Source organism: Bacteroides sp. AM54-2NS, assembly GCF_003602935.1.
Taxonomy (GTDB): Bacteria; Bacteroidota; Bacteroidia; order Bacteroidales; family Bacteroidaceae; genus Bacteroides; species Bacteroides xylanisolvens.
The window spans coordinates 1-41,685 of record NZ_QTMZ01000048.1 but is presented as its reverse complement, the minus strand read 5'-3'; the positions used below and the strand labels follow the sequence as shown (position 1 = coordinate 41,685).

The 41,685-nt window shown below is 44.5% G+C and carries 26 protein-coding genes and 9 pseudogenes; 13 read left to right on the top strand and 22 right to left on the bottom strand.

Annotation, left to right across the window (positions count from 1 at the left end):
- Positions 1–151: 151 nt before the first annotated feature.
- Positions 152–1,321 carry an RtcB family protein gene (locus DXA05_RS21435; RefSeq protein WP_087318717.1) on the bottom strand — a complete coding sequence of 390 codons (1,170 nt, stop codon included), beginning with the start codon at positions 1,319–1,321 and terminating at the stop codon, positions 152–154.
- A gap of 206 nt (positions 1,322–1,527) precedes the next feature.
- On the opposite strand from DXA05_RS21435, the gene DXA05_RS21430 reads away from it, so the two are divergent.
- From DXA05_RS21430 to DXA05_RS21420, 3 genes and pseudogenes are all read left to right on the top strand, one after another.
- Positions 1,528–2,460, top strand: coding sequence for an SDR family oxidoreductase (locus DXA05_RS21430; RefSeq protein WP_087318718.1), 933 nt, complete (start codon positions 1,528–1,530; stop codon positions 2,458–2,460).
- 569 nt (positions 2,461–3,029) lie between these two features.
- The gene (locus tag DXA05_RS21425; RefSeq protein ID WP_004315294.1) at positions 3,030–3,305 is read left to right on the top strand and encodes a LysO family transporter; all 276 of its coding nucleotides are present in this window, start codon (positions 3,030–3,032) and stop codon (positions 3,303–3,305) included.
- 65 nt (positions 3,306–3,370) lie between these two features.
- A pseudogene (locus DXA05_RS21420) lies at positions 3,371–3,990 on the top strand (lysine exporter LysO family protein).
- 95 nt (positions 3,991–4,085) lie between these two features.
- On the opposite strand, the pseudogene DXA05_RS21415 reads toward DXA05_RS21420, so the two are convergent.
- The 11 genes and pseudogenes from DXA05_RS21415 to atpD form a co-directional block, all read right to left on the bottom strand.
- A pseudogene (locus DXA05_RS21415) lies at positions 4,086–6,712 on the bottom strand (helix-turn-helix domain-containing protein).
- Positions 6,713–6,897: 185 nt separating this feature from the next.
- The gene (locus DXA05_RS21410) at positions 6,898–8,841 is read right to left on the bottom strand and encodes an LruC domain-containing protein (protein ID WP_008639992.1); all 1,944 of its coding nucleotides are present in this window, start codon (positions 8,839–8,841) and stop codon (positions 6,898–6,900) included.
- A 153-nt stretch (positions 8,842–8,994) separates the two neighbouring features.
- Positions 8,995–9,891 carry a F0F1 ATP synthase subunit gamma gene (locus DXA05_RS21405; RefSeq protein ID WP_008022604.1) on the bottom strand — a complete coding sequence of 299 codons (897 nt, stop codon included), beginning with the start codon at positions 9,889–9,891 and terminating at the stop codon, positions 8,995–8,997.
- A gap of 113 nt (positions 9,892–10,004) precedes the next feature.
- Complete coding sequence (gene atpA / locus DXA05_RS21400; protein WP_004315299.1) at positions 10,005–11,588, bottom strand: F0F1 ATP synthase subunit alpha; 1,584 nt, start codon at positions 11,586–11,588, stop codon at positions 10,005–10,007.
- Complete coding sequence (locus DXA05_RS21395) at positions 11,588–12,148, bottom strand: F0F1 ATP synthase subunit delta (RefSeq protein WP_128859614.1); 561 nt, start codon at positions 12,146–12,148, stop codon at positions 11,588–11,590. The genes atpA and DXA05_RS21395 overlap by 1 nt, the downstream gene beginning before the upstream one ends.
- A gap of 5 nt (positions 12,149–12,153) precedes the next feature.
- Positions 12,154–12,657 (bottom strand): F0F1 ATP synthase subunit B, encoded by a 504-nt coding sequence (gene atpF / locus DXA05_RS21390; protein ID WP_004315301.1) that lies wholly within the window; start codon positions 12,655–12,657, stop codon positions 12,154–12,156.
- Positions 12,658–12,778: 121 nt separating this feature from the next.
- A complete protein-coding gene (gene atpE, locus DXA05_RS21385) occupies positions 12,779–13,036 on the bottom strand; it encodes an ATP synthase F0 subunit C (RefSeq protein WP_004295758.1) in 258 nt (85 codons plus the stop codon).
- Positions 13,037–13,147: 111 nt separating this feature from the next.
- The gene (atpB, locus tag DXA05_RS21380) at positions 13,148–14,287 is read right to left on the bottom strand and encodes a F0F1 ATP synthase subunit A (RefSeq protein ID WP_049702688.1); all 1,140 of its coding nucleotides are present in this window, start codon (positions 14,285–14,287) and stop codon (positions 13,148–13,150) included.
- Positions 14,271–14,705 (bottom strand): hypothetical protein, encoded by a 435-nt coding sequence (locus DXA05_RS21375; RefSeq protein WP_004315303.1) that lies wholly within the window; start codon positions 14,703–14,705, stop codon positions 14,271–14,273. Before DXA05_RS21375 ends, atpB begins: the two co-directional genes overlap by 17 nt.
- Before the next feature lie 80 nt (positions 14,706–14,785).
- Positions 14,786–15,031 carry an ATP synthase F1 subunit epsilon gene (atpC, locus tag DXA05_RS21370; protein ID WP_004315304.1) on the bottom strand — a complete coding sequence of 82 codons (246 nt, stop codon included), beginning with the start codon at positions 15,029–15,031 and terminating at the stop codon, positions 14,786–14,788.
- 12 nt (positions 15,032–15,043) lie between these two features.
- Positions 15,044–16,561, bottom strand: a complete 1,518-nt coding sequence (gene atpD / locus DXA05_RS21365; protein WP_004315305.1) for a F0F1 ATP synthase subunit beta — start codon at positions 16,559–16,561, stop codon at positions 15,044–15,046.
- 634 nt (positions 16,562–17,195) lie between these two features.
- Here atpD and purT point away from each other — a divergent pair.
- Together purT and DXA05_RS21355 are read left to right on the top strand one after the other, a co-directional pair.
- Positions 17,196–18,362 (top strand): formate-dependent phosphoribosylglycinamide formyltransferase, encoded by a 1,167-nt coding sequence (gene purT / locus DXA05_RS21360; RefSeq protein ID WP_121960521.1) that lies wholly within the window; start codon positions 17,196–17,198, stop codon positions 18,360–18,362.
- A 20-nt stretch (positions 18,363–18,382) separates the two neighbouring features.
- Positions 18,383–18,853 (top strand): GNAT family N-acetyltransferase, encoded by a 471-nt coding sequence (locus DXA05_RS21355; RefSeq protein ID WP_008639984.1) that lies wholly within the window; start codon positions 18,383–18,385, stop codon positions 18,851–18,853.
- A gap of 171 nt (positions 18,854–19,024) precedes the next feature.
- Here DXA05_RS21355 and DXA05_RS21350 read toward each other — a convergent pair whose 3' ends face one another.
- The 5 genes and pseudogenes from DXA05_RS21350 to DXA05_RS21330 all read right to left on the bottom strand — a co-directional run bounded on the left by DXA05_RS21350 (position 19,025) and on the right by DXA05_RS21330 (position 24,622).
- Positions 19,025–20,179 (bottom strand): acyltransferase, encoded by a 1,155-nt coding sequence (locus DXA05_RS21350; RefSeq protein ID WP_004315308.1) that lies wholly within the window; start codon positions 20,177–20,179, stop codon positions 19,025–19,027.
- A gap of 97 nt (positions 20,180–20,276) precedes the next feature.
- A complete protein-coding gene (locus DXA05_RS21345; protein WP_004315309.1) occupies positions 20,277–20,840 on the bottom strand; it encodes a Crp/Fnr family transcriptional regulator in 564 nt (187 codons plus the stop codon).
- A 47-nt stretch (positions 20,841–20,887) separates the two neighbouring features.
- Complete coding sequence (locus tag DXA05_RS21340) at positions 20,888–22,282, bottom strand: acyloxyacyl hydrolase (protein WP_008639981.1); 1,395 nt, start codon at positions 22,280–22,282, stop codon at positions 20,888–20,890.
- 34 nt (positions 22,283–22,316) lie between these two features.
- Positions 22,317–22,940 carry a chloramphenicol acetyltransferase gene (locus DXA05_RS21335; RefSeq protein WP_049702678.1) on the bottom strand — a complete coding sequence of 208 codons (624 nt, stop codon included), beginning with the start codon at positions 22,938–22,940 and terminating at the stop codon, positions 22,317–22,319.
- A gap of 166 nt (positions 22,941–23,106) precedes the next feature.
- A pseudogene (locus tag DXA05_RS21330) lies at positions 23,107–24,622 on the bottom strand (DUF4301 family protein).
- Between the two features lie 106 nt (positions 24,623–24,728).
- Here DXA05_RS21330 and DXA05_RS21325 point away from each other — a divergent pair.
- Positions 24,729–26,945: a RelA/SpoT family protein gene (locus DXA05_RS21325; protein ID WP_004316962.1), complete on the top strand. Its 2,217-nt coding sequence runs from the start codon at positions 24,729–24,731 to the stop codon at positions 26,943–26,945.
- Positions 26,946–27,048: 103 nt separating this feature from the next.
- Here DXA05_RS21325 and DXA05_RS21320 read toward each other — a convergent pair whose 3' ends face one another.
- The 3 genes and pseudogenes from DXA05_RS21320 to DXA05_RS21310 form a co-directional block, all read right to left on the bottom strand.
- Positions 27,049–28,206: an MFS transporter gene (locus DXA05_RS21320; protein WP_117683476.1), complete on the bottom strand. Its 1,158-nt coding sequence runs from the start codon at positions 28,204–28,206 to the stop codon at positions 27,049–27,051.
- Between the two features lie 8 nt (positions 28,207–28,214).
- Positions 28,215–29,035, bottom strand: a pseudogene (gene panB / locus DXA05_RS21315) (3-methyl-2-oxobutanoate hydroxymethyltransferase).
- A 264-nt stretch (positions 29,036–29,299) separates the two neighbouring features.
- The gene (locus DXA05_RS21310) at positions 29,300–29,947 is read right to left on the bottom strand and encodes an HAD family hydrolase (RefSeq protein WP_117683477.1); all 648 of its coding nucleotides are present in this window, start codon (positions 29,945–29,947) and stop codon (positions 29,300–29,302) included.
- A 150-nt stretch (positions 29,948–30,097) separates the two neighbouring features.
- Here DXA05_RS21310 and DXA05_RS21305 point away from each other — a divergent pair.
- Positions 30,098–31,458, top strand: a pseudogene (locus DXA05_RS21305) (MATE family efflux transporter).
- A gap of 40 nt (positions 31,459–31,498) precedes the next feature.
- Here DXA05_RS21305 and DXA05_RS21300 read toward each other — a convergent pair.
- Both DXA05_RS21300 and DXA05_RS21295 read right to left on the bottom strand, forming a co-directional pair.
- Positions 31,499–33,816, bottom strand: a pseudogene (locus DXA05_RS21300) (FtsX-like permease family protein).
- 14 nt (positions 33,817–33,830) lie between these two features.
- A pseudogene (locus tag DXA05_RS21295) lies at positions 33,831–34,504 on the bottom strand (ABC transporter ATP-binding protein).
- A gap of 302 nt (positions 34,505–34,806) precedes the next feature.
- Between DXA05_RS21295 and DXA05_RS21290 the strand changes: the two are divergent.
- The 6 genes and pseudogenes from DXA05_RS21290 (at position 34,807) to hcp (ending at position 41,579) form a co-directional block, all read left to right on the top strand.
- Positions 34,807–35,609, top strand: a pseudogene (locus DXA05_RS21290) (metallophosphoesterase).
- Positions 35,590–36,392: pseudogene (locus DXA05_RS21285) on the top strand (hypothetical protein). The pseudogenes DXA05_RS21290 and DXA05_RS21285 overlap by 20 nt, the downstream one beginning before the upstream one ends.
- A gap of 75 nt (positions 36,393–36,467) precedes the next feature.
- Positions 36,468–37,808, top strand: a complete 1,341-nt coding sequence (locus tag DXA05_RS21280; RefSeq protein ID WP_008639967.1) for a sigma-54 dependent transcriptional regulator — start codon at positions 36,468–36,470, stop codon at positions 37,806–37,808.
- Positions 37,805–39,118, top strand: coding sequence for an ATP-binding protein (locus DXA05_RS21275; RefSeq protein ID WP_118408168.1), 1,314 nt, complete (start codon positions 37,805–37,807; stop codon positions 39,116–39,118). Before DXA05_RS21280 ends, DXA05_RS21275 begins: the two co-directional genes overlap by 4 nt.
- A 10-nt stretch (positions 39,119–39,128) precedes the next feature.
- Positions 39,129–39,797 carry a Crp/Fnr family transcriptional regulator gene (locus tag DXA05_RS21270; RefSeq protein WP_117809601.1) on the top strand — a complete coding sequence of 223 codons (669 nt, stop codon included), beginning with the start codon at positions 39,129–39,131 and terminating at the stop codon, positions 39,795–39,797.
- Positions 39,798–39,947: 150 nt separating this feature from the next.
- Entirely contained in the window at positions 39,948–41,579 is a 1,632-nt protein-coding gene (gene hcp / locus DXA05_RS21265; protein ID WP_162613001.1) for a hydroxylamine reductase, read from the top strand.
- Positions 41,580–41,685: the final 106 nt, after the last annotated feature.

Below are 41,685 nucleotides of genomic sequence, written 5' to 3'. Positions count from 1 at the left end.
TTTGCTAATTTCCCAAGAGTCCGTATCTTTGCAATGTGTTTTTCATAGTATTAGATTTAAGGTTAACAAAGGTTGGAGCAAGGCGTTGCTCCTTTTTTTATGCCTATACTCCAAATTGCCTTTGTTTTCCTCTTCTTGGTACATCTGTCGATCACCCTTTAATAACTGCCATTGGAGCAAGTTCCACCAATGGTTTCACCAAATCCCGCTCATTCGCTATCACTTGCGCAATATCTTTATAAGCTCCCGGCGCTTCATCCAGTTCATCCTGCGAACGGAGTCCGTGAATGATTCCTTGCTGGTTCATTCGCTCTTTCTCTTCATCCAGTGACAAACGGCGACAGGCATCTTTTCTTCCCATCAATCGGCCGGCACCATGCGAACAGCTTTTGAAGCTCTCCGGATTACCCAGTCCTTCAACGATATAGGATTTAGTACCCATAGATCCGGGGATAATACCAATCTCACCTTCATAGGCACGCGTAGCTCCTTTTCGGTGCACAATCACATCCTGATCGAAATGGTTCTCCCAGGCTGCATAGTTGTGGGCAATATTAATCATAGGCTCAAAGTCCGCTTCAGGTTTCACTGCCTGAATGGCTTCACAGATACGGGTCATCATCAACTGACGGTTGGCAAAGGCAAAGGCCACACAGTAGTTCATTTCACGGAAATAATCCTTTGCCATCTGCGTCTCCATTGGCAGGTAAGCCAGTCCCGATACCATTTCAGAATACCATTTCTCATTCCAATATTGCGCAATCTTATTATAGTGATTGGCAACCTTCAAACCAATGTTACGGCTTCCGGAGTGAATCATCACCCACACATCAGACGTTTCGGTATCTTTCTGAATCTCAATAAAGTGGTTTCCTCCTCCCAAGGTTCCTATCTGCTTCAAACAAGCCTCGTACTGATTCTTCAATATAGGCATCTCCTCAAGGTCGAATCCTTGTGGAAGTAACTCCTGGTCTTGCTTTTTAGTATGATGATCGAATCCCAAGGGAATGGCCGCACGAATCTTCGACATGATGGAAGTCAAATCCGTATAACTAAAATCTTCCGCTTTTCGATTGGTCTTAATCGCACACATTCCACAACCGATATCTACTCCCACAGCATTGGGAACAATCACACCCTTCGTAGCCAACACACCGCCAATTGGCATTCCTTTTCCTGCATGGGCATCAGGCATGATGGCGATATGTTTAAATGCAAAAGGAAGTGAAGTCAAATCCATAATCTGCGACATACAAGAGTCTTCTACTTCATTCAACCAAAGCTTAGCGGGCAAACGTGTTCCCATAATTACTTTTTCCATACTTCTTTTCTTTTATCCATTCATATAAATCTCGTTATCGGGAGCAAAGTAAGATGGGAAGTACGAAATCTATTTGCGCAATGGATATTATTTTCTATTTTTGTAGAAATATGTGCAAAAAAGTCGTGTCTCCGCAATGATTGTATCATCAAAAAGTCCGGATATGGCGCCTTGATATCTATAACACTATATATAAATAGAACCTAATGAAGAAGATATTGATTATCGGCGCCAATGGATTCACCGGACGCCAAATATTGAATGATTTGTCTGTTCATGCACAATATAAGGTAACGGGGTGCTCTCTGCATCCGGATATTCTTCCGAATGATGCAGGGAAATATCGTTTCATTGAAACAGATATACGGAATGAAGCGGACATTAAGCGTCTTTTTGAGGAGGTTCAGCCTGATGTGGTCATTAATTGTTCCGCCCTGTCCGTACCGGATTATTGCGAGACGCATCATGAAGAGGCTTATCTTACTAATGTGACCGCAGTGAGCCGACTGGCTGTTTTTTGCGAAGAATATAAAAGCCGGTTCATTCATCTATCGACGGACTTTGTTTTCGAGGGAAAGATGTTTGTTTTCGATGAAAAGATAAATGAAGATGCCGGACTGTTGTACACAGAAGAAGACATCCCCACTCCCGTCAACTATTACGGATATACCAAGTGGAAAGGAGAAGAGAAAGTGGCAGAAACTTGCAGCAGTTTTGCCATTATCCGTGTAGCAATCGTTTATGGCAGAGCGCTGCCGGGACAACACGGTAATATTGTCCAGTTGGTAATGAAGCGTTTGAAAGCCGGGCAAGAAATCCGTGTCGTATCCGATCAATGGAGGACACCGACTTATGTTGGAGACGTATCGGATGGTGTACAACGTTTGATAGCACATACAACGAACGGTATCTTTCACATTTGCGGCGATGAGTGTATGAGCATTGCGGAGATTGCTTATCAGGTAGCAGATTATATGGGACTGGATCATTCTCTTATCCATCCTGTCACGACAGAGGAAATGAATGAAACCACTCCCCGTCCCCGTTTTAGTGGAATGAGTATCGATAAAGCACGGACAATGCTTGGATACGAGCCACAGAAGCTAAAAGAGGTTCTTGCGAACTGGGAACATTTATAAGGAAGAGGACAGATTACCAATTATTCAAGGATTATCCATCATTTTACGTAAACAGAAAACTACAAGAGGAATTCTGTGGTTTCTATTTATATAATAAGAGAATCCTCAAATGGTGAACAGTGGCTATTTACACAAAATGCGGGATAGTGCCCAAATTGAAGACAGTGGCAGAATTGGAGACAATACTACTTTTTACAACAATCTATTTCATTCCGAATAATTCTTTCGCTTTATTTATTGCATATTTATTTTGAAAATATGCAATAAGTTATTATCTTTGCACCAAAATCAAAAAAGACCAATGATGAATCAAACATTACAACTACATAACGCTAATCTTTTTCTTGCAGGAATACCGACTTTCTGTAAGTCTTGCTGCGTGCATGTACATTGGTTCAGTGGATTCATCTAAATTACCCTATTATTTCTTAACTGGAACTATCTGCTGACTTGTTTCACTATTCACAGCAGTATTCCTTTCCGATTTTCAAGCAGATGTATCATCTTCTTTGAAAATTCTCTTGTGTGTTGTCAATAATCAGTTTAACCTAACCAAAAATATATACATTATGTTCTCTATTATATCTACTATGTTTTTAGGAATCGGCATCGGTTATGTATTACGTAACTGGAGTATCTTGCAAAAAACAGAAAAGACAATTTCTCTTACAATATTCTTGTTGCTCTTCATTCTCGGTGTGTCTATCGGTTCTAATAGCCTGATTGTAAACAATCTCGGTAAATTCGGATGGCAGGCAATTGTTCTTGCCGTGTCCGGTGTATTGGGAAGCCTGATCGCTGCCCGTCTGGTACTGCAATTGTTTTTTAGAAAAGGAGGCGAATAATAAAAAAGGAGTCTGATTTCTTTTAAGAGGAAAAAAGACGCGTTTATTCAAGAAGGAGGTGAACAATGAAAGGAAGTTTGATCGTTATATTATTCTTTTGTGTAGGTTGTGTCATGGGAGCTTTCAATAAGTTCCAGTTTGATACGCACACTGTTTCGATGTATATACTTTATGCACTAATGCTGCAAGTGGGAATCAGTATCGGTTCTAATAAGAACCTGAAAGCGATTGTTTCACATTTGCATCCTAAAATGCTGTTGATTCCGTTGGGAACGATTATCGGTACGTTGCTGTTTTCTGCTTTAGCAAGCCTGCTATTGCGCCAATGGAGCGTGTTCGACTGTATGGCAGTGGGAAGCGGATTCGCATACTATTCGCTCTCTTCTATCCTTATTACCCAGTTCAAAGAGCCTTCTATCGGGCTGCAACTGGCTACGGAATTAGGAACTATCGCACTGTTGACTAATATTTTCCGTGAGATGATGGCACTTCTCGGTACTCCAATCATCAAGAAGTATTTCGGGAAACTGGCTCCTATTTCAGCGGCAGGAGTCAATTCGATGGATGTACTCCTGCCTCCATCAGCAGATATTCGGGAAAAGAAATGATCCCCATCGCTATCTTACACGGTATTCTGATTGATATCAGTGTTCCTGTTTTCGTTTCTTTTTTCTGTAATCTCTGATATTGCTTGCGATGGTTTGACAAGAGCAAGAATGAGCATTGTGAACGAAAGACTGAGATATTTTTATGTTTGGGGCTAGGTCCAGAGATAATTAGTTAATGCCCGGAAACAGCCAATACAAACTTTATATCAGCATAGGAGACATCGTCTCCTAATGCTGCCTTAATGGCAAATATTCCCATGTATTCATGTTCTTCCAGATGCTTACGAATCTTCGCCAGATTTTCAGCTTTCACTACTTTCTCCACTTTAATCTTTCCTAAACGGACATAATATTCCAAATGACCGGCAATGGTTCCCGATACCAATTCGCGAGCTTTGGCTATTTCATCTATGCTCATTCCCTGGCAGAACATTTCATAGCTGACTAATTTTGTATCTTTTTTCTTCTCCTTCTCCGCTTCTTTTTTCTGTTTCTCTGCTTCCTTCTTCTGTTTTTCTTCCTCTTTCCGTTGCTTCTGTTCTTCTTTCCGTTGCTTCAGCTCTTCCCGTCGGCTTGCGGCTTCCCTATTATCAGAGATGAGCATATCCATTATTTCCGGTCTTTCCAATTGATTTTCCGCCATATACTTACGGACAATGCCTAATATTTCAAGTCCATACCTTTCCACCCCTTTTGCTCCGAAATAGGGTATCGCTTCCAGAGCTCTTGGATTATCCGGTAGCAGATTCACAATTCCCATCAACGCTTTCTGCTGCATAATAACATACGCAGGAAGATTCACCTCACGTGTTTTGGCTGTCCTCCATTCAGACAGGGCGCGATAAAGCTCCGGATGCAAAATATCCGTAGGCACTTCCACTTTCACCTTTTCAGCACCGCTACGTGTACGCTCTTTCCGTTCCTTCCGCTCTTTCTTTTCTTTCAACGCTTTCGAAGAACCGGAAGAAGAAGAATCATCCTCAAGACTCAACATTACTTTAGCCTTCAACTTCAAATAATCCGTAATAGCGAATCTCTCTCTTGCAGACACAGCCTCCAACAAAGACTCTTTAATCCACAACGCATCATCCAACGCCTGCATACGTTCCGCCAACAGCTTTCTCAACTCTTTATTATCAAGAGGCATATTAGTCTTATTATACAAAGCCCGAATCGGCGCCAACTCTTTATGAAAATATCTGGCCCCGGAACGAATCCGCTCCTGTAACTCCTGATTCGTCGCATAGTCTTCACTCTCATGTATCAACCGGGTATACTGGTTACGAAAACGCTGGGACACTTCCACTATTTTCTCTTTGATGCGAGGTTCCAATGCCTTATATTCTGCCAACTGCTTCGGAAAGAGCTTATACAAATCTTCATCTATCAAACGAAGCAATCGTTTATAAGCCTGATCGATCGAATAGAAATTAAACAAATCACTCAACAAATCAAAGAAATACGCCTTTTGCATATCGTTCAACTGCTGACTGCCCGGCTTATTCTGCTCTACCGCTTTGGTGAAATTATCCACCGTAGCATCACTAATAATGGCTTCCCTCCGCAAAGGAGACTCCAACACCATCCCTTCCAAAGTCTTGCAACGGCTCAACGCTACATAAGTCTGTCCGTGCGCAAAAGAGTTACGCGCATCAATAATGGCACGCTCAAACGTCAACCCCTGACTTTTATGTATCGTAATGGCCCATGCCAGACGGATAGGATATTGACGGAACGTTCCTTCTATCACTTCCGTGATTTCCTTTGTTTCCTCATTCAGTACGTACTTATAATTTCCCCACTCTTCCGGCAACAACTGAAATTCTGATTTATTCCCCTTCCCCCGCACAATAATACCTGCATCATTAACAGTGACCACCTCACCAATCATACCGTTATAATATCGTTTCTCGGACGATGGATCATTCTTCAGGAACATAATTTGCGCTCCTTCCTTTATTGTCAGGAGTTCATCCGCAGGATAGGAATATTCGGGGAAATCTCCTTCTATCTCGCACGAAAATGATACGCCTTGCCGGACAAAGATGCCAATTCACGGTCATTTACTTTCTGTGCCTGATAATTATGTGTCGTCAGCCGAATATATCCTTCTTCTTTTTGTGGCTGGAAACCGGGCTGATAACGACGGTTCAGTTCATTCAGCACTTCATCGTCAGCCTTATTTTCCCGGATTTTATTTAATAAAGACAGGAAGAATGTGTCACTCTGCCGGTAGACTTTTTTAAGTTCAATGGTCATATATACCGTTTCTTTCAACGCATGGCTCGCAAAGAAATAAGGGGTTTCGTAATGCTTCCTCAACAGTTCCCACTCATTATCTTTCACGACGGGAGCCAATTGCTGCAAATCTCCAATCATCAACAGTTGCACCCCGCCAAACGGTTTCTCTCTATCGCGATACCGCCGCAGAGTTGCATCCACCGCGTCCAACAAATCGGCACGCACCATACTGATCTCATCAATAACGAGCAAATCCATGCTACGAATTATGTTCCGCTTTTCTTTACTGTAACGGTAATGTGTTTGGGAAGAATTAAAGGTAGTTTCCGGCACAAAAGGGGCAAAAGACAACTGAAAGAAAGAATGAATCGTTACTCCTCCCGCATTGATGGCTGCGATCCCTGTCGGTGCTAATACAACCATGCGCTTAGGGGTGTGTTCTTTCAATCGTCTAAGAAATGTCGTTTTTCCGGTTCCGGCTTTTCCGGTAAGAAATAAATGTGTGCCTGTATTTTCTATGAACTGCCAAGCTAGCTGCAGTTCCGGGTTATTTTCCATGAAAGTTATATTGTTTTGTGCAAAGGTACAGAAAACTATATAGAGATTGAAATAAAAGTAGCAAACTTTTTCTGGTAGAGATGAGAAGCAATCGGATAAAAGAAAGTCCCAGTCGTTTTCATTAAATAACGACCGGGACGAGAGAACAATAAAAACACCAAATGTTGTGTTATATGCTTTGAGAGTTAATTTACATGATTGTTATACCAATCCGTATATTTTTCTCCTTTAGAATCTGCCCAAGCTTTAAAGTTAGGATATTCGGTATCAATACTCTTTTTTTCAGTTACTGAAATAAAGTTCAAGATAGGAATATCAATAGCAAACGGATAAGCTCCTTCTTTATCTATGTAATAAGCATCCTTTTGAGTACCTGCTAAAGACAAGTCCGCAAGAGATGTTGCCTCATGCTTAGGCAGATGCACTTCTGTACGACCTTTTTGCCCTTCGGCATACTTCACTATGATATAAGGATTATATGACTTTAAATCTTTCTTATTGAAAGAACCGCCTGTAAATTCACGGGTTATAGTATATACCTTTTGAATAGCTTGCTTCACATTCGGACAAACAATAATAGAAGATGTTGCAGATTCCGTATGTATCCCTTCCGTAGTAGCGGAAAAAGTCATTTTACCGAATTGTCCCTTATCTACCTGATAAGCAAAAGCATTCGCAAACACTGCACCATCATGTACAGGAGTAAATGTATCTACAATTTTAGTTACCTGGTTCTTTTTATCAAAAGATACGGCACGATTATATTCTACGATTACGTCATTCATATCATAATCTCCACCGCCAGGCCATATATCTTCAAAAGCTAATGTACCGGTCTTCGTTTCAGTTACATCCGGTTTTTCTGGTTCATTTCCATCATCCGGAGTTATAACAGGTCTGTCATTGGGTTCCTCAATAGTTTTTGATGCATTTACATAGAATAAAAGATCACAATAACTATTATTTGCCCCATCTTCTACTCCGATAATAACCTTGCCGCTTGTCTCGTCCTTTACAGATACAAAATTCTGTCGCTGCTGTCCCAACACCTGATTAGAAGCTAATAAATTAGAGAAACCTGATGCAACTTGTTTTGTTATATCAATTTCATTCTCACTCTGATTATATCCATCAGCATACATAAACCATCCTACCGTATAACCGGCTGGAAATTCCTCTTTAGCATTACCTTGTTCATCAAAATAGAGCAAACGTACTTTACTGCCACATTTCAAAATAGGCAACTGACCTCCATATACAGAGAAAGAAACATTTGGAAATATGATATACTTCTTCATATCTGACATTCCGCGCATATCAGGTTCCTTAGATGTTTTATAATAATAATACCCGAACGAATTATTATACATGGCATCCCGATTCAGGAAAATAACATCCAATGCAGTCCCATCTTGTGTTACCGTAATATTTGTAGTTCTGGATTGGGTGACTAAATTCATATTATCAACATTCGCTATTCCATCAGGATTAAAGAAATTCTTCAAACGTTGCGTCAAACTTCCAACCGTTTCATCACCAACGTTCTCTTCAAATGACATATATTTACTGTCAAGACTTCCTCCCTCTCCCCATTTACATAAGGAATACAGTTTATTATTTCCATTCAAGACATAAGGAACCGTCCCTTGAAAACCATAAGACCGTGTATTATTTTTTGCTTTTACAGTAGAAGCTCCTATATTTGACATATCAAAACTAACCATACCATCCTTTATTTCCAATGGCATACACCTTGGTAATCCCCAACTTTCCGTATATAGGTATATCGATTTTACAGAAGTAGGAATATTCATCTTTCCATTAAACTTTCCGCTTTCATCTGTGTAAATCTTGAATAAAGCTTCCACTCCTTGTTTTTTTACAGGTGTATTATCCACAATTTCCATCGGATCAATGTCATAGACTTCAATAAGAGCCGCAAATCCGGGTAATGCATAATTCACATCAAGCGACACATCTCCACGTGTTTCGAATCCAAAATATTCTTCAGGACCTTTTACAGGTTCTTTCCCATAATTAGGATCATACAAATCCTTTTCTGCACATCCTACTGCCACACCGATAAATACCGTTGCAACGAAAAAGTTCAATAAATGCTTAATTCTCATAATCTATATATATTTTTAAGTTTGTTTTGTCTAGGCATAAACCCATAATCAAGCCTAATTATGCCACAAATATATATACAAATATCCCATTTTTAAGGCTTATCTTAAAAATGGGATACCGAATCAAAAAATATTGTTATTAATCCTTGGAATCTATTTCATTGTCCCCCCTACAATATCCAGCAACTCATTCGTAATTGCTTGCTGACGACTCTTATTGTACTGCTTTGTCAAATCCTGAATCAGCTCGTTTGCATTGTCCGTAGCCACTTGCATAGCTAGGGTACGTGCAGCATGTTCCGATGCATTAGAGTCGACGGCAGCGGTAAAAATCTTCTGGCTCAATACTGTTGGTATTAAGCTGGCGATCAATTCTTCCGCGTTCGGTTCGATGATATAATCATTGGCAATTTCATGCTCCTCTACCTCCTCCTTATTCATTCTGTCCTCTTCACTTACCACATTCGTCATATCAATGGGGAGATACGTCTCCCGGAGAAGAATCTGTACCCCCATTGACTTGAAGTGATGATAGATTATTTCCACGCGGTCTACTTCTCCTGCCACATACATATCCATCAGTCGGTGAGCCAATTCGGCAGCCTCCTGATACGTCGGTTTGTCGGAGAGCGTCGGAGAGGTCTCCTGCGGTTTGAATCCCATTCGTTTGACCGCTTCATCCACCTTCTTGCCAATTGGGAATATCAAGATATTATCCTGTCCCAGGGTGCGGAACTCTCCGATCGTTTGCATCATCATTTTGATGACGTTGGCGTTGAAAGCACCACAAAGAGAAGTGTTTGAAGAAAAGACGACGATTGCTACACGTTTCACTTCACGCTCCTGCACATAAGGAGATTCGATGGGCAGGTCAGCGCTTAGGAAGTTGGTCAGAATCTTGTTCAACTTCTTCTGATAAGGCAGCATATTCTCAATGGCTCCTTGTGCCTTGTGTAATTTGGCAGAAGCCACCATCTTCATTGCTGAAGTGATTTTTCGGGTACTTTTTACCGAATTTATTCTGGTTTTTACTTCTTTCAGTGAAGCCATTTTTTTTAGTGGTTAGTGGTTAATTATTAATAGTTGGTGATAGTGATTAATAATTGGCGGTTAGTGGTTGGTGACAGTAAGCTAATCACTTATCACTAACCAACTAATCACTATTATAAGTACTGTTTCGCCACCATAGCGGCAGTCTCTTCGATAGCTTTAATCACGTTATCGTCGATCACGCCCGTTTTCAGTATGTCCAATACATCCTCCTGGTGGTTCAGTTGCAGAGATTCGATGAAACTGCGTTCAAAGTCCTGCACCTTATCCAATGGGACATCATGTAGAAGTCCGTGCGTACCACAGTAGAGGATAGCAATCTGCTGCTCTACGGGCATCGGGCTGTATTGCGGTTGAATCAATAATTGTCCGTTCTTACGTCCTTTATCAATAGTCAGGGCAGTAATCGGGTCCATGTCGCTGCTGAACTTAGAGAAGGCTTCCAACTCGCGATATTGCGCCTGGTCAATCTTCAATGTTCCGGCCACCTTCTTCATAGCCTTAATCTGCGCGTTACCACCTACACGGGATACGGAGATACCGACGTTGATAGCCGGACGCGTACCCTGGTTGAACAAGTCAGTCTCAAGGAATATCTGTCCGTCGGTGATAGAAATCACGTTCGTCGGGATATAAGCCGATACGTCACCTGCTTGCGTTTCGATGATAGGCAATGCTGTGAGCGAGCCGCCACCTTTCACAATCCCCTTCAGACTTTCCGGGAGATCGTTCATTTCGCGTGCCACTTCTTCCTGACTGATAATCTTGGCAGCACGTTCCAACAGACGGGAGTGCAGATAGAAGATATCACCCGGATAAGCCTCACGACCGGACGGACGGCGAAGAATCAGCGAAACCTCACGATAAGCCACCGCCTGTTTGGAAAGGTCATCATAAACCACCAACGCATGACGGCCGGTATCACGGAAATACTCGCCGATGGCAGCACCTGCAAACGGAGCGTAATACTGCAACGCAGCCGGGTCACCAGCCGTGGCAGCTACAACCACCGTGTAGTCCAGTGCTCCATACTCACGAAGCGTATTAACGATAGAAGCAACGGTAGAACCCTTCTGACCGATAGCTACATAGATACAATATACAGGGTCGCCTGCCAGGAAGTTAGTGCGTTGGTTGATAATCGTATCAATCGCAATGGCAGTCTTTCCCGTCTGGCGGTCGCCGATAATCAACTCACGCTGTCCGCGGCCGATAGGAATCATGGCGTCCACAGCCTTCAATCCGGTCTGCAACGGCTGGTTCACAGGCTGACGATAGATTACTCCCGGAGCTTTCCGTTCCAAAGGCATATCATACAGTTCGCCGCCAATCAATCCTTTGCCGTCGAGCGGTTCGCCCAGCGGGTCAATCACACGTCCCAGCATGCCCTCTCCTACACGGATGGAGGCGATACGTTTGGTACGCTTCACGACGAATCCTTCTTTGATTTTGTCCGTCGGGCCCAACAGTACAGCACCCACGTTGTCCTCTTCGAGGTTCATCACGATTGCTTTGATACCATTGTCAAACTCCAGCAATTCATTGGCCTCGGCGTTCCGTAGTCCATAGATACGCACTACGCCGTCACTCACCTGGAGCACCGTACCGATTTCGTCAAGTTGCACATTGGCATTGATTCCTTCGAGCTGCTTGCGCAATATATCGGATACTTCGCTTACTCTTATATTTTCAGACATTATACAATTCTCCTATTCTTATCAATAAATTGTTGTTTCACTCGCTTCAACTGCGTGGCAACGCTTGCATCCAACCGATAGTCGTTGATATCAAAGATAAACCCACCTTCGATAGAAGGATCTATCACCGTTTCCAGCTCCATCTGGGCATGCAGGATATGTGCGGCAGCCGACCGGATCCGGTCTTCCGTCTCTTTATCGACGGGAACGGCCGTAATCAATTTGCCGGTTCCGATATGTTTCAGCTTCCGGTAGAGATCCAGATACATCAGGCTAATAAATTGCAGATAGCCTTCACGCCTGTTTCGCAGTACCAAAGTGATAAAACGGACAAACTCTCTGGTCGATTTACCGTCACCATCGGCAGCTGTGCAGACTAACGCCAACTTTTCCTTGGTCGTGATGACGGGATTATCAAGCGCTTCGCGCAGACCGGGCTGTTCACAAAAGCTGTGCGACAGGGTCAGAAACTCCTGATACAACCTGTCTTCCAGACCTTTTTCCTGTGCGCATTCAATGATAGCTTTTGCATAACGCATTGAGAGTATTCCGACTTCCATCTTCCTTAGTTCTTATTCGGGGTTAGTACTTCATCCAGCATGCGGTCGATCATGCCCATCTGTGCATCCTTGTCCTCAAGACTCTTGCGGAGCACTTTCTCGGCGATGTCAACAGAAAGCACGGCCACCTGGCGACGGATGTCGCGAATTGCTTCGTCTTTCTCCATCTGGATTTGTTGTTTCACCGCATCAAGTTCTTTTTGTGCGGCAATTTCGGCTTGTTTACGGGCCTCGTGAACAATCTTGTCACGTTCTTCCATTGCTTCCCTCAAGATGCGTCCTTGCTCTTTGTTGGCGGCTGCCACCAATGCGTCGCCTTCTTGTTTCAGTTTAGACAACTGGGCATTAGCTTCCCTCGCCACCTCCAAAGACTGGTCGATATAGGTCTTACGGCCTTCCACCATCTTGATGATGACGGGGAAGCCGTATTTCGCCAATATCACGAACACAATCCCGAATGAGAGAAACATCCAGAACAGCAGGCCACTATCAGGTAATAGTAATGACATAATCTTTATTTACGATTTTACGATTTACAATTTACGATTTCGCGGCTGCTCATTGTATGAGGATCTCCCCCATTTAGAAACAGGGTTTTACGCCTGCGAAATTCGCTTGTTATATACCTGATTAGAGGAAGAACACCAACAGACAAACTACTACCGCCAACAGGGCCACACCTTCAATCAAGGCGGCGGCGATAATCATGTTCATACGAATGTCTCCCGATGCTTCCGGCTGGCGTGCGATAGCTTCCATTGCCGAACCACCAATCTTACCAATACCCAAACCAGCTCCGATTACTGCAAGACCTGCACCGATAGCTGCACCTAATTTACTAACTCCTACTGCTGCTGCAGTGGCTTGTAACAATACTGATAGTAACATAATTTTCAGTTTTAAAATGGTTTATATTTTCTCTTGTTTTTATTATTTAATTCCTCATTCCGCGCGTTTATTCCGTATTCGTTCAGTCACGTTTTCACCGCGTTTCATTGATTATTCTTCTGTTTTCACTCTGGCTCCTTCCTGTGCCAGTCCGATAAACACTGCCGACAACATCGTAAATACGTAAGCCTGGATGAAAGCCACCAGCAGTTCAAGCGCATTCATAAAGATGTTGAACAATACGGAAGCCACCGTGAGCGTGCCGTTCAGCGCAGGCCCCATGCTTGCCGAGATAAAGATCAGGCAGGTGAGCACCAGCATCGCCATGTGTCCGGCCAGCATATTGGCAAAAAGACGGATCATCAAAGCAAACGGTTTCGTAAAGATTCCGAAGAACTCGATGAACGGCATCATCGGCACAGGCACTTTCAGCCACCAGGGTACATCGGGCCAGAAAATATCTTTCCAATAATGTTTCGTACCGAAGATATTGACCGCGAGGAACGTGCAGACTGCCAGCACCATCGTGATAGCGATATTTCCCGTCACATTCGCGCCTCCGGGGAAAAACGGAATCAATCCCATCATGTTATTGATAAAGATGAAAAAGAACGCTGTCAGCAGATAGGGCGCAAACTTCCGGTAGTTAGGTCCGACACAACTCTTGATGATGTCGTCGTTCACCATCATGATGAACATCTCCATGAATCCGATAAATCCTCCCGGTGCTTTGGCTCCTTGCGGACGTTTCCTGTACCAATGTGCCACACACAACACGATAACGAGCAGCAATACGCTGTTGAACAACAAGGCAAACGTCACTTTCGTAATGGAAATATCCCAAGGGCGAACCTGTTCGCCTGCGGCGTCATACTCTACCAGTTTGCCTTCATACTTGCTTCCTGCGGGAGCGATGGAAAGTCCTTCATACGTACCTCCATTCTCTTCGAGACGGGAAGAAAGGAACGTATGCCAACCTGAAGTGCTACTATAAACAATAACAGGTAACGGTATAGTAATATGCGTGTTACCCCATGTTGTAATATGCCATTCGTAGGAGTCACCGATATGCCCGAACACAATTTCTTTCACATCAACCGTGTTCTCCTGTTCCTCCTTCGGAGTAATCTCGTCCTGCGTCTGCTGCGCCACCACTTCCCCCTCTTGCTCTTGCGCAAGAACCGGAAAACTGACCGCTGCCATCAGGCAGAACAGAATCAACGGAGCTACTATGTTATGCAACTGTTTCATGTTTCTTCTTATTTTTCTTTTTCCGTTTCTGGTTCATCTCAAAAGAGAAGAAAAACCAGGTTTCGAATATCAGATATATCAAATAGAACGAGATAAACGTCAGTAAAAAAGCTCTAGCTTCTTCGCGTACAGCAAGGCAATAAATCAAGACCAGAATCAGCGAAAGAATCATCTTTATCATCTTCATTGCCAAATACAACAGTAACAATCTCTGCGGAGCGTGCCGCCGGCAAGCGTCGAACATATAGATGCTGGCCAACCCGAAGAAGTAAAAATAAACCGGTATAAACGGATACCCTCCGAAATAATGCCCCGGCAGAGCGAAGTGTAGGATAACAGCTCCGAGCGCCGCACTAATCACTGCAAATAAGGTATGCCAACAGATAAAGCTCCGTTTAGTTTTACTAATATTCATCATGTTACTGTGTTTTTCTGTAAGGTTATTATCTCGTTTTTTTCAATCTTTAGATACTTGGTCTTTGTGCCGGAAGGCTTCCGTCAGGAAACACAGGCAGAAACCGTGCCGTCACTCATTTCAACAAAACCGCCCTGAATATCCATCGTGTGCTCTTCTCCCTCCATCGTCGTATAACTCAACGTTCCCGCTTTCAGCGACGATACAATGGGCGCATGCCCCGGCAGAATAGAAAACGAACCGATCATGCCCGGCAATGTGACAATCTTCACATCTCCGTCGAATATGCTCTTTTCGGGCGATACTATACTCAAATGCAGTTCTTTCATCACTCTATATTTTTATTTTTTCGCCTGTTCCAGCAATTTCTTACCTTTCTCTATTGCTTCCTCAATCGTACCGACATTCAGGAAAGCCTGTTCGGGAAGATAATCCACTTCTCCGTCCAGAATCATCTTGAATCCCTTGATGGTATCTTCAATACCCACCATCACACCCGGAACACCTGTAAACTGTTCGGCTACGGCAAACGGTTGCGAAAGGAAACGCTGCACACGGCGGGCGCGGTTCACTACCATCTTGTCTTCTTCCGAGAGTTCTTCCATACCGAGGATAGAGATAATATCCTGCAATTCCTTGTTACGCTGCAAGATTTGTTTTACGCGCTGCGCTATGTCGTAATGTTCCTGGCCTACAATGTGCGGGTCGAGGATACGTGACGTAGATGCCAACGGGTCGACAGCCGGATAGATACCCAGCTCGGTGATCTTACGGTCGAGTACGGTAGTTGCGTCCAAGTGGCTGAAAGTCGTTGCAGGAGCCGGGTCGGTCAAGTCATCGGCAGGCACATACACCGCTTGTACGGAGGTGATAGAACCTTTGCGGGTAGACGTGATACGTTCCTGCATCGCACCCATTTCCGTGGCCAGCGTAGGCTGGTAACCAACGGCGGAGGGCATACGTCCCAAAAGGGCGGACACTTCCGAACCTGCTTGCGTGAAACGGAAGATATTATCGATAAAGAACAGGATATCGCGTTTCTCACCTTCTTTACCGGCGTCGCGGAAAGATTCCGCTACCGTCAGTCCGGACAGTGCCACAGAAGCACGTGCGCCCGGAGGTTCGTTCATCTGACCGAAAATCAGCGACACTTGCGATTTCTCCAGTTCGTTATAATCTACTTTCGAAAGATCCCAGTGACCTTTCTCCATGCTTTCCTTGAATGCTTCGCCGTAGCGGATAACGCCGGATTCGATCATTTCGCGCAGCAAGTCGTTACCTTCACGGGTACGTTCACCTACTCCGGCAAATACGGAGAATCCGTTATGTTTCTTGGCGATATTATTGATAAGTTCCTGGATCAATACGGTTTTTCCCACACCGGCGCCGCCGAACAAACCGATTTTACCACCTTTGGCATACGGTTCGAGCAGGTCGATCACTTTGATACCCGTGAAAAGCACCTCTTGCACAGTTGTCAAATCCTCAAATTTAGGGGGGTCCCGGTGAATGGAATACGCACCGTCGCGGTTGAGTCCTTTCATACCGTCGATCGAATCACCGACTACGTTCATCAGTCGTCCTTTAATCTGTTCGCCTATCGGCATAGTGATCGGGCCTCCGGTGGGATACACTTTCATGCCTCTCTGAAGTCCGTCGGTACTATCCATCGCTACGGTACGCACCGTATTTTCGCCGATATGTTGCTGAACTTCTACAACCAGTATTTTGCCGTTTGGCCTCTTTATCTCCAGTGCGTCGTGGATGCTTGGCAGCACCAGTTCCGCATCCGTACCTTCAAAGTACACATCGACCACAGGGCCGATCACCTGCGAGATATGTCCGATAATCTGTGACATAAGCATCTCTTTTATTTATATTATTCTTTTCTCTCCTTTTTGACCTTATAATATGATAAGGAATAAACATTTTCGCGTTTTACCTAATTTCAATATTATAATAAACAGTTGAATTAATTTTTTGTTCAACTATTTTCTATATCCTAGAAACTTCTACCACTAGAAATAGTTAAAGAAACAACTGCACAAATGTAGAAACAATTCCATATCGTTGTTACTCCTTTTTCATTATTTGTCGTTCGCTAACACTTATTAGACTAATAACAACTACAGATTGACCAATTTAGACGAATTTCGACTACAAATCAATAGCAAAATAGATTTTAACTATCAATAAACTAAATTTCCGTATCCAGTTTCCTTTCTCATTGTTTAAAATCAAGGATTTAGCCATGACACAAAATAGTAGCACAAACAACTAGTTTTGTGTTCGAGCACAACGAACATTGTTTTTCCACGCTTTCCTTAAGAAAGTTTAAAGCCATATTTCCTATTTTCTCACTATCCATTTCTCTATATTCCACGTTTACACACTAAAATTCACACCAATCTTTAAATATAATCAACGCATATACAATTATAATCTCGTTTTTTTGCTGTAATTTTGCACCACTAATATAAAACACTCAAAATGATGAAGAAAATACTGTTACTCGGTTCCGGAGAACTAGGAAAAGAATTTGTAATTTCAGCTCAACGTAAAGGTCAACACATCATTGCCTGCGACTCGTACGCGGGAGCACCTGCTATGCAAGTGGCTGATGAATTTGAAGTATTCGATATGCTGAACGGTGAAGAACTGGAGCGTGTCGTAAAGAAACACCAGCCGGACATTATCGTTCCGGAGATTGAAGCGATCCGCACAGAACGTTTGTATGACTTCGAAAAAGAAGGCATTCAGGTAGTGCCCAGCGCCCGTGCCGTGAACTTCACGATGAATCGTAAAGCTATCCGCGACCTTGCCGCCAAAGAGCTCGGACTGAAAACAGCCAGATACTTCTACGCCAAAACATTGGACGAACTGAAAGAAGCTGCCGCTAAAATCGGTTTCCCTTGTGTCGTTAAACCGTTGATGTCATCCTCCGGTAAAGGACAGTCGCTGGTGAAGAGTGCCGACGAACTTGAACACGCCTGGGAATACGGATGCAGCGGAAGCCGTGGCGATATCCGCGAGCTTATCATTGAAGAATTTATCAAATTCGACAGCGAAATCACCCTGCTCACCGTTACTCAAAAGAACGGCCCCACCCTGTTCTGCCCTCCTATCGGACACGTGCAGAAAGGTGGCGACTATCGCGAAAGTTTCCAGCCTGCACACATCGATCCTGCTCATTTGAAAGAAGCGGAAGAGATGGCAGAAAAAGTAACCCGCGCGCTGACAGGCGCAGGACTTTGGGGAGTTGAGTTCTTCCTAAGCCATGAAAACGGAGTCTATTTCTCCGAACTTTCTCCACGTCCGCACGATACCGGCATGGTAACTTTGGCAGGAACACAAAATCTGAATGAATTTGAATTGCACCTGCGTGCCGTGCTCGGTCTGCCTATTCCGGGCATCAAGCAAGAACGAATAGGCGCAAGTGCCGTCATCCTCTCTCCGATTGCCAGCCAGGAGCGCCCTCAATATCGTGGACTGGAAGAAGTGACCAAAGAAGAAGATACCTATCTACGTATATTCGGCAAACCGTTTACACGCGTCAACCGTCGTATGGGTGTGGTGCTTTGCTACGCTCCGCTCGATGCTGATTTGGATGCGTTGCGCGACAAGGCTAAGAGAATTGCAGAGAAAGTAGAAGTTTACTAAAAAAGAAATTTAGAGATAAGATGAATAGAATCCGCCAAGTAAACCTGTCTGACATTCCAGCACTACAAGAGCTATATCAGCATACAGTCCTGACTGTGAACCGAAAAGATTATACAGCCGAAGAAGTAGCAGACTGGGCTTCGTGCGGAGACGATACATCACATTGGGGTGAGCTTTTCGAAGAGCAACATTACGTGGTTGCAGAAAATGAAGAAGGTGTGATTGTAGGCTTCGGCTCTGTCAACGACGACGGATATATGCACACGCTGTTTGTCCATAAGGACTTTCAGCATCAAGGCATTGCGACATCTTTGTATAAATATCTCGAAGCATACGCACGAGAAAGAGGTGCGAAAAGATTAACATCGGAGGTTAGCATCACGGCAAAACCGTTTTTCGAGAAACAAGGTTTTCAGGTTGATGAAGAACAAAAACGGAAAGCTAATCAAATGTGTCTCACCAATTATAAAATGAGCAAGCAACTCTATTAATCTATATCGTTTCACATCTAAAATGCAAAGACATAGAATCAGTCTCACTTACTGACGAAGAGAAAACTTATTCTATTGATAAAAAACTCCAACCAATGCGACTTTATCCGCCACTTGGTTGGAGTTCTTTTTTAGCTTTATGAAATATTTTTCAGATACATAACAATGAAACTATCGTTTCTTACTCAAGAAACGTTTTGCCAAATATTTACGTATCGGTTCGTCATACAGTTTCAGGCACAGATAAGCAAGCACGATACTCAAGACAAAGACGCACACGGCTACGTGCCAAGTCTCGCCCAACGTATAGAGCTTATTCTCAATCAGCCATGCATAGAACAGATACATCAACGGATAATGGATCACATAAACCGGATAGGATATATCCCCCAGAAATTTGCATATCTTTGTCGATTGCACGTCCGTAGTGGTGCCCGACGCTCCTATCCAAAGAATGATAGGGAAAGCCACAATCACACAAAACGCTTCATAAACACCATTCATGCAAAGCGGCTCCATTCCTTCGAGATAAGGAACAGCGAACAGGGCAATCAATGCAACGGTACAGATCCAGAAAGCACCTCTCACCTTCATAGGCTTGAAGTTACGCGACATCAGCATACCCAGCGAAAAAGGGAAAAGCATACGTAGGGAGCCGCCCAGGAAGTTAACCCCGTCCAGCGTCCAGCCCACTCCTATGTTTCCATAAGTGGAGACATTGAAGACGGCAAACGCTGCCAATGCTACCCCCAGCAACACCACAAATACCGTCAGCGCCTTGTTGGACAAGCGACGGATGAACAACGCATACAGGATATTACCGATATACTCGAAAAATAACGACCAGCAAGGGCCGTTCAACGGAAACATCTCACCGTTGCCACGAACTTCATATCCCACCCCCGGCATGGCAGGAATGAAGAATATCGTGCAAAGAAGAGACAACATAATCATGGAGATGGCTACATGCGTTCCATCCCATTGCACACAACCCTGAATACAGAATGTGATAGCACCCAATACGGCACCCATAACGACCATCGGATGAAGACGTATCAAACGACGTTTAAAGAAATCTTTCATGGTGAGACTCTTGCCCCAACGGTCGTCATAAGCGTAACCGATCACGAAACCCGAAAGGATAAAGAAGAAATCCACGGCAAGATAACCGTGGTTGAGAGTCTCGATATTGCCACCACCGGCAAAAGCATATCCCTCGAATACATGATACCATATCACCATAAGAGCCGCTACACCGCGAAGTCCGTCAAGAAGATCATAATGTGCTTTGGTATCTGCAAAGGCTGAAGAAGAAATGTTCGACATCTGTTTTTCTATTAGTTAGTTAGTATTTTCAGATGGCAAAGATACGGTTTGCGAAACGAAGTTCTTTTGCTTAAAAGCAAAAAAGCCCTACCGAAAACTATTTTTTAGCACGTACCCGACTAAGCGTGTAGATGGAAATGCCCAAAAAGGCAGCCACATACTTCAGCTTCACCCGGTTTATCAGTCCGGGATAGCGACGGTTGAACTGCTCATACCGTTCTTTAGGCGAAAGCTGGAGCCGTTCCACAAACATGTGGCTAAGCTCTTTGTTGACATTCTGATGCAGGATGCGCCCCCAGTTGGCTATGTCGATATAGGTTTCGTAGAGCATATTCAGCTTGTCGATATGGATGACGTAGATTTTGCAATCGGAAAGCGTTTCAATGCTCTCCACCGACGGTTGCTGATAGTAGAGCGAATCCATGCCGAACGTAATGTCGCCTTCCAGCGTGAACCACGTAGTAGTGTCCTGTCCGTTGTGATGGAATACGGAACGGGCAATGCCCTCTTCAATGAAATAAACCAGGCGGTCTGTTACCCCCGACTGGACGATATAGGTATCTTTAGGATAATATCGCAGTTCCATATTCGCCTGAAGCGCCTGAAGCGCTTCATCGGATACCGGATAGATTTCTCTGATTTTTTGAATAATGTTTTCCATTTTGAGATTCCTTACTTGATATTCGACAGGCCACCGGACGGACATTTCTAATGACGCACCTTAGGATACTTATTATTGAAACGGAATCCCAAGCCGAGCATCAGATAATTAGGTGTCTGAAAGTTTTGGAGATTGTAACCGATGTGAAGGAAAGAGCTACGTGTCACGTCTATCTTCAACGCAAAGACCTGATACAGCCCCCGCAAATCGCCACGCCCCAGCACATTCGTTCCCAAACCGACATTGATGGTGAAAAACGGCATTACATACTCCGCCCGTCCCGAAAGTCCGAGAGCAAGCTGATGCTGAATGCCCGGCACAAGAAACCTGCGTCCGGAAGTGCCGCTGCCTCCATCGTAATCGTACTCCACAATCCGGTCTTCGGTGTACACATTGGCACTACCGTCATAAACACCGTCCAGCGAGACGCCGAATCGCAGCTTATAGTTGAGGTTGTACATCGGGGCAAAGTTGAATCCCGCCACGGGGTAACTGCCCGGCGAAGCTATCTGCTTCCCGCTTTCTACATACACGCCTTTCCGTCTCCACGAGCCGAACAACACAAGATCGTAACTGATATGACGGGGAAAACGGGGAATATACGGCTTGACCAAAGACTTGGTCAGGTCGGATTCTTCACGGTTGAAGTTGTACACCAGACCGATTTTCGCTCCGGTGGTGTTCACTCCTGCGTTGGGGAATTTGGTGTTGCCGTTGGAGAAATGCGTAAAATCTCCGCCGATGATAAAATCGAAATAACGGGAAAGCGACCAATTGAGGTAGATACCTGCATTGAGATACGCATTCACCCGTGAACCTACCGCTCCGTTGTAGGAGTTGTAATCGTTATCGTATGGTTTCCATCCGGCAGAAAGGCCGAAATTCCACTCGTAATTGAGCGAAAGACGGGGATTGAAACGGGCGATACGTGCGCCCTGAAAGACATAGAACGTCACCGGATCACCGAGTTGCTTACGGTCGCCAAAGGTGGTGACGGCCAAGCCGAAGCCTTGGTAGGCTCCGCCGTAGATACGGTCGGCACAGGTATTGGGACGAAACTTGAAGGAATATTTCAAATGAGCGGCAAAGGAACTTTGGATGGGCTTCCACCGTTCGTTCTCTCCTTGCAGGAAAGGATTGGTGGGGAACACGTATTGCGGCCGAGCTTCTATCCCCAACCGGTGAATGAACCGATGGGGAACGTAAGGAGCTACCGTGTCCATGCCACATTGCGGGAAACTGTTGCGCCGGAATCCATGAAGTTCTTCCTGCAATCGACGCACTTCTTCACGAAGTTCGCGGACGTCCTGCTGGAGTTGCTCCACGTCTTGCCTGACCTCTTTCACCTCCTGCCCCACTTCTTGCGCGCACAGCGAAGCAACGGGGAAAAGCAAGGCGGAACAGAATAGGATGATTTCCCGTCTGGGTATCTTTACTCTCATATCATAGTCTGGTTAGTCTTTTTCAGAACGAAGTTTATAAATGGAGCTTCTCGATAAACTGCGCTACATGATAGCCATCCATCAATCCATGATGGCAAGTGACGGAAACGGGCATCATCAGCCTTTCTCCTTCGCGGAAGTATTTACCGGTGGAGATTTTGGGAACGCTGTCGCCCGAACGCATATTGGTGGGATGCTTCATATCGGTGAAAGAGAGCCACGGCACGGCCGAATAATGAATGGCGTTGGGATGAAACGTACCTCCTTTGTTGAGTCCCGTAGTGGCTTGCAGGCGTTCCATCTCGGCTTTTGCCCGACGGATAAAGACGAGTTCGTCCGGATCGTATTCAAAAGCGGCAAAAGAAAAGGTGTGGTCGGCACGCCCCACAGTGGCTTCGGGCAGAAGACTGTCATAACACACCACTCGATCGCCTTCGATGCGGTAGCGGAACTCTTCCACGGCAGCCGCAGCAGTCACGATGCGGTGAAGGACGAGCAGGGAAAAGGAAACGCCTTTGTCTTTGGCTTCCTGATACGCGCGCGTACAATCTACATTGACCGTCACTCCAAAAAAAGGATCGTCAAAAGCACTGAAATGTTCGTAATGTTCTCTTCTGTTCCAAGTAGCAATATCGATGATCTTCTCTATCTGATTCATTCTAAACACTCTTTTTTAAGTTTCACCACAGAGGGCACAGAGGACACAGAGATTTATAGAGTTTTTATAGAACTTTTTCACCGGATTAATGCAATTGATTCCATTGCTTCCGGTCTTACCTTACCGAAAAAACTCTGTGTCCTTTGTGTCCTCTGTGGTGAATAAATTACTGATGTTGCTCACGCAACAAGTCATTCACTGTCTTCACCGGGTTAAAGGTAGAAAGAGGAACTTCTACAAAGACGGTATTCCAGTCGCTCATCGCACCATTCCACAAGCCGGGAAGTTCGAGGGCTTTCAGGTCTTTACCGTTCTTCGATTTGTAGGAGATGAAGCCGGTGGCTTTATCTACATATTTCACCAGGTCGAATTTATGTCCTTTATAATCACGCACAGCGCATACGAGGTCTACCGGATTGAAGTGCGTACCCTTCTCGAACATTTCTTTCTTCTCCGGATCGTCCATGTCGATCTGCGAGCTTTCGAGAATTTGCAGGGAGATAGTTCCGTCGCTGTTGTAAGCAAGGAACGGACCGCCGCCGGGTTCGCCTACGTTCTTCACCATTCCGCAGACACGCATCGGGCGGTTGAACTTGTTTTTGAGGTAAATGGCCAGTACGGAGTCTTCGAGGTCTTTCGTTTCCGGGTTCTTGCAGAAGAGTTTCTTTTGCAGGAATTGAAGCATTTCCATCATCTGGTCGTGCGTATACTTGCCGCTGTCGAGCAGCGTGAGGTATTCGAATACTTGTTTTTGCAGGGTCACGAGCACTCCGGCAATCAGTTTCTTATACGTAACGGTGTCGGCTTTCAAACGGTCGGGCACTACGTTGTCGATGTTCTTGATGAAGATGATGTCTGCGTCCAAGTCGTTCAGGTTCTCAATCAGCGCGCCATGACCACCGGGACGGAACAGCAGTTTGCCGTTGTCGCGGAACGGTTGGTTGTCCATATCGGCAGCAATGGTGTCGGTACTTGGCTTCTGCTCGGAGAAGGTGATGTAATAGTCTACGCCGTAACGTTTGGCGAAGTCGTCCACTTTTTCCGTCACGAGCTTCTTGAAAAGTTCGCGGTGTTCGGTAGACACGGTGAAGTGTACGTTCACTTTGCCGCTCTTGCCGGCTGCATACAGAGCGCCTCGGCAAGATGTTCCTCCATCGGAGTGCGGGAGCCTCGGGATATTTATGGAATTTGAGCAGACCTTTCGGTAGTGCGCCATAGTTCAGTCCTGCAGTCTCCAGCAGGGCGGACACCACTGCTTTATAGTTGCCTTCTTCCATCAGTCCGGGAATGTCTTTTCCGGAGATACGCTGGCAGGCCACATTCAGATCGTCATAGAAAGCAAAATTCTTGATTCCGTCAAAGAAGGCCTGTTCGAACTTGGTAGTCGGCTGGTCATAATCGGCGGACAGAAACTCGAATAGATTCTTAAACATACGACTTGCAGCACCGGAGGCAGGCACGAACTTCACAACAGTCTTATCTGTGTTTGTATATGCATCCCAGGCGGCCAGATAAGCCTTCTGTTCTTCTGCGTCGGGAGCTAATATGCCCTTTTCGATGGAAGCTGCCGCATCCAGTTTTAAAAAGGGAAATCCCGTCTGGAAGCATGCTAATTGTTCTGCAATTTGCTCTTCCGTGATGCCTTTCTTGGCAAGCAACTCTTTGTCCTGTGTCGTTATCATAATATCTAATTTTATTAATTGATGCCCAAAAATACAAAATGTTATTTACTTCTTGCCGAATAACCGGAAAAAAAACTACTTTTACATCGAATTAACAAGATTGAATATGGACGACTTTTTTACATTGGAGGAAAAAAAGGAGCTTTTTTCACTCTATCGACATTTATTGCAGTCTGCCGGAGACAGTATTTTCTGGAGAGATTGCCAAAAGTTAAAGAAACATCTTATCAAAGCGGCCCAATGTAACGGTCTGCAACGCAATAACTTCGGGATGAATCCCGTCATCAGAGATTTACAAACAGCAGTGATCGTTGCCGAGGAAATCGGTATGAAAGGTTCGTGCCTGATCGGGATCATGTTGCACGAAATCGTGAAAGGTCATGTATTGTCTATCGACGAGGTGAACGCCGAATATGGTGAAGACGTGGCAAGTATCATCAAGGGATTAGTGAAGACGAACGAGCTGTATGCCAAAAGCCCTGCCATCGAGTCGGAGAATTTCCGTAATCTGCTGCTGTCGTTTGCGGAGGATATGCGCGTAATCCTGATTATGATTGCCGACCGCGTGAACGTGATGCGCAAAATAAAGGATACAGGCAACGAGGAGGACCGGATCAAGGTAGCAAACGAAGCAGCATATCTGTATGCTCCGCTGGCTCACAAGCTGGGATTGTATAAGCTGAAATCGGAACTGGAGGATTTGTCTCTCAAATATACGCAGAAAGAGACATATTATTTCATCAAGGATAAGCTGAACGAAACGAAGGCTTCCCGCGACAAGTATATCGCCGCTTTTATCGAACCGATCCAAAAGAAGGTGGCGGAAGCGGGACTGAAGTTCGACATCAAGGGACGCACGAAGTCGATTCATTCGATATGGAACAAGATTCAGAAGCAAAAGACTCCTTTTGAGGGGATTTATGACTTGTTCGCCATCCGTATCATACTGGATTCGGAACCGGACCCGGCGAAGGAGAAGCAGGAGTGCTGGCAGGTGTATTCGATTGTGACGGATATGTACCAGCCGAACCCGAAGCGTCTGCGCGACTGGCTTTCAATACCGAAGAGTAATGGTTACGAGTCGTTGCACATCACCGTGATGGGCCCGGAAGGGAAATGGGTGGAAGTGCAGATACGTACCCGACGGATGGACGAGATCGCGGAACGCGGACTGGCTGCGCACTGGAGATATAAAGGTATCAAAGGAGAAACGGGCTTGGACGAGTGGCTGACTTCCGTGCGGGAGGCATTGGAGAACGCGGACAACGACTCGATGAAGGTGATGGATCAGTTTAAGATGGATCTCTACGAGGATGAAGTGTTTGTCTTTACGCCCAAGGGGGATTTGTTCAAGCTGGCTAAAGGGGCTACGGTGCTCGATTTTGCTTTCCATATACATAGTAAGTTGGGATGCAAGTGTATCGGCGCGAAAGTGAACGGCAAGAATGTGCAGTTGAAGCAGAAGTTGAACAGCGGCGACCAGGTGGAAATCATGACTTCAAACACCCAGACTCCGAAACAGGACTGGCTGAACATCGTGACGACTTCCAAAGCACGCACCAAGATACGCCAGGCGCTCAAAGAGATGGTGGCACGCCAACATGCGTTTGCCAAAGAGACGCTGGAACGAAAATTCAAGAACCGCAAACTGGAGTATGATGAAGCAACCATGATGCGCCTCATCAAGCGTTTGGGATTCAAGAACGTGACGGAATTTTATCAACGGATTGCCGATGGCGGACTGGATGTGAACGAGATTCTGGATAAATACATCGAACAGCAGAAACGGGACAGCGATACGCACGATGAAATTGTTTATCGGAGTGCCGAAGGGTATAATTTGCAGACCGCACAGGAGGAAACGACATCTAAAGAGGACGTACTGGTGATTGACCAGAATCTGAAAGGACTGGAGTTTAAACTGGCTAAATGTTGTAACCCGATTTATGGCGATGATGTGTTCGGGTTCGTAACGGTGAGCGGCGGCATCAAGATACACCGGTCGGATTGTCCGAACGCGAACCAGATGCGCGAACGTTTCGGCTACCGGATTGTGAAGGCTCGCTGGGCGGGCAAGTCGGAAGGTACGCAATATCCGATCACGCTGCGCGTTGTAGGACATGATGATATTGGTATCGTGACAAATATTACTTCGATCATCTCGAAAGAGAATGGTATCACGCTACGTTCTATCGGTATTGATTCGAACGATGGGTTGTTCTCTGGCACACTGACAGTAATGGTGGGTGATACGGGGCGTTTGGAGGCTCTTATCAAAAAATTACGGACGGTGAAGGGAGTAAAACAGGTGAGCAGGAATTAAGATTAAGACAGAAGAACAAAAGAACATATTTTTGGATACGTATGATGAAAATCAAAAAACAATCATCACTCCTGAAATATGTTCTTTTGTTCTTCTGTCTATTTTATCTTACCTTCTTCTTTATATAATAAGGATAAGTAACCAATACGAAGAACAGCAAAGCGATAGAAGCTACCATCTGTCCGGTATGGAGCATCTTGTCTGTATCTAATTCCATGTAGCACGCAGTAGCGATACCCAGGGAGATACCGACTTCACTTGCCAATAAATGGGTAGTGTTGGCTGTTCCGCGTTGGCAATGATGGGATAGTTTCACAAATATCATCAGGAATTCCGGCATGGTTAAACCTAAACCCAATCCCAAGAGTACGGAAGAGATGCCTATCGAAAGGTCTGTGTTCAATAAGGACATGGCTACCATTTCCAACCCGATTCCTATAATGACCAGGCGCAGCGTTTTCTCTTTGAAGAAGAACAGGCGCGCAAAGAACAAGGAAGCAATGTATCCGAGGGCTGTGCCGATAAAGAACGGTACGGGGATTCCCATGTTTCCGAGTACGAAATCGTTTAGAAAAGGGTGTACCATTGGAATCAGTAAGCCCGGAACAAATGTTATCAGAATCAGGTTGATAGCGGGAACCCATCCACGAAGCAATAAGAAACGGTCGAAGGAATAGAGTTTAGTGACAATCGGCGCACGGAAAGGTACATATACCCCCGATAGCATGAGAATTCCTACAGCTCCGGTTATGACAGATACAGTGAGCAGATTCTGGAATGAGTGGCTTTGATAAAGCCACACTCCGAGGATAATTCCAAAGAGCATTCCCAAACGTGCCGTCCACGAGAAGCTGACATTTCCCGCGCTCCGCAGTGTGGAGTTGGTGATGTCGATAGCCAAGGTGATACCGGCAGTAGTGCCTATGCCAAAGGCCAGTCCTTGTACGGTACTCAACAGGATTAGTTCTGTGAAGTTCGTCACAAAGGCGTACCCAATCGTCGCCACTACCATCAGGGCAGCAGCAAACATACATACGTATTTACGTTTGTAGGCATCTACCAGGTAAGCATGGAAAGGACCGATGAGGAACATCCCCAAGGTGAAAAAAAGAAAGATTACTCCTGTCTGTGCGGCCGGCACTCCGAGACGGTCGGCCATCTCTACGGAAAGTACCGGAAATAACACATACAAGGATATAAACAACAGCAAATTAGCTACACATATCCGCATAAAATGAACTGTCCACAATTTAACTGCCATATACTATCTTAATATTGTTCCTTCTCGTTGGGGAAGTAGCAATTCTTCACGTCGGAAACGTAACGGCTGATGGCGTCGGTCATCACCGTGTACAAGTCAGCATAACGACGTAAGAAACGCGGACGGAATCCGTTGTTCATGCCAAGCATGTCCTGAATAACCAATACCTGACCGTCTACGTGCCGCCGGCACCGATTCCGATGATAGGAATAGTAAGTTCGGAAGCTACACGCTCTGCAAGGGTAGCAGGTATTTTTTCGAGTACAATGGCAAAACAGCCTGCTTCTTCCAATAAATGGGCGTCGCGAATCAGTTTGTCGGCTTCGGCTTCGTCTTTGGCACGTACGGTATAGGTTCCGTATTTGTTAATGGATTGAGGCATGAGTCCCAAATGTCCCATCACAGGGATACCGGCGCATACGATACGTTTCACCGTGTCAATGATTTCTTCACCGCCTTCGAGCTTCAATGCGTCAGCGTGACTTTCTTTCATGATGCGGATAGCGGAAGCAAGTCCCTCCATCTCGTTGCCCTGGTAAGATCCGAAAGGCATATCAACTACCACCATCGCACGCTTTACACCACGTACTACGGATTTGGCATGATAAATCATTTGGTCGAGCGTGATAGGTAATGTAGTCACGTTACCTGCCATTACGTTAGAAGCGGAGTCGCCTACCAGGATTACGTCCATTCCCGCACCGTCTACAATCTGTGCCATTGTGTAATCATACGCAGTCAGCATAGATATTTTTTCGCCTCTCTGTTTCATTTCAACCAAGCGATGAGTAGTCACCTTTCTTGTGTCATCTGATATATAACCAGCCATGTCTTTTTAATTTATGATTTATGAATTATGATTTATGTCATTGATGTCTGCGCATTTGGACGCTTTCAAAAATTGCGGCAAAGTTATAACATTTAATTCATAACTGGGAAAGAAAAGCAAAAAATCCTTCAAATGCTTCGCTTGGATAGTTGGAAGGCATTGGAAAGGATGGGTGGGTCTCACTATTTTTATTTATCTCGGTTATTTTTCTTATTTCATTTATTAATATAATATAAGTGAGGTAACTATTTAAAAATAATGCCGTTATTTATGGAGAGAGATCATTTTTTCGTATGTCATGCCGGTGAAGTCGTCTATTATATAATGGGCTTTTCCGGTGATGGCTTCGCGTGAGTTGGTGGTGGCAAGTCCGATCACTGTTGCCCCGGAAGTCATGCCGGCTTGCAGGCCGTGGAAAGAATCCTCAAAGACGTAGGAGTTTTCGGGGGTGGCTTCAAAGATTTCCATTCCCAGCAGGAAACAGTCGGGAGCGGGTTTTGAACGGGCAAACATTTCTCCTGTCAGGATGCGGTCTACCATTCCTTTAAATTCGGGATGGGCATTGTAGACGTTTGCCATCTTCTCTTCGTTGGAGCTGGTGACTACGGCTATCTTTGCACCGTTCCGACGAAGATCGGCTATGAAGGCTTCTACTCCGGGGATGTATTCATAGGACATCTTTTTCTCGTAAACATTGAGTTCAGCGCTTATTTCGAGCTGTGCTTCGGGTCTGTCCGCGAAATGCTTTTCATAGATTTGTAATAGCGTCTGTCCCTTGATGCGGCGTCCGAAATCTTCTTCATTCAGATATTTCCGTCCTTGCTCGTCCCAAAAAACAGTGTACTGCGTTTCTGTATCCATGATGACACCGTCAAAGTCGAAGAGTGCTGCAATTGTTTTCGTTGTATTCATATTAAACTGTCTTTTTACCTAAAACGTTAAACCTTGTGTATCTATCGCCGCAAAGTTCCGAATAATCATCGAATCAGGCAAATAATTCGTACCTTTGCAAAGCTAAAAAAAACGTAACATACGTTTTTATCCAACAAAATCTACTGGCGCATGAGCAAGAACGACCCGCACATTTTAGGCAAAGAACGTATCGGCAAATTGCTGTTACAATATTCCATTCCTGCGATTATCGGAATGACGATTACTTCTATCTATAACATCATTGATAGTATCTTCATCGGACATGGCGTAGGACCGATGGCTATTGCCGGACTGGCTATCAGCTTCCCGCTGATGAATCTTGTTGTCGCTTTCTGTACACTGGTTTCGGCTGGTGGGTCTACCCTCGCTCTATCCGTTTGGGACAGAAGGATATGAAAGGAGCTACGGAAATTTTGTCACATACGCTGATGCTTTGTATCACAAATTCTCTTTTCTTCGGTATTCTGTCTTTTATCTTCCTGGATGATATACTGACTTTTTTCGGAGCCAGCGCCGACACCCTTCCATATGCACGCAGCTTTATGCAGGTGATTTTGCTGGGAACTCCCATCACTTACACAATGATCGGGCTGAACAACGTGATGCGCGCTACCGGATACCCCAAAAAGGCTATGCTTACTTCAATGGTAACGGTGGTGGCTAACATCATCCTCGCTCCTATCTTTATCTTCCACTTCGAATGGGGAATGAGGGGTGCGGCTACGGCAACGGTTATCTCGCAGTTGATTGGTATGGTGTGGGTGGTGAGCCACTTCACCAAGAAAGACAGTACGGTGCATTTTGAAGGGAATATCTGGAAAATGAAACCGAGGATTGTAGAAAGTATCTTCGCCATCGGTATGTCTCCATTCCTGATGAATGTGTGTGCGTGTGCCATCGTGATTATCATCAATAACAGTTTGCAAAATTATGGGGGCGATATGGCTATCGGTGCGTATGGTATCATCAATCGGTTGCTGACGCTTTATGTAATGATTGTGTTGGGGCTGACTATGGGGATGCAGCCAATCGTGGGCTACAACTTCGGCGCACAAAAGATAGACCGGGTGAAACAAACGCTGCGACTGGGGATTATCTCCGGGGTAGTGATTACGAGCAGCGGGTTCGTGATTTGTGAGTTTTTCCCTCATGCCGTATCGGCTCTCTTCACTGATAGCGATGAATTGATTGATTTGGCGGTAGGCGGTATCCGGTTGACTGTGTTGATGTTCCCGTTTGTAGGGGCACAGATTGTAATCGGTAACTTTTTCCAAAGTATCGGCAAGGCTAAAATCAGTATTTTCCTTTCGCTGACGCGTCAGTTGCTTTATCTTTTGCCTTGCTTATTACTGTTCCCTAACTGGTGGGGATTGGAAGGAATCTGGATCAGTATGCCGGTATCGGATGCGCTGGCGTTTATTACGGCCGTTGTCAGTCTGATGATTTACATCAAGAAGGTTTCCAAACAGCATCCGGTAGTAGCAGAATAAGGCGGTGTCTGCCCTATTCTGCCATTTAATTCTATTCGGCTTATTCTGCTTTAATGCTATTGACCGGATTCTCGTTCGCGATATGCCATGCTTTCAGAACAACACAGATTACAATCAGTAATTGGACGAACAAGGCCGTAGCAGCAAAAAGCAATGGATTCAAATCAATCTGCTCGGCAAATTGGTCGAGCCATGCCTGTCCTGCAAAATAAGAAACGGTAGTGCCTACTAGGATAGAAATCACTGAAACGTATAAAATGTCACGTGTCAGTAATCCGAGGATATGAGATGCTTCGGCTCCATTCACTTTCCGGATAGCTATCTCTTTGCTCCGGCGCTGGGTTTCATCGTTCACATAGCCAATCAATCCCATGATAACGATCAGCAGGATAAAGGCGGAAGTGATCCAGACGGAATTGCGGAAGCGGTATACGTCTTTATAGATATTTTTCACCATTTGATCTACCAGGATAAAACGCAAGGATATATTCGGATAGGTGTTTTCTACAAACTCATTCAGACGTTTCAGATTCTCGTTATATGGTTCTTTCAAGCGGACATCAAATGCATGGTTGGCATTTTCATCTCCAATCAGGACAATAGGAGATTGCGACACGTAAAAACTTTTATTGCGAATATCACGGAATACGCCTACAATCGTTCCTTGAATGTCATTCACTGTTTTACCTACTGCTCCGTCGGTCCATTTCATCAGACGTACCAGTTCTTCGTTTACCAATAAGTCGTTCTGCTTTTTCAGCGTAGTGCCTTCTATAATCTCAATACCCATTACTTCAGGATAGTTGTAATGGCAGGAATTGTAATTTAGGGTAGCAATCCGCTTACCGTCATTTCCCATCAGTCCGCGTGTCCAGTACTCTCCCAACACCCCATTCACGGCAACAGTCACTCCCTCTACCATCGGCTGACGGTTCAAATCGTCTTTGATATGCTCTACCGATTCTTTAGGCAACCATGTCTGCGCTTGAGCTAATCCGGGCACGACGATACCCATATCACGGCTCATCAGATGACTGTACTGCAACAGAGTGACCAGCAACAATCCCAAGACGAAAGAAACTCCTGTAAACTGCACAAACAACAACGAACGCTTCCACCCTTTCTTCCCATCTGTATACCGGCGGAATACCTGCGTGACAGGGATACGGGAGAATAATCGTCCCGGTATGCCACCTGCCAGTATGAAGAGAACAAGGATAGTGAGCAACGGTACCCACAACGTTTCCCAAGTGAAAAGTGAGGAAAGACGGACGGAAAGTAAATCTTCAATCAGATCACGCGCATTGATTATCAGTAAGAAACTAAGCAATACGGAAAGAATGACAAGGATTCCCGTCTCTGCCATAAACATTCTGAAAATATGGGTGGAACTGGCTCCATTGCACTTATGCACTCCCACTCCTTTTGCACGACGACTTAAAGTGGCAATGGATATCAACATATAGTTCATGATAGCCACAAAGAAAATAGCAAAGCCCAAAAATCCGTAAATGACCAAACGCTTTTGTACATCGGGAGAAACCAGATGAAGTTTCACCAATGGAATGGCACTAAATTCAACTTTCCAGCCATCATACTCTAAATCTGTATATTTTCCGATCACCCGCTGAATGTCAGCATTCACTTTGTCAATGTCCGATGCATGGCGCAAACGAAGGAAAGCATAAAAGACATCATTTCCTCTCCAACCGGCTCCTGAATGATACCCTCCATTCTGATGAACAGATATCACGAAATCATGGGTGAGCATCGTATTTTCCGGCACATCTTTGTAGATCCCACGTATGGTCAGTGTGTTTTGTTTTTCAGCAGAAAGCACTTTCCCGACAGGTCTTCATCCCCGAACGTCTCACGGGCAAAATGCTCCGAAACAAAAACGCTTCCGGGCATAATCATATCCTTGGGATTGCCTTGCAACACCGGTATGCCGAAGGTCTGAAAAAAACAAGTATCCGCAAAGATATAATCTGCATCGGGCAACAATTTATCTTCATAATAGATATTGGCACTCCATATCGAAAGGACACTACTGGCAACCTCCACTTCTTTCGGCATCTCTTCTGCCAAAGTAGATGCCAGCACATCGAAAACAGTATAGTCATAACTGGTCTCTTTATCATCACCAGCCGTTTCACCCGTACTAAGATTAATTCTTTGACAACGTACAAGTGCCAAGCGTTCTGCCTCCGGATAGCATTGTTCATAGCTTAGTTCGAAGGCTATCTGCGAGAAAAGCAGAATACCGATAGTAAGCCCTAAGGAAAGGGAAATGATTCGTATGATATTCGATCCACGTTCACGCAATAAGGTACGTATAGTATAATAGATTTGTCTCATGGTTGGTTCTCTGTTTATGCCTTTACACTTGCTACAATACTTCCATCGAATAAATGTACGGTACGATGTGCAAAACTGGCATCGTGCTGTGAGTGGGTCACCATGATAATGGTTGTCCCCTCTCTATTCAGTTCCGTCAACAGATTCATCACTTCCGCTCCGTTTTTTGAGTCAAGGTTACCCGTAGGCTCATCGGCAAGGATAAGTTGAGGATTGGTAACAACCGCGCGGCTATCGCCACCCGTTGTTGCTGTCCGCCGGAAAGCTGTTGAGGAAAATGTTTAGCACGGTGGTTGATATTCATTCTTTTTAGAATGTCTTCTACCATTCGGCGACGTTCGGAAGATTTAAGGCCTAAATAAGTGAGCGGAAGTTCCACATTCTCGTAGACGTTTAATTCGTCCATAAGGTTGAAGCTCTGGAATACAAAACCCAGTTTGCCTTTACGGACACGGGTACGTTCCTTTTCTTTCAGGCCGGCTACTTCTTCTCCCATCAGCAGGTAAGAGCCTTCAGTGGGGTTATCTAATAGGCCGAGGATGTTTAATAAGGTGGATTTCCCACAGCCAGACGGTCCCATGATAGCAACAAATTCTCCTTCTTTTACTTCAAGGTTTACATGATTTAATGCGACCGTCTCCACTTCGGTAGTACGGAATACTTTACTAATATTTTCAATCTGTATCATCTTGTTTATTTATGATGTTGTTCTACATAGATTTATTTCCAGTTTTACTATTGACGTTTTTAGTCATGCAGAAAGTATGCCAAACAAGAATAGCTATTCATTTTCAATCATTTATCTTTTCTTAGTTTCCCAAGCATTGTCTAATAATTAGACAGGACCGTCTAATTATTAGACAAATCGGATACTGTTCCATATCTCCCATTTATTGTTCAAAGAGTCCTATTTGCCTGTTAGCCGATTGTCCATCCAAATAGAAAACTTTATCTTTGCATTTAGTTTTCTAGACTATAAACAAAATAATTATGATGAGAAAGAGTGTATATGTATTCTTATCGTGCTTTTTACTTTCCGGATGCGGCATGATAGATTACCATCCATACGACGTCCGTATCAGCGGCGAAACAGAGGTCAACGCACATAATATCGAAAGAATAGAGGCAAACTGCAAGGTAAAACGACCATACGCTTTGTGACTATGGGCGACTCACAACGATGGTACGATGAAACGGAAGATTTCGTGAAAGAGATTAATAAACGGAATGATATTGACTTCGTTATTCACGGAGGGGATATGAGTGACTTCGGACTAACCAAAGAGTTTCTCTGGCAAAGGGATATAATGAACGGACTTAACGTGCCTTATGTAACCCTTATCGGAAACCATGATTGCTTGGGGACGGGAGCAGAAACATACAAGGCGGTATTCGGTCCCACCAACTTTTCTTTCATCGCAGGTAATGTGAAATTTGTCTGCCTGAACACCAATGCGCTGGAGTATGACTACTCTGAACCTGTGCCGAACTTTACCTTTATGGAACAAGAGATTACGAGCAGGCTGGACGAGTTTGAAAAGACTGTCATTAGTATGCACGCACGCCCTTACACGGATGTATTCAACGATAATGTGGCTAAAGTATTTCAACATTATATCAGACAATACCCGGGAATACAAGTCTGTACTGCTGCTCACACCCACCATTATCAGGACGATGTGATCTTTGATGATGGAATACATTATGTTACCAGTGATTGTATGGATTACCGTACTTATCTGGTATTTACAATAACCCCGGAAAAATATGAATATGAACTGGTTAAATACTAACTATATCTTGCGCGCAGGAGTATTATCCGTACTTCTGTTACTTCCCGGTCTGATTTCAGCTACTTGTAAAGCAGATACAATCATCAACTCGTACAAGGATGATTCACTCCGTTTCATTATCAAAGATGATTCAATTATCACTTTTCGCACAGGAGATTCTATATTTACGATCATCAAAGCGGACTCTGTATTGCCGGTTGCACCGAAGCAGGTGAAACACAGTCGTTACGATAACCGGATTCACCGTTTCCGCAGTCACTGGGAACGGATTATCCCGACGCACTCCAAAATACAGTATGCCGGAAACATGGGATTGCTTTCTTTCGGTACGGGATGGGATTACGGGAAACGTAATCAGTGGGAAACGGATATATTGCTCGGATTTATACCGAAATATTCGTCAAAGAAGGCCAAAGTAACCATGACGCTCAAGCAGAACTATATGCCTGGAGCATTAATATCGGAAAGGGCTTCTCTACGGAACCTCTTACCTGCGGGCTTTATGTGAATACCGTGTTTGGCGACCAGTTTTGGGTGAATGAGCCGGAACGTTATCCGAAAGGTTACTATGGTTTCTCCAGCAAAGTACGTTTTCATGTTTTCATGGGACAACGGTTGACATACGATATCGATCCGCAACGTAGATTTTTAGCCAAGTCGGTGACTTTTTTCTATGAAATAAGTACGTGCGACCTGTATGTTATCAGTGCAGTAAACAATAGCTATCTCCGTCCGCGTGATTATCTTAGTTTATCATTCGGATTGAAGTTCCAGTGGTTATAAAAGAATTTATGATTTATGAATTATGAATTATAACTTACTTTTTCGTAAGTTTGCGCTTTACAAACTTAAACGAAAATGAGTAAATCAGGAACAATCATCATTGTAGACGATAATAAAGGAGTATTGACTGCCGTACAAATCCTTCTGAAAAGTTATTTTTCCAAGATTGTCACACTCTCCTCTCCTGTCACCCTGTCCAGTGTCATAAGGGAAGAAACACCGGAAGTAATTTTGTTGGATATGAATTTCACATCAGGCATCAACACCGGTAATGAGGGTTTATTCTGGTTGCATGAAATAAAGAAAGTACGTCCAGAACTTCCGGTCGTACTTTTTACGGCTTATGCCGACATCGAACTGGCTATCCAGGGGATTAAAGAAGGAGCAACCGACTTTATCGTCAAGCCTTGGGATAACCAAAAACTGGTGGAAACCCTGCAAACCGCAGCAGCTTCTACGCACAACGACAAGAAAACGGGCAGCAAAGAAGAAACCACCCACTCACCTATGTACTGGGGAGAAAGCAAAGTGATGCAACAACTCCGCACATTAATTGAAAAGGTAGCCATCACCGACGCCAATATCCTGATAACAGGCGAAAACGGAACGGGGAAAGAAATGCTGGCACGGGAGATTCATCTCCTTTCCAACCGCAAATACAAAGAAATGATTGCAGTGGATATGGGGACTATCACAGAGTCTTTATTTGAAAGTGAGCTTTTCGGACACGTTAAAGGTTCTTTCACCGACGCACACACCGACCGGACCGGCAAATTTGAGGCTGCCGATAATAGTACGCTGTTTCTCGATGAAATAGGCAACCTGCCTTACCACCTGCAAGCAAAGCTACTGACCGTCCTCCAACGACGAAGCATTGTGAGAGTGGGAAGCAACACGCCGATTCCCATTCATATCCGACTGATATGCGCAACCAACCGGAATCTGCAAGAGATGGTAGTGAAAGGTGAATTCCGGGAAGATTTGCTCTATCGCATCAATACCATTCATGTAGAGATTCCTCCTTTGCGGGAACGGAAAGAAGATATTATTCCATTGGCCGAAAGGTTCATGGTACGCTTTTGCAAACAATATGACAAGACATTGATGAAGTTCACTCCCGACGCTAAAGATAAATTGAAAGCACACCTTTGGTATGGTAATATCCGTGAACTGGAACACGTGATTGAAAAGGCCGTTATCATCAATGACAGTCCGCTCGTTCCCGCCGAATTGTTCCAATTATCCATTCCACGGACGGAGAGTCAGGAGAAAAGTATTTCTACGCTGGAAGAGATGGAAATGCAGATGATACGGAAAGCGCTCGACGCTTGCGCAGGAAACTTATCAGCAGTAGCCGCCCAACTGGGCATAACCAGGCAGACTCTTTATAACAAGATGAAAAAATTCGGATTATGACAGTGCAGCTTCAACAAGTAGGCGTTCAATATTGGTTCAGAGTCTTGCTGACGGCACTTTTCTGTATATCGTCCGTGTGGTTCGGTATACATCAATCATACGGTTGGTTAGGGGGTAGTCTTTGTTTATTGGTTCTTAGCGTACTTTGGCAAATCCGCCTTTATCGTCTCCACACCAAACAGGTGCTTTTTATGATTGATGCGCTCGAGAATAATGATAATACGTTTCATTTTACCGAAGAAAACGGTACTCCCGAAAGCAAAGAAATAAACCGGGCGCTCAACCGCGTGGGACATATCTTATATAGCGTGAAAGCTGAAACAGCCCAGCAAGAGAAATACTACGAACTGATTCTCGACTTTGTCAGTACAGGATTAGTAGTGCTCAATGACAATGGAGCCGTTTATCAGAAGAACAAAGAAGCACTCCGTATTTTAGGGCTGAATGTGTTTACACATATCCGCCAATTGAGTCAGGTGGATGCGCAGCTTATGGAGAAAATAGAGAACTGTCGCCCGGGGGACAAACTACAAGTCATATTTCACAATGAACGGGGAACGATTAACTTATCCATCCGTGTGTCGGAAATCAATGTACGCAAAGAGCATCTGCGCATCCTTGCCCTGAATGATATCAATACCGAACTGGATGAAAAAGAAATAGATTCATGGATCCGGCTGACACGGGTACTGACACATGAGATCATGAACTCTGTGACTCCCATCACTTCCCTTTGCGATACGCTTCTTTCAATATCAGCGGATAAAGACGAAGAGATGAATCACGGATTGCAAACAATCAGTACGACGGGAAAAGGGTTGCTTGCCTTTGTAGAATCATACCGGCAATTCACACGCATACCGACACCGGAACCCTCCTTGTTCTATGTGAAAGCATTCATAGAAAGAATGGTTGAACTTGCCTGTCATCAGCATCCATGTGAGCATATCCGTTTCCACACAGAGATTACTCCTGCGGACTTAATCGTATATGCAGATGAGAATCTTATTTCACAGGTAGTTATCAATCTTTTAAAGAACGCAATTCAAGCAATCGGCAATCAGCCGGATGGGAGAATTGAGTTGAAGGCGTCCTGCAATGACATGGAAGAAATATGGATTGAGATAAAAAACAATGGTCCCGAAATCCCAGCGGAAATAGCAGAACATATCTTCATTCCTTTCTTTACGACCAAAGAAGGCGGTAGCGGAATCGGACTTAGTATCTCCCGCCAAATCATGCGCCTTTCAGGAGGAAGCCTTACGTTACTACGAGAGAAAGAGACAACGTTTATTTTAAAATTCAAATAACGATTGATATATGATACCTACACTAGTCAACAATCCGCTATTCCGAGGAATCACTCCGGAAAAACTTCTTGCCGATCTGGAAGAGATCAGTTTTCATACACGTTCTTATAAGAAAGGAGAAATCCTGGCACGACAGGGAGATGTGTGCAACCGTCTTATCATCCTGACCAAAGGAAGTGTGCGTGGAGAAATGATTGACTATTCGGGACGTCTTATCAAGGTAGAAGATATAACTGCTCCCAGAGCGATTGCCCCTCTGTTCCTGTTCGGTGAGCAGAACCGCTATCCGGTGGAGGTGACTGCCAATGAACCGACAGAGGTGATCGAGCTTCCTAAACCAAGTGTTTTGAGTTTGTTCCGCAAGAACGAGCAGTTTTTGGAAAACTATATGAATCTCTCCGCCAATTATGCACGGACTTTATCGGATAAGCTTTTCTTCATGTCGTTCAAGACCATTCGTCAGAAACTTGCCTCCTACCTGCTCCGCCTGTACAAACAACAGCAACAGGAGCATATCACCCTCGACCGTTCGCAACAGGAGTTGAGTGATTACTTCGGAGTCTCCCGCCCTTCCCTCGCCCGCGAACTGGCACACATGCAGGAAGACGGACTATTGATAGCAGATCGTAAACATATCACTATCTTACAGAAAGAAGAACTGGTCCGGCTCATCCAATAATGCTCCGATTTAAAAATCATTTATCTAATTGTGAGTATTTGAGATAAAAATATTCATTGTTGTAACATTGGTTACAGAATCACCTGAAACCTTTCCTCTACTTTTGCGTTCAATAAATAAACTGTTGGACTAATTAAAAACGTAAAAGTTATGAGTATGTTCTGTTATCAATGTCAAGAAACCGCAATGGGTACGGGTTGTACCTTAAAAGGTGTATGCGGTAAAACTTCCGAAGTGGCTAACCTGCAAGACCTGCTGCTTTTTGTAGTACGTGGAATTGCTGTCTACAACGAACATCTGCGTAAAGAGGGACAGTCTTCCGAACAAGCAGACAAATTTATCTATGATGCTTTGTTCATCACCATCACTAACGCCAATTTTGATAAAGTAGCGATCACCGAAAAAATCAAAGAAGGACTGAAACTGAAAAAGGAACTTGCCGGTAAGGTAAAGATCGAGAATGCTCCTGACGAATGTCTTTGGGATGGAAATGAAGAGGAGTTTGAAGAAAAATCAAAAACGGTCGGTGTGCTTCGCACGCCCAACGAGGATATACGCTCACTAAAAGAACTCGTACACTATGGTCTGAAAGGAATGGCTGCCTATGTAGAGCATGCGCATAACCTGGGCTATCAGTCACCGGAGATATTTGCTTTCATGCAGCACGCATTGTCCGAATTGACCCGCAATGATATTACTGTGGAAGAATTGGTTCAATTAACGCTAGAAACAGGAAAACATGGAGTATCAGCAATGGCACAGCTAGACAAGGCAAATACGAGCAGTTACGGTAATCCGGAAATCTCACAAGTGAATCTTGGTGTCCGTAATCATCCGGGTATATTGATAAGCGGACATGATTTAAAAGACCTCGAAGAGTTGCTGGAGCAAACGGAAGGTACAGGGATAGATGTATATACGCACAGTGAAATGCTGCCTGCGCACTATTATCCTCAACTAAAGAAGTATAAGCATCTGGCAGGAAACTACGGAAATGCCTGGTGGAAACAAAAAGAGGAATTTGAAAGTTTCAACGGTCCGATCCTGTTTACAAGTAACTGTATTGTTCCGCCACGTGCGAATGCCAGCTACAAAGACCGCATTTACATCACAGGAGCCTGCGGTCTGGAAGGCGCGCATTATATCCCCGAACGCAAAGATGGAAAACCGAAAGATTTTTCTGCCCTGATTGCTCATGCTAAACAATGCCAGCCACCCGTAGCCATCGAAAACGGAACACTCATCGGTGGATTCGCTCATGCACAGGTGACGGCTTTAGCGGATAAAGTGGTGGATGCCGTGAAAAGTGGAGCCATCCGTAAGTTCTTTGTAATGGCAGGATGCGACGGACGTATGAAGAGCCGTGAATATTATACGGAATTTGCTCAAAAGCTACCCGGTGATACAGTGATTCTTACGGCAGGTTGCGCCAAGTACAGATACAATAAATTAGCTTTAGGTGATATCAACGGTATTCCGAGAGTATTGGATGCGGGACAATGTAACGACAGTTACTCACTGGCTGTAATCGCTCTAAAACTGAAAGAAATCTTCGGACTGGACGATGTGAATCAGTTACCTATCGTATACAATATTGCATGGTACGAACAAAAGGCGGTCATTGTTTTATTGGCATTGCTGGCTTTAGGAGTGAAACATATTCATTTAGGGCCTACTCTTCCCGCTTTCCTTTCACCGAATGTAAAGAACGTATTGATCGAGCAATTTGGAATCGGAGGTATCAGTACAGTGGATGAAGATATTGTGAAGTTTCTATCATAAATGATAAGGGAACAGAAGGGTATTTTACAGACAAATTTCCTTCTAAAAAATAGTGACGGTATATGATGGAAATAGTGACGGTATACGGCAATGATACCGTCATATT

Excerpts from the sequence above, each read along its gene's own strand:
- DXA05_RS21435 (WP_087318717.1), bottom strand. The coding sequence starts at position 1,321 with ATGGAAAAAGTAATTATGGGAACACGTTTGCCCGCTAAGCTTTGGTTG.
- DXA05_RS21430 (WP_087318718.1), top strand. The coding sequence starts at position 1,528 with ATGAAGAAGATATTGATTATCGGCGCCAATGGATTCACCGGACGCCAA.
- DXA05_RS21425 (WP_004315294.1), top strand. The coding sequence starts at position 3,030 with ATGTTCTCTATTATATCTACTATGTTTTTAGGAATCGGCATCGGTTAT.
- DXA05_RS21410 (WP_008639992.1), bottom strand. The coding sequence starts at position 8,841 with ATGAGAATTAAGCATTTATTGAACTTTTTCGTTGCAACGGTATTTATC.
- DXA05_RS21405 (WP_008022604.1), bottom strand. The coding sequence starts at position 9,891 with ATGGCTTCACTGAAAGAAGTAAAAACCAGAATAAATTCGGTAAAAAGT.
- atpA (WP_004315299.1), bottom strand. The coding sequence starts at position 11,588 with ATGTCTGAAAATATAAGAGTAAGCGAAGTATCCGATATATTGCGCAAG.
- DXA05_RS21395 (WP_128859614.1), bottom strand. The coding sequence starts at position 12,148 with ATGGAAGTCGGAATACTCTCAATGCGTTATGCAAAAGCTATCATTGAA.
- atpF (WP_004315301.1), bottom strand. The coding sequence starts at position 12,657 with ATGTCATTACTATTACCTGATAGTGGCCTGCTGTTCTGGATGTTTCTC.
- atpE (WP_004295758.1), bottom strand. The coding sequence starts at position 13,036 with ATGTTACTATCAGTATTGTTACAAGCCACTGCAGCAGCAGTAGGAGTT.
- atpB (WP_049702688.1), bottom strand. The coding sequence starts at position 14,287 with ATGAAACAGTTGCATAACATAGTAGCTCCGTTGATTCTGTTCTGCCTG.
- DXA05_RS21375 (WP_004315303.1), bottom strand. The coding sequence starts at position 14,705 with ATGATGAATATTAGTAAAACTAAACGGAGCTTTATCTGTTGGCATACC.
- atpC (WP_004315304.1), bottom strand. The coding sequence starts at position 15,031 with ATGAAAGAACTGCATTTGAGTATAGTATCGCCCGAAAAGAGCATATTC.
- atpD (WP_004315305.1), bottom strand. The coding sequence starts at position 16,561 with ATGTCACAGATTATCGGACATATCTCGCAGGTGATCGGCCCTGTGGTC.
- purT (WP_121960521.1), top strand. The coding sequence starts at position 17,196 with ATGAAGAAAATACTGTTACTCGGTTCCGGAGAACTAGGAAAAGAATTT.
- DXA05_RS21355 (WP_008639984.1), top strand. The coding sequence starts at position 18,383 with ATGAATAGAATCCGCCAAGTAAACCTGTCTGACATTCCAGCACTACAA.
- DXA05_RS21350 (WP_004315308.1), bottom strand. The coding sequence starts at position 20,179 with ATGTCGAACATTTCTTCTTCAGCCTTTGCAGATACCAAAGCACATTAT.
- DXA05_RS21345 (WP_004315309.1), bottom strand. The coding sequence starts at position 20,840 with ATGGAAAACATTATTCAAAAAATCAGAGAAATCTATCCGGTATCCGAT.
- DXA05_RS21340 (WP_008639981.1), bottom strand. The coding sequence starts at position 22,282 with ATGAGAGTAAAGATACCCAGACGGGAAATCATCCTATTCTGTTCCGCC.
- DXA05_RS21335 (WP_049702678.1), bottom strand. The coding sequence starts at position 22,940 with ATGAATCAGATAGAGAAGATCATCGATATTGCTACTTGGAACAGAAGA.
- DXA05_RS21325 (WP_004316962.1), top strand. The coding sequence starts at position 24,729 with ATGGACGACTTTTTTACATTGGAGGAAAAAAAGGAGCTTTTTTCACTC.
- DXA05_RS21320 (WP_117683476.1), bottom strand. The coding sequence starts at position 28,206 with ATGGCAGTTAAATTGTGGACAGTTCATTTTATGCGGATATGTGTAGCT.
- DXA05_RS21310 (WP_117683477.1), bottom strand. The coding sequence starts at position 29,947 with ATGAATACAACGAAAACAATTGCAGCACTCTTCGACTTTGACGGTGTC.
- DXA05_RS21280 (WP_008639967.1), top strand. The coding sequence starts at position 36,468 with ATGAGTAAATCAGGAACAATCATCATTGTAGACGATAATAAAGGAGTA.
- DXA05_RS21275 (WP_118408168.1), top strand. The coding sequence starts at position 37,805 with ATGACAGTGCAGCTTCAACAAGTAGGCGTTCAATATTGGTTCAGAGTC.
- DXA05_RS21270 (WP_117809601.1), top strand. The coding sequence starts at position 39,129 with ATGATACCTACACTAGTCAACAATCCGCTATTCCGAGGAATCACTCCG.
- hcp (WP_162613001.1), top strand. The coding sequence starts at position 39,948 with ATGAGTATGTTCTGTTATCAATGTCAAGAAACCGCAATGGGTACGGGT.